The following is a 57671-nucleotide window of genomic DNA, read 5'->3' on the forward strand; positions in this document are numbered from 1 at the left end:
GATCCTCAAATACACGCTCACCTTCTTCCCGGTACTTCCTCATCCATTTTTTAACCCGACCGGTATCATGTATTCCTAGATGTTCCGTAATCTCTCGATACGGCCACTTTTCCTCCACATGCAACCGAATCGCTTCACGCTTCACCGATTCTGGATAGTGATGAAATTTTTGTCCTTTAACCGCCATAAAAATGCACCCCTTAGAATTCATCGGAATAACCAGGGGGTTTTTCCAATGTCTATTCTAAGGGGTGCACTTCAATATTGCCTGCGAGGTCTTTTTCTCTCCAAAATGGGCGGCGTTCCGTCTACTCCATCCGATCCGGGCCTGAATAAGATGAACACTGAAGTTAAGGAAAGGAAGGATAAGATGCGGAATAAAACCGTAATCGTCGAAATTGAATTTAACAACCGTTCCAAGCCGAATAATAAATGGAAGGTCGGGTTGACGAAACGCTGGATCGAATACAGAATGTCCATCTTCATGAAATATACGCTGCAAAGTCTTAAGAAACAAACGAATCAACATTTTACAGCGCTTGTAAGATATGCTCCGGAAAGCGAGAAGCTGATTCGTCAAACGCTGAAGAAATACAAACCGCTTCCCGGCAACATACGGTTTGTAACCGACAGCCGCTTGCTCGATGTCAAGAAGAGGCTGGCCCAAGGCTCCCGTTATCTATATTTGGTTCGGCTGGATTGCGATGACACGTACAATAAGACATACGTTCAACAGCTGCACGATGCGAAGCCGAAGTCCGGCGTTTATGCGCTAATCAACCAGAAAGGCTACGTTCACGATAGTGTGCACCATCGGGTAGCTCCGATCTATCTGCCTTCCCCGCCTTTCTACACTTGGATTTATAAGACGAAGGAGTATATCAGGGGGAAAAGATACAATGTACGCGGACATGGGCAAGTGATTCGGCATAAGCATGAGATCATGACGACAAACGGCAAGAGAAACTACATGATTATCGTGCACAAAAAAAATACGCTAAATCAAAATCTGCTATCCAAATGTAAGTTTGTGAAGAACCGGGCGAAAGTGAAGCTCGTTTTGAAGAAATTTATTTAGTTCGCCTGTATGCTGTGCAATCGGCAAATACGGGGGCGGCCAGCCTTCGTATTTGCCGATTTTCGTTGAGCAGTAATATTTTCCGGTTTTTACGTCGATGCTTTTTAAGTAAGAGCCTTCAGCCTCATCATGATGAAATTCGAGGGAGCAAGAATGGGTACATACACGGCGTCGTCTAAGGTTTGGCTTACTTCAAGTCTACAGGACAATACGGACTATTTGCTTAACGAGTTTGCGGACTGCTCGGATGCCGTATTCAGGGATTTGACGTTTGCGGACAACCTTCAAGGAGTGCTTGTATATTTTGACGGCATCGTTAAAACAGAAGAGCTGAATAACAGCGTGCTTCAACCGCTGCTGCTTCATTACCGCGAATTAAGCTCCGAACAGCCGGACGTTAAGGACATGGAGGAACGGCTGATAACCTTGTCGGAGACGTCCCGGGTGCGGACGCTCGAAGATCTTGTTGATCGGGTGCTGGAGGGCAATGCCGTATTGCTGCTGGACGGCTTTAACGAAGCGCTTGTTCTGCATGTGGCGGGAGCGACGCGGCGAAGCGTCCAGGAGCCGCAGTCGGAGGCCGTCGTCCGGGGGCCGCGGGAAGGATTTGTCGAGAGCATTCAAACGAACGTGGCACTCGTGCGGCTGCGGATTCGTTCATCCAAGCTCAAGATGGTCCAATATGTGATAGGCGAAGAGACGAAAACAACGGTTATGCTTGCATACATGGAAGGAATCGCCAAGCCTGATGTCATTGACGAGGTGAAGCGGCGTCTGGCTTCGATCAAGATTGACGGGATCCTGGAAAGCGGTTATATCGAAGAGCTTATCGAGGACAACCCGTACTCACCGTTTCCGCAGCTCAGACACAGCGAACGTCCCGATACGGTGGCATCGCAGCTACTGGAAGGGAAGTTTGCGATTTTCACGGAAGGTACCCCGTTTGTTCTGAAGGGTCCGACGAATTTGTGGCAGATGATTCAAGCCAACGAAGACTACTACGAACGGTACTTGATTGGAACGCTGCTGCGGATTTTGCGTTACTTTCTGATGACCGTAGCTCTTCTATTGCCTTCGCTGTATATCGCGACAACCACCTTTCATCAGGACATGCTTCCGACGACGCTGCTGCAAAGTATTGCCGCCGCGCGGGAGGCCATTCCGTTCCCGGCTTTAATAGAGGCTTTGATTATGGAGATCGCGTTTGAAGCGCTTCGTGAAGCGGGCGTTCGTCTTCCTAAGACGGTGGGTCAGGCGGTCAGCATTCTCGGCGCGCTGGTGATCGGGCAAGCTGCCGTTCAAGCGGGTATCGTGTCCGCTCCGATGGTCATGATCGTGTCCATGACGGGGATCGCATCGTTTACGATCCCGCATTTCAATTTTGCGATTTCCGTCCGGATGCTTCGCTTTCCGCTAATGTTCCTGGCGGGGATATTAGGTCTCTTCGGGATTGTAGCGGGAATTTACCTGATCGGGCTGCATCTGGTCATGCTCCGCTCGTTCGGGCAGCCGTACTTGACGGGGTTTGCGCCTTATCGTAAGCATGAAAGCAAAGATATGGTAGTCCGTGTCCCATGGTGGCGAATGAAGCTGCGTCCTTCCACGAGCCAGCGCAGCAATAAACAGCGTCAAGAGCCGGATTACCAAGGCTAGGAGGTCGTTCCTTTGCAAGCTGCCGCGGCTAAAATTATACTCAGCTTCTTTGCGGTACTGACGATGCTTCTCGTTACTGGCTGTTGGGACCGCAGAGAAATTAACGATGTGGCTCTCGTTTCGGGCAGCGCCATCGATAAGAAGGGAAATCAATACACCGTCCTTTCGCAAATTCCTCTGCCGAGCCAGATCGGCGGCGCCGGGTCTAAAGGCGGAGGCGGAGGAACGAACGGCAAGCAATCGTGGTATAACGATTCGGCGACAGCCGATTCTTTACGACGCGTTATCGAGGACATGCAAAGAACGGTCTCCCGGGAATTGTATTTTGCACACCGCCGCATCGTTGTCTTCGGAGAGGAGATGGCGCGAAGCGGATTGGAGCCGGTTATGGATGCATCGATCCGTCTGCCTCAAAACCGCTTGTCATCGTTGGCCGCCGTCACGAAGGGGGAAGCGGGCGCGCTGTTCAATGTCCGGGCTCCAATGGAGCAGCTGCCGTCGGAAATGATGCGTGAGCTCGTGCAAAATGCAACAAGAACACCGTATACCTTAAAGCGTCTCAATCAGGAGATACTGCGCGACGGTCTGGATCCGGCAATTCCTTTCATTAGAGTTCATCAAACGACCGAAGTGTCCGGAAAGACAACCACATTGGAGCTGGCCGGCGTCGGGGTCCTGAAGAAGGGCTCATTGGTCGGATACCTGGAGAGTGATGAAGCGTCCTATCTGTGGTGGGCGATGGGGGAGGCCAATAATCCCGTCGTTCAGGTGGAAGCCCCGGAGAGCGGAGGAAGCATTTCGTTATTGTTTCAGGAAGTGCATGCGGACCTCGTTCCGCAGTTCACGGACGATCAAATTTCCGTAGTCATCAGAATCGACGCAAAAGGAGCGGTTGTGGAAAATGAATCCAATTATGACCTGACGGCGGATGAGAGAATGGAAACGACTGTCCAGCTTGCGGAAAATAAAATCAAAGCAGGTATTGAACGGACTGTGAAAAAATTACAATCCCTTCATTCCGATCCGATTGGCATCGGCGATGTGATTTATCGCAAAAACGATAAAAAGTGGTCGGCTCTGCGCGACAAGTGGAACGATCAGGAATATCCGAAGGTCCAGGTGTCGGTGGAGACCAACCTTTATATAGAACATAGCGGCTCCATAAGAGAACCGTTCGGCTATCCGGAAGGAGAAATTACGAGATGAGCATCTTCGTGCAGGCGCTGATCGTCGCGGGCCTCTGCTTCATTCTGGAATGGAATGCATTTCGCAAAGCGTCAACGGGGGCTCGAATTGCCATTAGCATGTCGTATCTATGTTCTGTCGCCATTTGGGTGTATGTGTTCAAGAGCGTACAAACCGTTCATCCGTCGGAAATCTTGCAGGCGGCATTGGCAGCTTTAAATCCGTTCCGGTCAGGGGGGCTATGATGCAAAAGCTTTCGGCAAGACAACTCGTATTAATCAGCTGCGGACTGACTCTGGACGCTACCCTCATCAGCATTCCCGCGCAAATGGTCAAGGTTGCGGGGCATGACGCCGTGTTTTGTTATTTTATTGCGATGGCTTTGATTGTATTATCATGGATTGCGATTGTGAAAACGGTGCAGCGCTTTCCGGGCCAAGATCTCTTCTCCGCACTGACGGACCGTTTTCCCTTCATCGGGAAAGTGATCGGGCTCTCTTATGTCGCGTTCTTCTTTCTGATCCTGACGAGAGATTTACGCTCGATAGCCAGCTTTGTGAACTACTCGCTGCTTCCAAGGACGCCATTGTCGGTTATTATCGCCGTATTGGGCGTGTGTGTCGCTTTAACGGTAAGGAGCCGGTTGAAGGGTGTCGGACGGATGACCGAAATCTACCAAACCAGCTTGCTGATCATTATTCTGCTGCTTCCGGTACTGCTGTTCAAGGAAGTGGACTATAGATGGATGCAGCCGTTATTCAGTCACAGCATAACGGATGTTCTTCATGGGAGCTGGTATGCGGTAGCGTATTTGGGCGAAATCGTCGCCATTCCTTTTCTCCTGTCAAGCTCGTCCTTTCCTGTTCGGCACGGTTTGTATGGCTTGCTGATCGGGGTAGCGATGCTGGAGGGTTTGCTCGTTCTTTGCATAGCGGTGTTAAGTCCGGAAATCACATCCAGATTTTTATTTCCCAATTATCATTTGATTCGGGAAATCCGGATTACCGACTTCCTTGACCGTTTCGATGTCGCGATAGTCGGCGTATGGCTGCCTGCTGTTATGGTCAAAATCGCATGTACGTTATATTTTGTTTGCCACGGCATACGGCGAATATTCCCGAGCCTGCAGTTTGAGCAAATCGTTACGCCTGTTTCCGTGTTCACCGTTGCTTGCTCGATGTGGCTGTACGCCAATTACAATCAAATTTTGCATTTTAACGCGCACTGGCCTGTACTGGGTCTGTTGTTTGAGGTGCTGATCCCTATCGTCATGTACTTCGTGCTGCGTCCTAAAGTCAAATCAACGGCGTTAGCGAAATAAGACAAGGAGGACAGCGAAGAGAAGGGGAACATCATTTTGCTGTCCTCCGGATTGTTGATTTAGGCAGCTTGCGAAAGCTAAACCTTATGTCAAGACGAAAGCTCCATTCATCGTTTGGAGGCGGCCATGGCCTCCACTCCAGCCAAGAGGAGGTCTATACCGAACGCAAAGTGCTGTTCCGTATCTACGCAAGCCGCAATATTCGGAGCCGCTTCTACGAGCCAAGGATACTGCTGCGGCGGTAGCCCGCCGTAGAACTCCAATAATTGAGCCCCCCACACCCGGCGCTCTGCCTCCGTGCCTTGTATGTAACCATTCCCCGCTACAACCAGCGACACCACTTGATTCAACAAATATTCAAAAATGAAAAACGCTTCCCGAGGCTCGAAGCCGGCGCTGCGCAGGATGCCAAGCGCAGTCTCGAAGATGGCGAGTCTGTTCTTTGAAGGCAGAGATCGCCTGGACAGCAAGCTGCTGCCCGATGGATGGACGAGCAGCATCCGACGCAGTGCGTAAAGTAACCCCCTTACTTGTTCCCGCCAATCTGTCTCTTGTACCGCAGAGGTATCGAATGATGCCAGCACATGTTCGGTCATCGCATCTAACAGGTCATCCTTGTTGCGTACATGCCGATATATAGCCATGGGCGTTACGCCGAAATCGTGAGCTAAGCGTCGAAAGCTTACCGCTTCGATTCCTTCCGTATCCGCAATATTCAGGGCAAGCCCCACGATGGCCTCGCGACTAAGGCGAACAGTGCTTTTCCGGGTTGGGGAATCCTTGGGTAATCGATCATCTTTATTGTGAACCAAAGTTCGACTCCTCCGATTAAAAGGGTATCCATATTATAACACAAGCAGGTTGATGGGTATACGCCGTATACTTATACTGTATGTATACGGTGTATACTTTAAGGATGAGGAGCTGATCTCCGCTTTGAAACAACTTCGCAGCATTCGCCCAGTAGCGATACTTATTGGAGGTATAAGGAAAAGCCGATTTCGCTTGCTGGCCGCTGCGGTTGTATTGACGCTATGCGCAGGCTCGGGATTGTTGCTTTACCAGCCATTGATGGTTGCTTCGGGTTTTGCCAGTAAAGAAATTTGTTCCGGAGCCTTTGTTTCGGGTCTCGATCCCGATCAAGTTTACGCCGACATGGTTAGGCCTGAGGGGGCCATTGGATACATCAGCAGCTTGATTCGCCTCCATGTCGATCATGAAAAACGGATGGTAACAACGACTGTCGCGGGACTGTACAAAACTCAGGCGGTGTACGGTGATGGGATAGGCTGTATGTTAGTGCATAGACCCGAGGACGTGAATATAGCTTCGACCGCTGATTTTAATAATCCGGTTGGCCCATCGGATACGCCGGCTCCTGAGTCGGAGGGGCTCGTCGTAACTGTTCCTGGAAACGAACGATTGAACGCTGCACTCGACCGCGCTTTTGCGGAGCGCGCGCAGCCTCCCTATATTCGGACACAGGCAGTCGTCGTGATCCAAGCTGGAAAGATCATTGCCGAGCGTTATGCCCCCGGCATAGGCGCGGATACGCAGCTGTTGGGTTTCTCGATGACAAAATCCGTCACCAATGCGCTGATCGGCATTCTGGTCCGGCAAGGCAAACTGGACGTCGGCCATTCAGCACCCATTGCCGCGTGGCAAAACGAGAAGGATCCCCGTCACATGATCACGATTGATCACTTGTTACGGCAGACAAGCGGCCTTGCTCTGAAACAAACCAGTTCGGGATTCGATCCTGCTTCAAGAATGATATTTGTCGAGCGGGATATGGCGGGCTTCGCAGAGAAGGCAAAACCGAATGCAGCGCCTGGAACAGAGTGGGCTTACACCGACGGTAACTACATACTTCTCTCTCGAATCATCCGCGACGCCCTCGGCGGTCGGGCTTCGGATGTAAGAGAGTTCGCACAGCGTGAGCTTTTCGGTCCGGCCGGCATGAACCACGTGACTCTGGAGTTCGATGCGACCGGCACACCGAACGGTGCTATGTCTATGTTAGCGTCTGCGCGTGATTGGGCTCGTTTTGGGCTCTTGTACCTGAATGGCGGCATGGCAGGCACTAAACGCATCCTTCCCGAAGGGTGGGTTGAATATTCTGCTTCACAAACGCTTGATACCGGTTATGGAGCCGGTTTTTGGATTAATCGTCCGGCTAACGGCAATGCGCCGTACGGAATTCCTTGGGGGATGCCCCATGTGCCGCGTGACGCATTCTTCGCTATGGGCAATATGGGACAGCATATTGTGATCGTACCTTCCCAGCAGCTTGTGGTGGTGCGTCTAGGCATTTCGCATCATCCCGATGGCCTCGTCGCAGGCGCAGACCGGTTAGCCGCCGACGTGATCGCGGCGCTTCGCCAGGATTAACAGAAGGGCTTCTTCCGCCTATTCTTAATGGAAACGAAGAAAACCATCCGATGCTATACTCACAAGAGGCGCTTCTCTTATGATAGAAATAAGTGAACGGAAGGGGGGTGGCGTTATGAAAATCGTTGTAGCCCCGGATTCTTTCAAGGGCAGCTTAACGGCGATTGAGGCATGCCGCGCGATAGAGGAAGGGATACGGCGAGCTGCGCCGGAAGCCGATATCGTCAAGGTGCCGATGGCCGACGGCGGCGAAGGGACGGCGCAAAGCCTCGTCGACGCCATGCAGGGACAGATGCGCCAAGTCGCCGTACGGGGGCCGCTGGGCAATCCGGTAGCCGCCAAATACGGCATATTGCCGGATCGTACGGCAGTGATTGAAATGGCTGAAGCATCGGGGCTGTATCGGATTCCGGCCAAACGGCGCAATCCGCTGCTGACCTCGACCTACGGAACGGGCGAGCTGATCGTTGACGCGCTGGATCAAGGCTGCCGCCGCTTTATCGTTTGCCTGGGCGGCAGTGCGACGAATGACGGGGGCGCAGGGATGGTACAGGCGTTAGGGGCGGGGCTGCTGGATGAAGACGGGCGCCAGCTGCTTCCCGGCGGGGGCCGTCTGGGAGCGCTGCAGCGCATCGATATAAGCGGCATAGACCCGCGGCTTCAAGACTGTACGTTTACGGCCGCCTGCGACGTAGACAATCCGCTGTGCGGTCCTCGCGGCGCCAGTCATGTGTTCGGCCCCCAGAAGGGGGCGACGCCGGACATGATCGGGACGCTGGACCGCCATCTCCGGCATTATGCGGAAGTCATCGAGCGTGAGCTCGGCAAGCAGATCCTGCATGTGCCCGGAGCGGGTGCAGCAGGGGGAATGGGGGCGGCCGTGCTCGCCTTCCTGAACGGTACGCTCCGGAAAGGTGTGGAGCTGGTCATGGAAGCGGCCGACTTGAAGAACAAGCTGCATGGAGCCGATCTTGTCATTACCGGAGAAGGGCAGAGCGACTTCCAAACCGCCATGGGCAAGGCGCCGTTCGGTGTCGCCAAGGCCGCACAGCAAGCCGGGGCTCCGGTCGTGCTCATTTCCGGCTCCATCGGAGCGGGTATCGAGGCTTTGTACGAGCACGGGGTAGTCAGCGTGTTCTCCATCGTGAACCGGCCGATGCCGCTGGAGCAGGCGATGAACAACGCATACGGCCTGCTTGCGGATTGCGCCGAACGGGTCGTTCGATTGGCTAAAATAAAATAGTGTTTCCGGATTGAAACGGGGCTGCCGCCTTGAAGTAGAATGATCTGCTTCAGGCCGACAGCCCCGATCGCCGGATAAGCTGCTACACCGCAGACGTGCTGCCCTTCGCGGCATACAACGTCCGGCGGGTGCTCCACTTCCGCATGAATACGGACATTCGCACGATTTCGTCGGCAAGCATGGCCAGGAACACCCCTGTCAAGCCTAATCCGAATACCGATCCGATTACGTAAGTGCCTCCGGCCTGCAGCACCCACATACCGAAGACGGTCATGCCGGCCACCACGTTCGCGTTCCCGACGACATTCAGAGCGTTGGACGAGCAGTAGCCCATTAGCCGTAACGGCTGCCACACGATGCATACGGCCAGCGCCGGCAAACATTGACGGATAATTTCCTGATTGGCGGTAAACAGGCCGAGCACCCAAGGTCCTCCAAGCGTAAGCAGAACGCTCAAACCGGCCACGATACCGATCCCCGCCTGAATGGCACGGTATACGCTGGCATGCGCTTCTGCGTGGCGAAGGGCGCCATGAAGCTGACCGACCTGAATTTGCATAGCGCCGCCGATTGCAGCCGTGATCAACCATGGCAGCTGCTGTATCGTCTGCATATACGTGTATGCGGCCAAAGTGTCCGCACCCATGCGGGAAACCAGCGACGATACGATCACTTGAGCGTAGCCCCAGGAGACTGCGGTTACACAGACCGGCAAGCCGATCTGCAGCATCTCTCTCAAGATTTTCCGGTCTAGGGACCACCATTCCGGCAATCGCCATGTGCCGCGGAAGCAGTTGTATGCCAATATGGCGATAAACAAGCAGGCAAGGATTCGGCTGATCACGTTGGAGTATGCCGCTCCTGCAAGCCCCATCTCCGGCATACCGAACAGTCCGAAGATCAGAACGCCATTCAGGAGTACGTGCACGAGATTCATACCGAGAGAAATGTACATCGGCCCTCTCGTATTGCCCGTGCTGCGGATGATGGAGCCCATCACGGACAGCAGCACCGTCCAGACGGTACAGGATCCAACGATAGTTAAATAGCCGGTTCCGTATTGCAGCACCTCAGCCGGTGTACCAAGGAAGGATAATATCGTCCCGGCAAAGCAATAAAAGACGAACCCGGTCAGCAAGCCCGCCAATAAGCTGAATTGTATGGAGAGTATCGCCGCCTTACGAGCGTCCGCCATTTGCATGGAGCCCCATTTTCGCGAGATGACAACTCCCGCCCCTGCATTGATGACCGCAAACGCCATCATCCCCGACATCAGCACCTGATTCGACAACCCCGCAGCGGAAACGGCGGCATCTCCGATCCGGCTGACCATCATCGTGTCCACGGCTCCCATGAGAAATTGAAGCAGCAGCTCGATTCCGATCGGCCACGATAATCGCCACAAAGATAAGTTGGGCTCGGGCTTCGTCATACTATTCTCCCTTTCTGGTTGCGGTTGAATCGCTTACCATATCATAGCATATGGCATGGATTTTAGTAGAGCAAAGCTCGGCCGTGAATTGCTTGCTTGTGAAATGCCGGCGATTGGGGTACACTTTGTTGGTAATTGATGAATCGATAACTTTGTGTGCGAGTAGGAGACGGTAAACATGGCTAAAGGCTCTGACAAATCAGCAAATCGTAAATCGGACATCATCTCTGCCGCGATCGAGGTGTTCGCCGAAATCGGCTACTACCGTGCTACAACTGCGCAGGTTGCGGAAAGAGCCGGCATTTCCCAGCCGTATGTGTTCCGCTTCTTCGCTTCCAAAGAAGCTTTGATGGTTGCAGCGCTTAGCGTATCGTGGGAAAGAATTCTTCGTTCATTCCGCCGCGTGACGGAAACTTCTACAGCGGACACGCTGGAGGCCGATCTGATACAAGCATACGAAGACATTCTGGAAGCTCATCAGAACGAAACGCTGCTGCAGATGCAAGCGCAGACGATTCGTGAGGAGGCGGTGCGGGAAGTGATGCGCAATGGATTCGTTGAGGTCAATAGGCTGGTACGAGCCGCTTTTCAGGATGCGGGAATGGAACAGCCGGGGCAGCGCGCGTTTTTATTTTTGGCAAGAGGGATGCTTTGCAATATTGCGATGTCGCTCGGGCTGCCGGAGCTTATCGAAAGATAGGCCGGAGAAACAAGCCTGCAAATTTAGTGATTGACCAATCACTAACCATCGTTTATACTCATGTTAGTGATTGATCAATCACAAAACTCGACGAGGTGATATGAATATGAAGAAAGCTATTGTACTAGGGGCAACGGGCGGTACCGGAGCGGCCATTACCAAACAACTTATTCAGCGAGGCATTCCGACGATCGCCTTCGGGCGTTCTCTGGAGAAATTGCAGAGGTTCGCCGAGGAGCTTGGCCGGCCTACCCTTCTGGAAATAGCGGCGGGCGATGCGTTTCAGCTTGATCCCGATCATCCCGCATTCGGCGATGCGGATATGCTGTTTCACTGTGCGAACGTGCCGTATCATGAGATGGAGCGCAAGCTGCTGCCGCTCGGGGAATCCGTCATGACTTTCGCGCACCGACGCGGCATGAAGGTCATCGTCGTGGACGGCATTTATCCTTACGGGAGGAGAACGACGGAGAAGGCGACTGAGGATCATCCGAAACGGCCGCATACACGCAAGGGCAAAACGAGACTCGCCTACGAGCAATTGATCTTCGACGGGCGCTTTCATCGCGCGCAGGCCGCTATCGTTCGATTGCCGGATTATTACGGTCCGACCGCTAACGAAGCGTCTTACCTCGGATCGACTCTGGAGGGGATCGCGCTCGGCAAGCCGACAGCGTTTATCGGCAACCTTCACATCCCGCGCGAATATGTGTATCTCCCCGATGCGGCGGACATGATCGTAAGGCTGGCCCTCACGGAACACGTCTACGGCCAGAATTGGCACATACCGGGCTCCGGCGTAATTTCGGGCCGGGAAATCGTACGGCTGGCGCGGAAGGCCAGCGGAGTTGCGGTAAAGCCGGTCATTCCGCTCGGCAGAGCGGGCTTGACGCTGCTGGGGCTTTTCGTACCCGTCATGAAGGAAGTCGTCGAAATGCTGTACTTAACGGAAGAGCCCTTCGTATTAAGCGGCGAGAAGTTCCGGAGACGGATTGGCCCGATTGCCGCAACCTCTTTCGAAGAAGGTATCGAGGAAACGATTCGTGCGATCCAAAGCAGGCGGGGAACCGGTCTGGAATATGCTGCGGCGGCTAAATGATGGTGATTTGTGATTGATCAATCAATAATTATATTTTTATTGACGAATGCCAAGACAGCACAAAGAAGCAGACCCTGCCGCAAGTCAGGGCGTCTGCTTCTTTACTGTGCTTGCTTCCTCTATTGTGCTGGGTATATGCCGTGTTTCGGTTTTGGATGCCGACATACCGTAGTAAAAAACAGGTAATGCCGGCGACGGCTCCTGGAGGAAGGAATGAGGGAAACGATGGCTGCTTACTTGCCGCTCCCCACTGTGTTAAAGAAAATTCAGAATGCCGTAGCCCGCAAGAAGCCATTTTCGTTAGTGAGAGTCGGGGACGGAGAAAATATCGTGCTGGCTCAAAATACCGTATGGACAATCAAGAGAGTACTCCGCGAGCCGTGGGCGAAACGCGGCAATAAGGGAGTGACGCTTCCGAACGTTAAGCTTCGAGATGACATCGTAAGATCGATCCGCAAAGCTTCTGTCGTTGGCATCCTGCCCCGGAATGACCGCATGATCCGTGCTCCGCGCTACTTGAAGAGAACGTTAACGGATCAAGTGTTCCGCTATCACGGCTTAAAACCTTCGTTAACGTGTAACGCTTGCGTCAATCGCATGATGCCTCATCATCCGCTCTTTCGTAATTTGGTAAAGGGGAAGCGGATCCTGATCATTAACCGAGACCCGAAAGCGATCAAGGCTGCGCTGGAAAAATCCCCATACAAAGCCAAAGTGACGGCGATGATCACATTCACTCACTACCGGCAAATTCCTGCCACACTGCGGAAAGCGGCAAAATTAAAGCACGCTTTCGACATCGCGCTCATCTCGTGCGGCGTCAATGCCGTCATTATGGCGCCTAGAGTGGCGGAGCTTACCGGCAAAGTCGCGATCGATTTCGGGAAAGCCCCGAAAATGATGAAACGGAAATAGTTTGATTTGGTCTGCAGTCGTTAGACGGCTCCTCCGCCCAAGGTCACTATGGTTGCCTGGCTCGAACGGCCCGCGGTCGCGTTGCGGCAATCAAATACGAGCGGTGTGTGCTGCAAAATCAGATCCACCGGCATGGCGTTATGATCCGTATGAATGAGCACGCAATCGACGGCCTTCAGCGATTCCTCCGACAAGCTTACGCTATCCAGCTTCAGGTCTCCGACGCTTAGAGCGGAAATGAGGGGGTCGTGGAACATAACGTCGGCGCCGGCTCTATGCAGCAATTGGATTAATGGAAGCGCGGACGATTCGCGGGTATCCGGCGTATTTTTCTTGTAAGTGACCCCGTAGATCAATATTTTGGCTCCGGACAGCGTCTTCTCCGGCTCCAGCACCGACCGAAGACGCTGGACGACGTATTGCGGCATCGTTTCGTTGACGACGTGCGACAGCTCGATGAATTTGCTCTTGATGCCAAACAGATTCGCTTTCCATTGCAGGTACAGCGGATCGACCGGGATACAGTGGCCGCCGATGCCGGGCCCCGGATAGAACGGCGTAAATCCATAGGGCTTCGTTCCGGCTGCGGCGATGACCTCCCATACATTGATGTTCATTTTGTCGCAAATTTGCGCGAACTCGTTTATGAAGGAGATGTTCACGAGCCGGAACGTATTTTCGAGCAGCTTTGCCATTTCGGCGACCTCCGTGCTGGAGACCGGAACAACTTGCTCGAACACTTGGCTGTACAGCTGAACGATTCGCTCCAAACACGCAGGGGTCATGCCGCTGACGAGCTTCGGGATTTGTGTGAGCGCCGTTTGGCTTCCGGGGTCGATCCGTTCCGGAGAGTAAGCGACGAAGATGTGCTCCCCGATCGTCAAGCCGCTCTTGTCGAGCAGAGGCTGCGTGACCTCTCTCGTCGTACCCGGATACGTGGAGCTCTCCACGACGATCAGCTGGCCATGCCGAAGGTAGGGAGCCAGCCGGTTGCACGTATCCGTTAAGTAGCTGAGATCCGGTGTATGCAGAGGAGTCAGCGGTGTCGGCACGCAAATCACGATGCTGTCCGCATGACTCATCTCACTGTAATCGCTAGAAACGATAAGCCGCTTGGAGGACAAGACGGAGTGAAGCTCTTCATCCGTGATGTCGTGAATATAGCTGTTTCCGTTGCGCAGCATGTTGATTTTACGGTCATCCAGATCGATGCCGGTAACTTGGAACCCTTTGCTCGCAAAAGCGCATGCCAATGGTAATCCGACGAAGCCAAGACCGATAATGCCAACCTTGTGTGCGAGTCGATTCCCATTATAGCGATCATCCATGATGCCCGATCCCTCCACATTCTCGGTTTATTTGATCTCTATAACATATGAATCTCTCAACCGAGTGACAGGTCATCTAACTTGGTGGATACGTCCAAAATTGCATGAGGGGAGGAGTGCAGTTATGAACAGAACCGCAGGGAAGGGCGTTACGATTATTACGGCAACGATTCGGCCGGAGCATATCCATGACATTTTTTACAATTATGCCAGGCAAAAGTGGGAGGCGAAGGAGCTCATCATCATCCTCAATAAGGACTCGCTCAACATGGAAGACTATCTCGAGCTGGCCGAAAATTACCGGGCGGTGCGGGTGTTTCGCCTGCCGGAGAGCAAATCGCTCGGGGAATGCTTGAACTTCGGTGTCCGGAAAGCGAAGCATTCGATCATCGCCAAATTCGACGATGACGACTATTATGGGCCGCACTATATTGCGGAAGCGATGCGTGCGTTCTGGAGCTCGAATGCGGATGTTGTCGGCAAATATTCCGTTCACTACTACTTCCCTGCCAAGAGAAAAATATTGCTGACAAATAAATCGCAGCGTCCGCACCGGTTCGTGAGGAAGATTGCCGGGGCGACGATTATGTTCAAGAAAAGAGTTTTCCCGAAGGCGAAATTCGTAAGAGCGTCCCTGGGAACCGACGTGCTGTTCCTTGCGGCGTGCCGGCGCCACGGATACCTCATTTATACGACAACCTCATATAATTTTGCGGCCATCCGCAAACCGGACTCGAAATCGCACACTTGGCAAATTACCGAGAGACAGATGTTTGCGAAGCGAGATTCGAGGGTGATTGCGAAAAGCAACTACCGCGCGTACGTCAACCGGCCTGTCAATCGGCTTCAGAAGCCATAATCCTCCGGTGCCCGACGCGGATACAAAGCAGCGGATCAGGTCTATTCGGGACCTGATCCGCTGCTTTACAGTAGCGGGCCGCGCAACCAGCCTCGCTTTCGTAGATTGCTAGACTCGTCGGCTCCACCGTTCATCGGCGCCTGCCGCATTCTCTGGAGGGTGTTTTTCTCACGGCAAGCATTGTAAATTTTTTGTGCCGATTTTATAATAAACATGAAAATGATTTTCCTTGGAATGAGCGGAGGAATCGAAATTATGAACATTGAGGCTCGGGTGGCGATCGGGATCGATTTGGGAGGAACGAATGTCGTAGCGGGACTCGTTCAAGAGGACGGGCAGGTGCTGGCGAGCGAACGGGAGCGGACGAGACCCGAACGAGGCGAGAGCGCTGTCATTGAAACGCTGGCGTCGCTGGTGCAGCGTGTTGCGGGAGACCGGAAGCCGGCGGCGGTCGGGATCGGCTGTCCGGGGTTCATCGATCCGCTTCGCGGCGTCGTCCTGCTGGCTTCGAACCTCGCGTGGACGAATGTTCCTCTTGCCGCCAAGCTGGAAGCTCGGGCCGGACTTCCCGTCGTCCTGGACAACGACGTGCGCATGTTCACCTTCGCGGAGGCGAAGGCCGGCGCGGGTCAAGGATACCCGGTCGTGCTCGGGCTGACGCTGGGGACGGGGATGTCGGCGGCGCTCGTGCATCAGGGCGCGATTTACCGGGGCGGAGGCTTCCTGGCCGGGGAGGTCGGCCACATTCCGATTCCGGGCATTCCGTACCGCTGCAGCTGCGGTTTAACCGGCTGCCTGGAGACGATAGCGTCGGCCACGGGAATCGCACGGCTCGCGCGTGAAACCGTACAAGCCGGCACGCCGACGGTGCTGGCAAGCATGCATGAGCGGGCGGAGCTTTTGACGGCGGCGGATGTGTCCCAAGCCTATGCGGAGGGGGATCCGGCGGCGGCAAGCATCCTTGGGCAGGTCGGCCGCACGCTCGGCGAGGCGCTGTCGTACTTGACGCCGATGCTGAGCCCGGATGCGATCGTCATCGGCGGCGGAGCGGCGCAGGCGGGCGAGCCTCTCTTCGCGCCCCTGCGCCGAACGCTGCGCGAACGGCTGCTGCCGATGTACGGCGACCGAGTAGCGGTCGTGCAGGCGAAGCATCTGGACCATGCCGGGGTCATCGGCAGCGCCATGTATGCGCTCAGCCAACGCAGCAAGGAGTAGAGAAATTTGCCCCTCCCGAATCGAAATGTGAACCTGTGAGCCGCGGCTGCCTCCGCCTATAATGAAGGTGTAAACCAACGTTACGAGGAGGGGCAGCAATGAAAAAACAAAGCACGATCGCTCTCGCCTTCACTCTGTTATCCGGTACGGCACTCTCGGGGTGCGGCTCGGACGGAACGGCGGGAACGCCGGGTACCCCCGCGGCGGAAACGAAGCCGGCCCCGGCGGCGGGCGACAAGCCTGCGGAAGTGAAACCGTTTACCGTAACGCTGCGGCACACGCAGATCGGCGAGTCGAAGCAGGCGCGTCTGAAGATACTCCAGGATGCCGTGAAGGAAGCGGAGTCCAAAGTACCCGGCCTTAAGTTTGAACTGGACGGCGTCGATTCCGACGTCAACCGCAAGGAGAAGCTTCGCGCCGAGATGGCGGCCGGCAATCCGCCGCACATCTTCGATTTGTTCGGCGGCGCGGATACGGCACTGTATGCGAAGAACGGTAAGCTGCTGGAGCTTACGGACATCTTGACGGAGCTGGGCCTAAAGGACAAATTTATAAATCTATCGGAGTTTTCGGTCGACGGCAAGGTGTACGGCCTGCCGATCGGCGGCTTCCAGGAAGGATTCTTCTATAATAAGAAGGTGTTCGATACGCTCGCCATCAAGCCTCCGAAGACATGGAGCGAGCTGGAAGCCGTAGCGAAGCAGGTGAAGGATGCCGGCAAGACACCGTTCGCGATGGCCTCCAAGCAGGCCTGGGTTCCGCTGATGACGGCGAATACGCTCTGGTCGCGCTATGCCGGGCCGGACATTACGAGCGGCTTCGCGAAAGGCACGGCCAAGTGGAACAGCCCGGAGATGGCCGCTGCGTTCGGGAAATATCAGGAATGGGTGAAGAAGGGCTATTTCCCGAAAGGCGAGCTCGGCTTCGAATACGCGGAGCAGCGCAACCAGCTCATCACCGGTCAGGCGGCGATGATGTACGACGGCTCATGGGCGAGCTCCGTCTTCAAGGATCCGAAGCAAGCCGGCGATATGGTTGGACAGGTCGGCTACTTCCCGATGCCTCCCGTAGACGGCGGCAAAGGAGATCAGACCGCAGTCAACGCCGGCTTCTCCAACGGTTACGGCTTCTCGGCAAACCTGAAGGACAACGAATTGAAAGCGGTTAAAGCGTTCATTGCGGCCCAATACAACGAGAAGATGCAGCTTCGCGGCGTCATTGAGGACAATGTCCTCCCGTCGATGAAGATTAAGCCGGACGGCGTCGATCCGCTGCTCAAGGAAATCATCGATGCCGGCAACAATGCGAAATCGACGTTCCCGGCATTCGACGCCCTTGTGCAGCCGGATGTCAACAGCGCGCTGTCCGACGGCATTCAGCAGCTGATCAGCGGCGTTTACGACGCGCAGAAGATGCTCGATAAAGTTCAGGAGGCCCAGGACAAAGCCAACAGAGCTGCGAAATAAGCAGCTCGGCTTGATACGGCGGCGCACCGGTACCGTCCTTCCGGGGACGGTATCGGCTTTCCGGCCGCTAATCTTGGACCTCGCGGGAGGGCTGTATCCTATGAACCGGACGATGCGTCATCCGCTGACGTTCGCTCTGCTGCTGCTGCCGACATTGGCGCTGTACGTCATTTTTTTCGTGTATCCAGTGCTTCAGTCGTTTTATTACGGCTTTACGTCCTGGGACGGCGTCTCGAAGGCGGCGTTCGTCGGCTTGGACAATTTCTCGGAGCTGGCCGCCGACCCGAAGTTCTGGAAGGCGTTCCTCAACAATATATGGCTGATTCTGTTCTCCTGCTGCGTCCAAGTGCCGCTGATCGTTACGTTCTCGCTGCTGATCGGAGGCGTGAAGCGCTGGCAGAGCTTTTATAAGACGGCCGTATTCGTCCCCTCCATCCTGTCGACGGCGGTCATCGGCATTTTGTGGAGCTTCATTTACGAACCGCAGGTCGGCCTCTTGAACCAGGCGCTGCAAGCGGTCGGCCTGCCTCCCGTGTATTGGCTGTCCGATCCGGACTGGGCGTTCGTCTCGATTCTGATCACGAACGGCTGGCAGTGGACCGGATTCTACATCGTTCTTGTGCTGGCGGCCATTCTCGCCATTCCGAAGGAGCTGAACGAGGCGGTGGCGATTGACGGCGCGTCCGGCTGGCAGAAGGCGCTGTACATTACGGTTCCGCTCATTCGCGGCATCATCATGGTCGTCATCCTGCTGTCGATTACAGGAGCGATGAAGGCGGCGGACATTATTCTCGTCATGACGAAGGGCGGACCGTTCGGCTCGACCGATGTGATGGCGACCTACATGATCAACCGCTCCTTCCAGCTGTTCCGATACGGATACGGGGCGGCCGTAGCGGTGCTCATTTTCGTCTTCACCTTACTCTTGACGGCTGTTTTCAAGCTATTGACAAGAGGCGGAGAAAGGATTGAATATTGATGCATACGGTACGCAAAAGCGTCGCGCACGTCGTGCTCATGATTTACGTCGGCATCGTGCTGTACCCGTTCCTGTTCGTGCTGTTCTCTTCGCTGAAAACCGATAATCAGGCGATCGCAAGCAATCCGTGGGGCTGGCCGAGCGTCATGACGTTCAACAATTACAAGCTGGCTTGGGTTAACGCGAAGATGAGCGTCTTCTTCCTCAACAGCGTGTATATCAGTCTCAGCGCATCGCTTGCTGCAGTGCTGCTCGGCGCGGCGGCTTCGTTCGCCTTGACGCGGATGCGCTTCGGGCGGATGAGCGCCGTCAGCGGCTTGTTCCTGGCGCTTGGGCTGTTCATTCCCGGCAACGCGCTCATCATTCCGATATACAGCCTGCTTGTAAAGATGAAGCTGTATAATACGCCGTTGGCGCTGATCCTGCCGTATATCGCCTTCGGACTGCCGCTGACGATCGTCATCGTCTCGGCGTTCATGCGCTCGCTTCCGTCGGAGGTTGAAGAAGCCGGCGTGATGGACGGGTTGAAACCGCTGGGACTGTTCGTAAGGGTCATTTTACCGATTACGGTTCCTGCGCTGGTTACCGTGTTTATCGTGAACTTTCTCGGCAATTGGAACGAGTTTCTGATGGCCAATTTTTATTTGAAATCGGAGAAGCTGCGGACGCTGCCGGTCGGCATGGTCGGCTTCCGCGACAGCTACAATACCAACTACGCGCAGCTGTCGGCCGGAATCGTTTACAGCGTAGCGCCGGTGCTCGTCCTTTACGCGGTACTGCAGGAAAAAATTATTGAAGGCGTTACGGCCGGCAGCGTCAAAGGCTGACGTCAATAAGGGGGAGGATTCGGATGACATTGCGCGAGAAGCTGTTCTTCGCCTTTATCGTCCTGATTATCAACCCTCTCTTTATGCTGGGCGGGGTTACGTTTTATCTGGCATCGGTGCTCATGGACGACAAATACGCCGAGCAGTCGGAGCTGACGCTGCAGGCGCTCAGCCGGAGCATCGAATACGCGCTGCAGGATCTGAACAACGTGTCGGACACCTGGATCGCGAATTATTATTTGCAAAGTATTCTTACGCCCGGACCATACACGGACAACGCGGCCAACGACCCGCTGAAGCTGCTGCTCGACGAGCGCAATTTCCGGCGCGTGCTGGTCAGCTATCCGGCGATTACGAACGCTCTGCTGTATGCGAACAACGGCAGTATCGTTCAGCTGCAAAGCCAAAACCGCTTCACGCCGCTGCCGTTCGATAAGCTGCAGCAGCATCCGCTCTATCCGGAGCTCGTCCGCAGAGACGGCATTCCGCTTTGGATCGGGCCTTACGAATATCCGGAGATGACCGGAGGCAATGCCGGCTTCACACAGATTCGTATCGTGAACGATCTGAACACGCTGGAGAGCCGCGGCGTCCTGTTCATTCAAGTGAAGCTGTCCAAGCTGGATGCCTTGTTCCGCGAGTTCGGCTATTCGGCGGGCGACCGGGACCGGAGGTTTTTCCTTGTCGGCCGGGAAGGGCTGATCTTGTCGGACAGCAAGCAGTCGCTGGACGGCACGATGCTGCCGAAGAGCGTCTATGCGCTGATCAGCGGGCCGGAGCCCTTCATTCATCTGAAGACGGAGCTGTTCGGGGAACAGAGCGTCGTCTCGTCGTATACGGTTGGATCGGACGGCTGGCGGCTCGTCTCGGCGACGACATGGAATTCGCTGTCCAAAGAGATGGTGATGATCGCCAAATGGGTGTTCGGGATTATGGCCGTTTGTCTGGCGTCCGCGCTCGTCTTTATCGTAATTTTCGTCAACCGGGTGGCACGCTCGATTGTTCGCATTCTTCGCGTAATGAAGAAGGTGGAGGCCGGCGATTTGCAGGTGCGGGTGAGCGAGCGGGGCAGCGACGAAATCGGTTTGCTGTCGCGCGGCTTCAACAGTCTGGTCGAACAAGTCGGCCGCCTGATCGACGAGGTGCGGATCGAGCAGCAGCGCCAGAAGCACGCCGAGCTGATGGTGCTGCAGGCGCAGATCAAGCCGCACTTCCTGTTCAATACGCTGGAGTCGATCAATGCGCTCGCGGTGCAGAACGAAGGCCGCAAGGTGAGTCAAATGGTCACCCGGCTCGGTCGCATGCTGCGCATCTCCATACAGCAGCGCGAGGAAATTACGCTCCGCGAAGAGCTCATGCACCTGCGGTATTATCTCGATATTCAATCGTTCCGCTTTGAGGATTTATTTTCGTATGAGCTCGATGTGCCGGAGGAGTGGATGGAATACGGTATATTGAAAATGACGCTGCAGCCCCTTGTCGAGAATTCCATTCAGCATGGCTTCGACGATTTGCCGCGTCAGGGACGGATCCGCGTCTACGCTGAGGATCTCGGCGGCGCACTCGCGATATTCATTGAGGACAACGGACGCGGCATCCCGCAGGATGCGCTGCTGCGGCTGCAGAACCCGCTCGCCGGCGGCGCCGACGTGCCGCCGCGCACGGGCCTCGGCATCCGCAACGTTGCGGACCGGCTCCGCATCGAGTATGGCAAGGAGTATGGGCTGTGCCTGTGCTCCTCGGAGCGGGGGACCGTCATTCGCTGCCTCGTTCCGAAACGCAAACCCGGAGGTGATCGGCATGATCAAGCTGATGCTGGTTGACGATGAAGCGAATATTTTGCGCAATCTGCAGACGGTGCTGCCGTGGAAGGAGCTCGGCGTCGAATGGCTCGGTACCGCCAGGAACGGTCGGGATGCGCTGGAGCTGGCGCTTGCCGAGACGCCGGACATCGTCATCAGCGATATTCGAATGCCGGTTATGGACGGCATCGCGTTCCTGCAGAAGCTGCGGGAACGCGGTTCGGAGGCGGAGATCATCCTGCTGACCGGTTATCCCGATTTTGAATATGCCCGCTCGGCGATTCAGCTGAAGGTGAAGGAATATGTCGTCAAGCCGATTGATTACGACGAGCTGCAAGCTGTCGTCGAGCAAACGGTGCGGACCATACGCGAGCGGCGCCGGCAGCGTTACCGCAGCGAGCAGCAATGGGGACGGGTGAAGCGCATCGCCTACGAGAAGCTGCTGCACGATGTCTTGACGGACATGGCTCATGTCGCGGCGGGGGAGCTGCAGATCGTCGGCCAGGAACCGGTGGAGGGGCGCATGTATGCGCTGCTGCTTGCCGATCTCGACGACTATATGCAGCGGTCGCTGCATTGGTCCGGAAGCGAACGCAAGCTGTGGAATTCAGCAGTCAAAAATGTGCTGCAGGAAGCACTGCTTCCAGTCGGACTCACGTACTGCGTGCCGCAAGTGCGGGAAGGCGAGTGGTGTGTGCTGGTGGAGCTCCGCTCGCAGCGGCCTGTCGCCGCCGACGAGATCCGGGGGTGGGCGGAAGCGCTGCAGGCCGCCGTCCGGGACAACGTCAGGCTGGACCTGTGCTTTTGCTATGAGACGAAGCCGATCGGTTTCGCGCAGCTTCCCGCCGCCTATCGGAGCGCACGTCAGCGGCTGATGCTGAACGAGCGCAGCCCCGCCGTCATGCAGAACGGCGAGCAGGCGGAGGGAGCCGGACCCGATCCGCTGGACCGCTCCTTCTGGGAATCCGTCGAGAGCTTGGTATCGGCCGTGAAAGAAGGCGACGCGAACAAGGCGCGCAGCCGGCTCTGTCGGTATGAGGAAGAAATGCAGCGGCTGATGAAGCGCTCCGGCACACTGGCGGAGCAGCTGCTGCATTTTACCGCACTGCATATGCTGCGCGAGCTGCGGGATGTATGCGCCATTACCGCGGAGGGGGAAGAGGCGGTTTGGCGTAAGCTGAAGGTGAGCCGGGGCGGCAAGGATGTGTTGGCGGTTGTGAAGGAGCTCGCGCGGGACGCCGTCCGGGCGGCGGAAGCGAAGACCAACGCAGAGCTATGGATGATTAAGGCGAAGGACTATATCGAACGGAGGCTTGCCGACGATTTCGGCATCGACGACTTGGCGGAATATTTGCAGATCAGCCCCAGCTATTTCAGTTTGAAGTTCAAGCAGGCGGTGGGCTCGACATTCCTTGAATATGTGACAAGGCTGCGCATGGAGCGGGCCCGGAAGCTGCTGTCCCGCGGAGACAAAAGCGTAGCGCAGGTCGGCAGGCTGGTCGGGTACGAGGAGCGGCGATATTTTACGAAGGTGTTTCATAAATATTTCGGGGTTTCGCCAAACGAATTCAAGGAATCGCTCACGAAAGGCGGGAATGCGCAGCGGGAATAAGGACGCGCGGGACTGGCTCTGCTTCGAGCCGCCGATTCCCGAACCTTATGCACGTATAATTAACCCAGCCGTCCGCAAACTATATCCAAATCAAAGTTGTGGATAGGGGGATGACAGTGGCACAACAAGCGCCTACTCCGCATGCGAGCATGGTGGAGGAAACCTTGTTCCAACTGCTGTGCGAAAATCCTAATCTCATCGTCAAATGGATTGTGTCGAAGAACCGTACATACGGCGTTTTTTATATCAATACGATCGTCGACCAGCACTTGCTGCAGCGGGACTTGCTCGGGCGGATCGCAACGCTTGAGGATCGGCCGTCGGCGGACGAGATGGCCGAACACTTTCCCGTCGGGGCGGTTAAGGAAGCGGAAGGACTGGAAGCGGTAGCCGAGCAGCTGCTGGCCGGGTGGGTTTATCTGGATGCCGGTCCGGAAGCGCCGGGCCTTCTGTTTTACTTGTACAAGCCTCAGCAGCGCAATTTAAGCAGGCCCGACATTGAAAGTCAGGTGCTCGGACCGCAGCTGGCGTTCACCGAAACGCTTACGACGAATATCGGATTGCTGCAGGGCTATGTAGCGGATCCGCAGCTGTGCCAGGAGCTTCATCAGGTCGGGGTCCGTACCCGTACGCAGGTGGCTTTGTTTTATATGAACGAGGTCACTGACGACGCGCTCGTCGATCGGCTGCGAAAGCGCCTGGGCAATTTGCAGATCGACGGGATTATCGACAGTGCGGTGCTCGCTCAGCTGCTTGACGATCATCCGTATTCCATTTTTCCACAAATGCTGCTGACGGAGCGGGTGGACCGGGTAGCCTTTTCCTTGCTGGAGGGCAAGCTGGTGCTGCTCGTCGCAGGCAGTCCGTTTGCCATCGTCTGTCCCGTCGTGTTCATGGATTTCTTCTCGTCGAGCGAGGATCATTTGGTCCGCTGGAATATGGCGACGTTCACCCGCATTCTTCGGCTGGCTGCAATGATCTTGTCGCTTGGCTTCACGCCGATGTATGTAGCGGCGCTGACGTTTCATTATGAAATCATTCCGTCCGCCATGGTGGTGCCGCTCGCGGAGTCGAGAACGCGCGTGCCGTTCCCGCCGCTGATGGAAGCTTTGTTCCTTGAGTTTACGATGGAGCTGCTGCGCGAGGCCGGCGCCCGGCTGCCGACCAAGGTCGGCCAGACAATCGGCATCGTAGGCGGTATCGTCATCGGCCAAGCCGCCGTACAGGCAGGCTTCACCAGCAATATTTTGATCATCATCGTGGCGCTGGGCGCGTTGTCTTCGTTTACTACACCTGTATATTTGATGGGCATCACGATCCGCATTGTCCGCTTCCCGTTAATTTTGCTCGCCGGTCTATTGGGCGGGCTCGGCTTGGTTGTAGGTATGAGCTTTATTGCGATCCATCTGCTTCGCCTGTCGAGTCTGGAACAGCCTTATCTGTATCCTGTGTATCCGCTTCGGCCGGCAAATTTCAAAGCCAGCGTCATCCGAATGCCATTTGCTTTCCTGCGCCGGAGGACGACCTTCATTCGAAGCGAAGACCAATATCGCTGGCAGAAGAAACCGCCCGAGCGGAAAAAAGACATCGACGAATAAGGGGGAGTCCGATGACCGGGCCGAATACGATGTCCGTTCCGGACCGCAAGTTTCAATTCAGCGCAAGCTTGATGTTCTTCGTCATCTTTGAAAACCAGGTGGGTGTCGGCATTCCCGGCTTTCAGCGCATCATTTTCCAGGAAGCCGGTCACGATGCCTGGCTTTGCGTGCTGTTGGCCGGTCTGTGGGCGCATGCTACCGTGTGGTGCATGAACAAAGTGCTAAGCCGGTATTCCCGTTCAAGCTTGTATGACATTCATCATGACGTGTACGGCCGCTGGGCGGGGGGCATGCTCAATATCGTCTATATCGGTTTTAACGCTTTTGCGGTTCTGGTCATTGTAAGAAATTATGTTGAGATGGTCCAAACCTGGCTGTTCCCGGACATGCCGACGTGGCTGCTGAGTGTCATTATGGCGGCTATGACCATTTACGGTGTGCTCGGCGGCGTGCGGGTCATTGTGGGAGTGGCGGTGCTTTCTTTTATTTTTACGATTTGGCTGATTCTGTTTATTTGGTTTCCTTTGCGCTATGCCGATTGGACGAAGCTGCTTCCGCTGCTTGAAGCGAACCCGGTTCAGCTTTGGAAAGGGACTGTTCAAATGTCATTCACGATAGCCGGGTTCGAAATTTTCTATATGCTCTATCCTTACATCAGCAAGCCTAAGGAAGCGTACCGTTACGTCCATTTCGGCATCATCGGCACGACAGCGCTCTATCTCATAGTGATGGTCGTTTCATTAGTTTATTTCAGCTCGGGTCAGCTGCTCCGGACGATCTGGGCGACATTTACGCTGTTTAAGATTGTTTTAATGCCGTTCCTGGAGCGGTTCGAGTATGTCGCCGTGAGCCTATGGCTGCTCATCGTGCTGCCGAATTTGATGCTGTATTCATGGGCGGCGTCCAAAGGCCTGAAGAAGGTGTTCGGCTGGAATCAGCGCAGCGTGCTGTACGCGATGTTTGCGGCAGTCGTAGCGGCTGCCATGCTGTTCAAGACAAGATTTCAGATCGACAAGCTGAATGACACCTTCGGTCAAATTTGTATGTGGATCGTCTTTGTATATCCTTGGGTACTGCTGCTGGCGGTCTGGATACGAAGCAAACGGAAAGACGGAGGAGGACGGGCATATGGCAACATGGAGACGACGGGGATTGCTGCTGCTTTTGCCGCTCCTGATAACGGTCCCGACAGGCTGTCTCCAGAATAGAGTATTGGAAGAGCTGGGCATGGTGGTCATCGCCGGCTACGATCCTGCCGGAGAAGACAATGTCCAAGGAACGGCGCTGCTCCATCAGATTGACCCCGGGGCCAAAGAACAGGTCATCGTCGTGGCGACAACAGCGGAGACGAGCAAAGGCATCCGCAACGAGCAAAACCGGGAAATGTCGAAACGGGTCGTGAGCGGTCAGCTGCGGGTCGTCACCTATAATGAGCAGTTGGCGCGCAAAGGCATCATGTCGCTGGTCGATACGCTCACTCGGGACGCCTCGATTTCCGATACCGTATACCTAACGGTCAGCCGGGGCAAAGCGGAAGATATTATCGCTCACCGGTATAGAGAAATATCGAATATCGGCACCTATCTGTACAAACTGATCAGGCAAAATATTCGCGGCGAGCAATTGATTTCGTGTACGCTGCATGATTTTCTTCAAATGGTATATTCGGAAGGTAAAGACCCGATGCTTCCGATTCTGAAGCGTACCGATGATCAGATCCGGGTCGACGCCATTGCCTTGTTTCGAGACGACCGTATGGTTGGAGACCTGGATATGGAGGAAGCGTTCGTATTGAAGCTGATCAGCGGGCGCTTCAAAGCCGGGGCGGTCGAAATGGCGCTGGACAGCGAGCCGCTGAAGAAAGCGGGAATCGAGCTGCCGCAGCCGGACTACAAGATCGTCGTTGAAAATATTCATAGCTCCAGTCATGTGAGGCTGAGCGAGCGGGAGACACCAACCTTTGAGATCCGTATCAGCCTGCAAGGACGCGTGCAAGAAACGTCCGCCGCCGGCGATATGAAGCTTAACGACAAAGAAGTCCTGCAAGTCATGGAAGATCAAATCTCGCAAAGAATGTCGGAGCGGGTGAAGCAGCTGGTGGACAAGACCAAACGGCTAAATTGCGATCCGATTGGGCTAGGCGAAGTGTATCGCGCCTCCGTACGGGGCTCGAACCTGACGAAGGAGCAGTGGCGGGATCTGTACCTGAAGGTTCAAATCAAAACGGACATTCGAACGACAATCATTCGTACCGGCGTAATGGACTGACGCTCTTGCGCGGGATCTGCCCGGTTTCGGTTGACCTGTCCCCGGAAACGGTGCCATAATCGTGATACTACGGCTTCACAGGGAGACAACGATTCATCATGGGTATCCGACGGTTGTCCGGCATTTACCGGCATACGAGAATCAGGAACAAGCTAATGGTGCTGATCGCTTTCATCGTTGCGCTATCGCTGGCGTTTACGATTATCGTTCAGCAGTATGCGTTCTCCATCTATGACGAGCAAATCTATGATAAGTCTTCGCAGGTGCTGAATTTGTCTTCCAAGGCTATTGAAACGGAGCTGAAGCGGCTCGAGCAGCTCTCGTATACGATCATGACCGACGAGCAAATTCAAGGCTGGATGACTTCATTGAAGGACGAGCCGTCGGATTACGAGAAGCTGATCATCCAGAAGCTCGTCAGCGACCGGCTGTTAAGCTATTCGGGCTCCGAACGGTACGTTTACTCCATTCAGATATTCGATCCGGACGGGAAACAGTATGATGCCGGCAACATCGTGCCGATCAACCCCGGCAAATTGCAGCAGATGATCAACACCGCCTCCGAGGCGAGCGGGGAGCACCGCTGGATGTATCCCGACAATCGCGACCCCGCGCTCATTGCGCTCAGGCAAATCCGATCGTTTCAAAACACGAACTTCGATCTGGAAGATTTGGGTACGCTCGTCATTCGCATAAATATCGATAAACTTGTCGGGGACATCGCGCCGGAGGAAGGCAGCTTGATGCTGGTGTCGGGAAGCAGTGTCATTTTCCCGAAATCGCCGCTCGCGGATCCGGAACGGCTGCCGGCATCGGTGCATGCGGGAAACGGTTATACGATTGTGGAACTGGATGAAGAGACGCTGTTTATTTCTCATATCCGATCACCCAACACCGGTTGGACGTATTTGCATATGACCCCGTTTGATTTGATCTTCGATCAGATCGTATTTATTAAACAATTGGTTGTGTTCGTCTTTATCGGGATTTTCGTCATTGTCATCCTGCTCGGAATCCGGTTCTCCTACAGTATCACCAGACCGATTGACGATTTGATCGGCCGGATGAAGCTGGCGGAGAAAGGGGATTTCGAGCAAGCGAATTTGCTGCCTGCACGGGAGCCGCCCTCGATGGACGAAATCGGTTTGCTGCAAAGAAATTTCCGTCTGATGATCGAACGCATCAACTTGCTGATTACGGAAAATTACGCGAACCGCTTATTGATTAAAGAGACGGAATTCAAAGCGCTGCAGGCGCAAATCAATCCGCATTTTTTGTACAATACGCTGGAATCGATTAACTGGATGGCGAAGGTAAACAAGCAGACCCAAATTGCGTCCATGGTGGAAGCGCTCGCTTTTCTGCTGCGCAATTCGATCGGCTTGAAAGAAAAAATTATCCCGCTGAGCCAGGAGCTAAGCATCGTTCGCAGCTACTTGACGATTCAGCAGTTCCGCTTCGAGGATCGCTTGCGGTTTCATCTGGATGTGCCCGAATCGCTGCTAAGCCGTCCGATACCGAAGCTGACGCTGCAGCCGCTTGTGGAAAATGCGATTCATTATGCGCTGGAGCCGACGATCGAGCCATGCGACATTACGATTCGCGGCTGGGAGACGTCCGAAGCCGTATGTTTGGCCGTTGAAGATACGGGCCCCGGGATGGAGCCGGATGTACTCGACAAGCTGCGCCGCGGAGAGCTGCAGACGAAAGGGACGGGAATCGGGCTGCTCAACATTGACGAAAGAATCAAGCTTGCGTTCGGCGATGCTTACGGCCTCAAGCTGGAGGAGGCTTCGGGGGAAGGCGCCCGCGTGATCATTATGCTGCCTAAGGAGACGGAGGAAATCATTCATGTTTCGAGTGATGCTGGTAGATGACGAGAGAATTATTTTGGAAGGAATATCTCAGCTTGTGGACTGGCATGCGCTCGGTACGGAGCTGGTAGCGACTGCCCGCAACGGCGTCGAGGCGTTCGAGCGTATCGGCGAGCATATGCCGGACATCGTCATCAGCGATATCCGGATGCCCGGGATGGACGGATTGGAGCTCGTGGCGCGCGCCTACGCGGCGTACCCGAACGTCCGCTTCGTGCTGCTGTCCGGCTTCGGCGAGTTCGATTATGCAAGCCGCGCAATGCAATATGGAGTGCGTCATTACCTGCTTAAGCCGACCAACGAGGAGAAGATCGGCGAAGCGCTGAAGGAGCTGGTCGCAGAGCTGGAGCAGGAGCGAAGCAAAGAGAGCTTTGTGCAAAATATGCGGGATGAGCTCAAAAAGATGATGCCGCATGTGAAAGAGCAATTTTTGAAGGAGTTCGTGACGAATAAGACGTACGGTAACCGGGACTGGGACTATTACCGGGGACTGTTTCGGCTGGAGCTCAACGACCGGGTGCGGCTGCTGCTGTTTCAATTGGAGGGGCGCTTTGAATTCGAGCATTTGTTCGCAATCAAGAATATCGCACAAGACTTGCTGGAGACGCCGCTGCTCAGTACGACGATCGGAGACCATGTGCTGCTCCTCCTGGAGGACGAGGCGGAGGGCGACTACGAGGCGCTGCTCGAACGAATTTATAAGATACGCGATACGTTTCAGGCGTATTACAAGCTTGATGTGACGATCGCGCTCAGCGACCCCGGCCATATAACGAAGGCGAGAAGCTTGTACAAAGAGACGCTGCAGCTGCTCGGCTACCGGTTTTATTTGGGCGAAGGCAGCTTGATCACAAGGAAGGATACCGGGGGAGGGCCGGCCCCTCAGGCCAAGGAGTTCGGGTTCGACGAAGAGCGGCTGACGATGGCGGTCAGATCGGGACATCGCGAGGAAGCGGCGGCGGCTTTAGAAGAATTGATAGGCGGGCTGAAGGATGCTCAATTGAGCATCGACGTGACGAAGTCGTACGTGATTCAACAGTTCGTCGCTCTTGTGCGTAATTGCGCTCCGGATGAAATGACCGATTACTACGGCAAGATTCCGCAAATCGTCGACTTGAGCACGCTGCAAGGGATTCAAACGTTTCTGAGCAATGTCGTCGATTCGTTAACGGAGCGGTTCTATGAACAAAATCGGGTGAAGCACAGCGCCATCGTCCGTAAGGTGCTCGACATTGTCGACGAGCAGCTGGGCAACTCCGGATTGTCCTTGAACTGGGTCGCGCACGAAATGCTGTATATGAACGCGGACTATTTGGGCAAATTATTCAAGAAAGAAACCGGCGAGAAGTTCTCCAATTACGTGACGAAGACGAGAATCCGCAAGGCGACGGAGATGATTGCCCAAGAGCCGGATATTAAAATATTCGAGCTGGCCGAAAGGCTCGGCTTCGGCGACAATCCGCAATATTTCAGCCAAGTGTTCAAGAAATATACGGGCTCGACGCCGTCGGAGTATATGAAATCTGCGGATATATCTGCTTTTTAAACATTTGCATCTGGTTTTTGCCTTCATCTTTATCTAGAAGAGCAGCATAATAGAATTGTAGATTAGCTCTTTATAGAGACAGGGGAGGAAACCAAGTGAAAAAAGTCATGTTTACCGTTCTTTCGGCAGCGTTGCTGCTGTCCGCTTGCGGCGGAGGAGCGGGCAATGGATCCAGTTCGAATACCGGCGGGGCGGCTGCTCCTGCTGCGGACGGCAAGAAAGAGCCTGTAACGATTCGTGTCGCCTGGTGGGGCGGACAAGCCCGCCATGACTATACGCTGAAGGTCATTGAGCTTTATCAGCAAAAGCACCCGAATGTGAAGATCGAAAGCGAGTACGCGGCGTTCGACGACTACTGGAAGAAGCTTGCGCCGCAAGCGGCTGCCAACGGTTTGCCTGACGTGTTCCAGATGGACATTTCGTATTTGAGCCAGTACGGCGGCAGAGGCCAGCTGGAGGATCTGGAGCCGTATACGAAGAACGGTACGATCAATGTTGCGGATATTAGCGAAAACAACTTGTCCGGCGGTAAAGTGGGCGGCAAGCTCGTGGCAATGAACGTCGGCTCCAACGCGCTGCAGGTTACCTACGACCCGCAAATGCTGAAGGATGCCGGTATCACGCTGAAGCAGGATTGGACGTTCGCCGATTGGGACGCGATTGGCGCCCAGCTGAAGGCGAAAGGAAAATTGCTGGCGTCGGATCTGCGTCATGACGTATACTTCCCGTACTACCTGAGAACCCAAGGCCAAAAGATGTATGCTGAAGACGGCGCTTCTCTCGGATATGCCGATGACAAGCCGTTTGTCGAGTTCTATACGATGTATAAGAAATGGTACGACGGCGGCTACCTGCTTCCGCTGGAAAAGCAAGCGCAGAAGAAAGGGACTCCGGAAGAGGACGAGGTTGCTCTCGGCAATGCGCTGACATCGAACGGCTGGTCGAACCAGTTCCTGCTCGTGAATACGGCAGCGAAGCGTCCGCTGGAAATCGCACCGGTTCCGAACTGGAATCAGAACAAGGCGCTGTTCCTGAAGCCGAGCATGTACCTCTCGATCGCCAAGTCGTCCAAGGTGAAGGAAGAAGCGGCGAAGTTCATCGACTTCTTCGTTAACGATATCGAAGCTAACAAGATTATTAAAGGCGAGCGCGGCGTTCCGGTATCGTCCAAAGTGAAGGAAGCGCTGATGCCGGATCTGACGCCGGAGCAGAAGAAAGTCTTCGAATACGTTGCTTGGGCTGAGAAGAACAGCTCGCAGATGGATCCGCCAAGCCCGGTCGGCGCAGTTGAGGTCGATAAGCTGCTTAAGGATACCGTCGAGCAAATTATTTACAAGAAGCTGACGGTTGAAGAAGGCGCGGCGAAGTTCCGTAAAGACGCGAACGCGATTCTGGCTAAAAATAAAAAGTAATAACAGCAGGCTACCGCCTTTACTGTGATCTTATGCACCCCACAGCATCATTGGTGAACCCGTTCGGGTGACCCGGCGAGGCTGCGGGGTGCATGTTTTTGCGGGTGCCGCCAAACGGACTTGCGAAAAAACACTGATTTTTCATTATTGAAATCGGATTTTTTAATTCCTTTTTCGACAAAGATAAAGGATAATAAGCTCATGAAAGCGCTTTAACAAATGGGTTATGAACTTAGGGAGGTTATACAGAGATGAGAAAAAAGGCAATGGCAACAATGCTTTCGGCTGTCGTGCTGCTCTCGGCATGCGGCACAGGCGGAAGCACTGGCTCGAGTGGAAGCGCTACCAGTTCCGGCACGGCTCCGGCCCCTGCAGCGGGCGAGACTGCGAAGAAAGAGCCGGTTACCCTTCGTGTAGCATGGTGGGGCGGCCAAGCGCGCCATGATTACACACTGAAGGTTATTGAGCTGTATCAGAAGAAAAATCCGCACGTCAAAATTGAAAGCGAATACGCGGCATTCGACGACTACTGGAAGAAGCTTGCGCCGCAGGCGGCGGCTAACGGATTGCCTGACGTGTTCCAAATGGACATTTCGTACTTGTCCCAATACGGCGGCAGAGGCCAGCTGGAGGACCTGGAGCCGTATACGAAGAAAGGTACGATCAACGTAGCGGATATTAGCGAAAACAACTTGTCCGGCGGCAAGGTGGACGGCAAGCTGGTCGCGATGAATATCGGCTCCAATGCGCTGACGGCAACGGTCGATCCGCAAATGCTGAAGGATGCCGGCGTGACGCTGAAGCAGGATTGGACATTCGCCGATCTGGAGGCGCTCGGCGCTCAAGCGAAGGCGAAGGGCAAGCTGCTGACTTCGGATCTGCGTCATGATGTATTCTTCCCGTATTATCTGAGATCGGTAGGCCAAAAGATGTACTCCGCAGACGGTACTTCGCTCGGGTATGCGGATGATAAGCCGTTTATCGATTTCTACACGATGTATAAGAAAATTTACGACGCCGGCTACCTGCTCCCGCTTGATAAGCTCGCGCAGAAGAAAGGCACGCCGGAGGAAGACGAAGTTGCTCTGGGCAATGCTTTCGCAACGTTTGCCTGGTCCAACCAGTTCATCGCTTTCAATACGGCGGCGAAGAGAACGCTGGAGATGCAGCCGATTCCGAGCTGGAGCCAGAACAAGGCGCTGTTCCTGAAGCCGAGCATGTTCCTTTCGGTTGCCAAGTCGTCCAAGGTGAAGGAAGAAGCGGCGAAGTTCATCGACTTCTTCGTCAACGATATCGAGGCTAACAAGATTATTAAAGGCGAGCGCGGCGTTCCGGTATCGTCCAAAGTGAAGGAAGCGCTGATGCCGGAATTGACGCCGGAGCAGAAGAAAGTGTTCGAGTACGTCGCTTGGGCTGAGAAGAACAGCTCGCCGATGGATCCTCCGAACCCGGTCGGCGCCGTCGAAGTCGACAAGCTCCTGAAGGATATCGCAGAACAAATTGCGTACAAGAAGCTGACGGTCGAAGAAGGCGCGGCGAAGTTCCGCAAGGACGCGAACGCGATTCTGGCCAAAAATAAAAAGTAAATGAACATTGCCGCACCCTCTGGAGCCTTCGTAACCGTGCTTCGGAGGGTGTTTTGTGTACCAGGCATAACCATTGTACAGATGCAGAATCTTGTCGACAAACCTCGGCTATTTAAACAAAATGAACGGTTTTTTGCCTTCAGGCTTGCTTCTCTGTTCTCTATAATGAAATCATAACAGATTAATGCATAGGGGTTGAACCAGATATGAATAAGCTCATTAATAACGACAATACAGTCGGGTATGTATTCGCCGCACCGTTCATCCTCGGCTTCTTGATCTTTACCTTGTATCCGATTTTCTCGTCGCTGTATTACTCGTTTACGGACTACAATTTGTTTGAAGCGCCGAGAATGATCGGGTTCGACAACTATGAGAAAATGTTCACGGCCGACGATAAGTTCTGGAAGTCGCTGCAAGTTACGTTCACGTACGTGTTCGCCAGCGTTCCGTTCCGCCTGATGTTTGCGCTGGCGGTAGCGATGCTGCTGAACAAAGCCATTTCCGGCATTGGCTTGTACCGTTCGTCGTACTACTTGCCGTCGCTGATCGGCGGCAGCGTAGCGGTCTCCATTATGTGGACGCAAGTGTTCGGCGATAAAGGCTTGCTCAACTCGGCTCTCGCCCTGATCGGCATCAACTCGACGACCTCTTGGATCGGCAGCCCGTCCACGGCGCTATGGACACTGATCGCTTTGTCGGTATGGCAGTTCGGCTCCTCGATGCTGATTTTCCTGGCCGGTCTCAAGAACATCCCTCAGTCCTACTATGAAGCGGCAAGCGTGGACGGTGCAGGCCGGGTGAGACAGTTCTTCAACATTACGCTTCCGCTGCTGAGTCCGATTATCCTGTTTAACTTGATTATGCAGACGATTTCCGCGTTCATGACGTTTACGCCTGCTTACATCATCTCCCGCGGCGAAGGCGGGCCGCTGGACAATACGCTGCTTTACTCGCTGTACTTGTACCGCAGAGCGTTCCAGTTCTACGAAATGGGTTATGCATCGGCAATGGCCTGGGTTATGCTCATTCTGATCGGCATTATCGCACTGATCTTGTTCCAGACGTCCAAGCTGTGGGTTCACTACGAATCGAAAGGAGATCGCTAATATGTCCAGATCCGTAAAATCTTTTTCCTATCATTTGCTGGTCGGCGGTCTCGCGCTGCTCATGATTTACCCGATCCTTTGGCTGATCGCCAGCTCGCTTAAGCCTAACAGTGAAATCTTCACAACAGCATACAGCTTAATCCCGAGCCGAATCGCCTGGGAAAACTATGTAAGCGGCTGGAAAGGCTTCGCCGGCAACTCGTTTGGGATCTTCTTCAAGAACTCGTTCATTATCGTAATCATCTCCACCATCGGTGCTGTTGCTTCGTCGGCGCTTGTCGCCTATGCGTTCGCCCGCATCCCGTTCATCGGCAAAGGCCTTTGGTTCGCGATGATGATGATGACGATGATGCTGCCGCACGACGTAACGATCATTCCTCAATACGTCATGTTCACGAAGCTGGGCTGGCTGTCTACATTCAAGCCGGTCATCGTACCGCAGTTTTTCGCCGTACCGTTCTTTATCTTCCTGATGATGCAGTTCATCCGGACGATTCCGATGGAGCTGGACGAGGCAGCGAAGATGGACGGCTGCAGCAAGTACGGTATCTTCTTTAAGGTTATCGTTCCGCTGATTACACCGGCGCTCATTACATCGACGATCTTTTCGTTCTACTGGAGATGGGAAGATTTCATTAACCCGCTGCTGTACCTGAACAAGCCGGAGCTGTACCCGGTATCGCTGGCCCTGAAGCTGTTCCTTGACGGCGAGTCGCTGAACAACTGGGGCGGTATGTTCGCGATGGCGACAGCGTCGCTCGTGCCGATCTTCATCGTGTTCTTTATCTTCCAGCGCTACATCGTTGAGGGGATCAGCACATCCGGTTTGAAAGGGTAACGTACATGCGAGAGGAGCAAGAGGAAGACATGCCTAAATTGGTATTTGACGACGAACAACTGATTTCGACGATAGATCGAGTAGTGGACCGTACGTTCCGCATGGATTTCAGCTGGGATTGGCCGGGGGGCGTAGCGTTCTACGGCGTCAGCGAGGCTTACGCGGCTACCGGTAAGGAGCAGTATTTGCACAAGCTGAAGGAATGGGTCGACGACAATATGGAGGACGGCCTGCCGAAGCTTTCGGTCAACGCCGTCTCCATCGGTCACGCGCTGCTGACGCTGTATGAAGTATACAAGGACGAAAAATATTTGGACACCGTCAAGGAAATGGCGGAGTTTTTGACGCATGAAGCCGAGCGGTTTGGAGACGGAATTTTCCAGCACACGGTGAATTCGGAGGCGTACAACTTCCCCGAGCAAGCTTGGGTCGACACGATGTTCATGGCCGGATATTTCTTGCTCCGCGTAGGTACGCTGCTCGGCAGAAACGATTATATCGAGGACGGTCTGCGGCAGTATCACGGGCATGAAAATCTGCTGCAGGATTCCGTAACGAACTTGTACTATCACGGCTGGGACAATATCGCCCAGAACAATATGTCCGCCATCCACTGGGCGCGCGGCAATTCGTGGGCGGCGCTCACGATGGCGCGGGCGCTCGATCTCGTCCCGGTGACGCATCCGTCGTTCATGCTCATTGACGGCTCGCTCCGCGATCAGCTGAGCGCTCTGGTCCGCCTGCAGGACGAATCGGGCCTGTGGCATACGATCGTCGACGATCCGACGTCGCCGCTCGAAACGTCCGGTTCGGCCGGGATCGCAACAGCGCTGCTGACGAGAGGCCGGTTGTACAACAAGTATATCCAGAAGTCCATCGACGGTATTCTGGCCCGTATTACGGCGGACGGTACCGTAACCGGCGTGTCCGCAGGCACAGCGGTGATGAACGATGCGGACGGCTACAAGGGCGTACCGGACAAGCGCATCCAAGGCTGGGGTCAGGGCCTCACGCTGACGTTCCTGGCGCAAGTGCTGAAGTCGCGGAGCAATTCGTTCGGCAACGGCTGTTAAGAAGGAAATATTCGTACTCGAAGCTACGCTGCCAATGGTAACATTGGCGGCTTTTTTTCATTTTGGTGATGTTAATTCCGGCAAGCAATAGGACCGTTCTGGCCGTTATAAGCTTCCGCTTCGCGGTGCACTGTACAGTGATCATTAAATCTTCGAAGGGGGTTACAGTTTATGGAAAAATCAATCGAACATGAAGCCTTTATCGGGAACGAATATCGAATAGAAGGCTGATTTTGGCAGGGGTGCTGCATATTAGAGCCCTCATATTCCGTTATTTTTGCTTCTTGGAGACATTTGGCATAAATAATAACGCCGTGAAAGTCGCTTAAGCAAGCGGAGGAAGGCAGCAGTTGCAGAAAAGAGAAGCCGGCAGTTACCGAAAAAATCCAGCCGTACCCGCAGCGGAGTAAACAAGCGATTTATCCCAGTATATCAATCACCGTTGAAGTACTTTGTCGGGCTGTCTGGTCGCCAACGAGGCTGTGGAGCTGCATTTCGAAAATCGCCGCAGCTGGGAATCAACATGGCATGCCGCTGGAGCTTCGTACGCAGCCGGTCCGACCTGAGCAGCAGTTTACTAGAACTGTTTTGAACGGGTTTGCACTTTATTGATCAGTTGCGCTCCGAGTCAATTTGTAAGGGGTTTCAAAAATATCTGATTTGCGGAAAGCCGGGGAGCACACATAATAAAAACTGCGCCGCTAGCGAGTCGACCCAACTAAAAACAATCTTTTGGAGGTGGAGGAGAATGAAGCAGACTGCCGTTTCCGGCGAAAACCGCAGCCAGGCCCTTGGAGCCGCCGTACTGCCCGGAGCAAGCATTCGCGCACGATTGCTGAAAGATAAATGGGTGTATCTGCTTTTAGCTCCGGGCCTGCTTTATTTTATTATTTTCAAATATGTGCCGATGTGGGGCGTCATGCTCGCATTCCAAAATTATTCGCCGTTTCTCGGCTTTTGGAAAAGCGAATGGGTCGGTTTGGAGCATTTCCGCGTATTTTTTACGAATCCCGAGTTTACGATGCTCTTGCGCAACACGCTGCTGCTTTCGTTTTACAATCTGCTCTTCTACTTTCCGGCGCCGATTATTTTGGCTCTGCTGTTAAACGAAGTCAGGCTGTCGCTGTATAAGCGAACGATTCAAACGCTGATTTACATCCCGCACTTTATTTCGATGGTCATCGTGGCCTCCTTGACGTACGTGTTTCTGACGACGGAAGGCGGACTGATCAACGAGATGCTCCAGAAGTATCTGGGGTTCAAGATCAATTTTCTCGGCAGTCCGGAATGGTTCCGTCCGATGATTATTTTGCAGACAATTTGGAAGGAATGCGGCTTCGGCACGATCATCTTCCTGGCGGCGCTGGCCGGGGTCGATACGGAGCAGTACGAGGCGGCCATTATGGACGGAGCGAACCGTTGGAAGCAGCTGTGGCACATTACGCTGCCGTCGATCCGCAGCACGATTATCATTTTGCTTATTTTGCGGATGGGGGACGTCCTCGATAACGGCTTTGAGCAAATTTATTTGCTGCTGAATCCGCTGAACCGGGAAAACGCCGAAGTGTTCGATACGTATGTGTACATGTTGGGCATTACACAGGGGGCGTTCAGCTACAGTACGGCTGTCGGGCTGTTCAAAGCGGTCGTCGGCGTCATTCTGGTGCTTGGTGCGAATAAGCTGGCGAAGAAGTTCGGCCACGAAGGTATTTATTAAGAAGGAGGGGTATCGATGTCTAAACGGTACAGAAGCGTATCGGGGACGATCTTCGACGCGGCGAACTATGTGTTTCTAGGCGTCGTGGGCATTGTGTCCGTGCTGCCGTTCCTATACGTAATCGCCGGCTCCTTCGCATCGGATGCGGAGCTGACGCAGCGCTCATTTTTCCTGATTCCACAGTCCTTTACGCTATCCGCTTACGAATTTATATTCTCGACGAATACGATTATCAATAGCATTTGGGTATCGCTGTATGTTACGGTCGTAGGTACGCTGTTCAATCTGTTCTTTACGGTAACGATGGCTTATGCGCTTTCCAAGCGCGGGCTGATGGGACGAAATTTCGTCCTGAATATGGTCATCTTCTCGATGCTGTTCGGGGGCGGGCTCATTCCTACGTATTTAGTCGTGCGGGAGCTCGGTATGCTGGATACGTATTGGGCGCTCATCATTCCGGGCGCAATCAGCGCGTTCAACCTGATTATCGTTAAAAACTTCTTCCAGGAGCTCCCGCCGGAGCTGGAGGAAGCAGCCAAAATCGACGGCTGCACCGAGCTGGGTCTGCTGTGGAAAATCGTTCTGCCGCTGTCGATGCCGGTGTTGGCGACGTTTACGCTATTTTACGCTGTCGGCCACTGGAACAATTTCTTCTCGGCGCTGCTCTACATCAACGATCCGTCGAAGTGGCCGCTGCAGGTTATGCTCAGACAGATCGTGCTGCTGTCACAGGCTGCCGCGGGCGACATGTCCTCGATGGACCCGGCGTTCGTCAAGCCGCCGGAGCAGTCGATCAAGATGGCGGTCATCTTGGTAGGCACCATTCCGATTTTGCTCGTCTATCCGTTCCTGCAAAAGCATTTTGCCAAAGGGGTCTTAATCGGCTCTGTCAAAGGGTAAACGGATTGCGATATATGCATTCATCCATTCATTCAAAAAGGGGAGGCAAGTCAACATGAAAAAAATGCTAACCAAATGGGTATCCGTCACGGTAATCGGGGTCGTATCGGTCACGTCGCTGGCAGCCTGCAGCGGCGGCAATAGTGCAGGCACGCCCGCCGCTGCGCCGTCGCAAGGCGGGACGGCTCAGCCGGCACAAGCCGAGAAGCCGCTTGACCTGACGATCATGCTGCCGATCTTTAAGACCAACTACCCGAAGGACGACGGCCCGGTTACAACGGAAATCGAGAAGAAGACGAATACGAATATTCATTTCGAATGGGTGCCGAATGCTTCATATACGGATAAATTCAACATTACGCTCGCTTCCGGCAAGCTGCCGCACATTCTTTACGTAGGCGACGTGAAAAATCCGAGCTTCGTCAATGCCGCCAAATCGGGAGCGTTCTGGGATATCGGCCCGTTCATCAAGGATTATCCGTCGCTCAGCCAAGCCAACCCGGTCATTATGAATAACTCGTCCATCGACGGGAAGAACTACGGCATCTATCGCGGGCGCGCACTGGGGCGAAACGGCATCAACTACCGCAAAGATTGGCTGGAAGCGGTAGGCCTGCAGGAGCCGAAGACGATCGATGACTTCTATAATATGCTGAAAGCGTTTAAGGAGAAAGATCCGGATAAGAACGGCAAGAACGATACGTACGGCATGGTGCTGGTCAAATGGACCGGTCAATGGGCGAGCGGCTTCGATACGATCAAGCTCTGGTTCGGAGCACCGAACAAATGGGGCGTAGTAGACGGCAAGCTGGTGCCGGAGCATCAGACGCCGGAATATTTGGAAGCGCTCAAGTTCATGAAGAAGCTGTATGACGAGAAGCTGATCAATCAGGATTTTGCCGTATACGATTCGGCGAAGTGGAACGATCCGGTCGTTAACGGCCAGGCCGGGGTTATCGTCGACGTAACCGACAACGCGGCACGTCTGGACGATAAAATTCATCAGCTGCTCGCCAAAGACGGTAAAGATCAACCGAATGTACACTTTGTCAGCAACATGATCGGCGTTACCGGCAAAAATGGGCTAAAGGCGCTTCCTACATCGGGCTTCGCCGGTATGCTCGCGATTCCGAAATCGACGGTGAAGACGGAAGCGGAGCTGAAGCGCGTGCTGAAATTCCTGGATCAAATGAATGAACCTGAACTGCAAACGCTCGCCGGATACGGTATCGAAGGCAAGCACTATACAAAAAACGGCGATGCTGTCGTGCCAAGCAAGGATACGGTTCTGCTCGAGTCCGAGGTGGAAGGGCTGAATCAGATGCTGCCGTACATTCCGGAGGACCGCGGCCTGAAGGTGAAGCAGACGCCGCTGCGCCAGCAGACGGCCAAGATTCAGAAGGAAGCGGAGCAGTATATCGTCGCCAACCCTGCGGAGCCGTTCATCTCCACCGTATATTCGCAGAAGGGACAGCAGCTGGACAATATTATCAACGATGCCCGCATCAAGTTTATTGTCGGCCAGATCGACGAAGCCGCCCTTCTGGCAGCGTTCGAAACGTGGAAAAAGTCCGGCGGGGACGATCTGGTGAAGGAGATGAACACGCTGTACGCAGCGTCGGGAAAGAAGTAATTGCCGCTTGATCGGATGTGTCGGAATCGTACCGGATAAAGTCGGAAGATTACACTTCCGCCCGGCTCCCCCGCATGATAAACTGGTGATTACAGCCTTCGCTGGATCAGTTGTAGAAACGGGGGAGGACGACACATGTTCGCACCAATCGTGAACGTACTGAATCGATGCCGCAAAGGGTTGTTGAACGGAAGCAAGGGTGCCTACGGCGGCAGCGCCAAGGGACGCTTCTACAGAATGAGCTTGGTCATGTTTTTCATCGTTTCCGGTGTTCCGGGACTTATTACGGGTGCGCTGCTGTACGGATTTGCCGGAGGGCGTGTAGAGAGCGAGCTGCTGCAGCTGCATTACCGGCAAATCGAGCAGCGTTCCCGCCATATCGACGATCAATTCAGCAATCTGGAGATGCTGCTGTCCCACTGGGCTTTCGATACGAAGTTCGACTACAGCTTGAACGGTCTCGATTTTGTCCGACGTTTCGACATCGCCGCGGACATGACGAAGACGCTGATTGCCATGGAAGGCTCCAATTCGCTGGTCAAGCGGGCGGAGCTGTATGTAGAGGGCAAACAGCCGGTACTGTTTCATCCGGAATATCTTGCGCTCGACGAACATACGGCAGCTTCCGTATATGAGCCGCTCGTCCGCGACCGCAATATCGCGTACTGGAAGCAGATGGCGTTCGATCCCGCATATCCGGAAAGAAAAGATTTGACCTTGGTGCATCATATTCCGGGAAGCAGTATGGAGCCGTTCGGTGTCCTGCTGTTCCGGTTCGATTCCGATAAAATTGCTAATTTGCTAAATACGATGATGCCGTACAGCGACGGGGAATCCTTCCTGCTGCAAAATACGGGGGATTTGTTCGTTTCTGCGTCGGGAAGCGCTTCCAACTCACCGCTTGTCCAAGCGCTGCGGGACAAGATCCAGGCGCTGGGGGCGCCGAAGGGATCGTTTTTCTACGATTGGAACGGACTTACTTACACTGTCTCTTACGGACAGCTGTCGCGCATTGCGGCGGACTGGACGTATGTGTCGGCATCTCCGATCACGAATATTACGTCACCGGTCATCCAATTATCGAAGCTGATCATCGCCATCAGCCTGATTGCGCTGCTGCTTGCCGCGTTCCTCTCATGGCTGGCTTCGCGGCGCATCTACTCGCCGGTAGGCCGTCTCGTCACGATGTTCGGGCAAGCAACCGGCGTGGACGGAAAGGAAGATGAGTTCGCGCTCATCGAGACGCAGTGGCAAAGGCTGCACAAAGAAAGCCACGAGCTCAGCCATAAGCTTGCGGAGCAGCTGCCTCACGTTAGGGACGGCTTCCTCCACCGGCTGCTGCACGGGTACTTATATTCCTATACGGAAGAAGACCTGCAGCGGCGAATGGATAGGTTTAACTGGGACGTGAAGGGGCGGCACTATGTTGTGCTGTTCGTTCAGCTGGTCGGGATCGCCAGCCCGGAGGGGAAGTTCCGGGACGGCGATGAAGGACTCGTCACGTTCGCTGCGGTGAATATGATGGAGGAGCTCGCTTCGCAGCATTTTGAGCAGTGCGGAACGATCAATTTCCACGACTTGACGGCGGGACTGCTGCTGATGGTGCCGGAAGACCGATCTTATGCGGAGGCGGTTCGGGCCTTCTACGACGAATTGGCCGTGTCCGTCAATCGAATTTTAAAGATGCGGGTGACGATGGCGGTCAGCCGTCCGTCGGCCCGGCTTACGGATGTGCCTCTCGCCTTCGAACGAACGAAGCAGGCGGTCGCTTACCGGACGGTTGCCAGCAGCAATCAGCTGATCGATATGGAGACGGTGCCGATCGAGGAGGAAACGGCGGTGCAGCTGCAGTATCCGTTCGCGCTGGAACGGGAGCTCGTACAAGCGCTGCGGCTCGGCTCGGCCGAAGAGGCTTCGAAGCTGCTGGATTTGTTTATGGAGGCGCTGTGCGGCGAAGGAGCGAAGGAATTCGACGTGCAGCAAGGGATGCTTCAGCTGTTCGGATCCGTCCAGCATGCGATACTCGTATCCGGCATTCACCCGAACCGGCTGTTCAAAGGGACGAACCCGTATGAACAGCTGTCCCAGCTCCGTGAGCCGCAGCTGATGTTGGAATGGTTTCGGGAGAAAGTCTTCACTCCTTATACGGCCGAGCTGGCCGGCCGCTCGGATGCGCAGGTCAAGCGCATGATCGAGCAGGCGATGCTGTACATTCAGGAGCATTATGCTTTGGACCTGTCCCTTGAGCAATGTGCCGAGCATGTCGGTATGAATCCGTTTTATTTGAGCAAATCGTTTAAGCAGGTTACAGGGAAAAATTTCATTGACTATTTGACGGAGCTGCGAATGGAGAAGGCGAAGGAGTTGCTGCGCGAGTCGGAGCTGAAGATTCAAGATGTAGCCGAAAGGGTCGGCTATCAGCACAGTTATTTTAACCGCATCTTCAAGAAGCTGGAAGGCATGACGCCGTCCCGCTACCGTGAACTGAGCAGAGACGGCTAAGCTTGGCTTGTGCGAACGATCGATAGGAGATGAGAATGGACATGGTAACGAATACGGGGATTCGGCTGCGCTGGCTTCAAGAGCATTCGGGAAGGCCGATCCCGCCGAATGAGGCGCACCTTTCGACGAAGGCGGGAGTCACTTGGGGCATCCCGTGGCGGGAGGGCGAGCTTAGCCGCGGGGAGCCGCTGCGCCTGACCGGTGCGGACGGCGAAACCAGCTGGCCGATGCAAAGCTGGCCGACCGCTTACTGGCCGGACGGCTCGGTCAAGTGGACGGCGCACGCGGCGGCGGTGCCCCTTCATCCGGCGGACGGATTTACGGTCCGTAAAGGGGAAGGCGCAGCCGTAACACATCAGGTGACCGTAACGGAGACGGACGATTCGATCACTTTGGATACGGGCGCGATCGCCTGCACATTCGGCAAGAAGGGAAGCCGCCTGATTCGCAGCATCGTCCGGCAAGGAATGGAGGTGTGCTCCGGAGGCGAGCTTGTTTGTCTCAGGACGGAAACGAACGAAATGTCCGGGCTGCTGATCAACAAAGAAGAGCGGTTCGTCAGCCGTATTCACCGCGCTGTTGTCGAACAAAGCGGACCGCTGCGGGCTGTCGTCAAGCTGGACGGCCGGCACCGCTCCGTAGCCGGATCAAGAGAATGGCTGCCGTTCTCCGTGCGCTTCTACGTGTATGCCGGATTGGATACGGTACGGCTTGTCCACACGTTTCATTACGACGGTAATCCGCATGAAGACCATATTCGAGGCATGGGCATCCGCTTTGCGGTTCCGATGAGGGGCGAACATTACAACCGGCATGTCCGCTTCGCCGGCGACAGCGGTTATTTCAGCGAATCGCCGAAGACGCTGCATACCCGCCGTACGAAAGGCAAATACCGCGAGCTGTTCGAGCGTCAGACGCAGGGCGAAACCGTTGTCCTCGATCCGGCGGAGGACGCTTACTTCCTCGGCCTGCTGGACGATTCGGCGACATGGGACAGCTTCAAGCTTGTGCAGGATTCGTCCGAGCATTACCGGCTTTGGAAGCGGACGAAGGAAGGCTGCAGCTGGGTCAAGGTGACGGACGGGCGGCGTGCCGGAGGCCTCGGCTATGTAGGCGGGGCAGGCGGCGGTCTGGCCGCAGGACTCAAGCACTTCTGGCGAAAGCATCCTGCCGGCATGGAAGCGCAGCGGACGACCCGGGACGAAGCCGAGCTGACGGTATGGCTGTGGTCGCCGGATGCGGCGCCGATGGACCTTCGTCATTACGATACGGAGACCCATGTGGAGTCGTCCTACGAGGGGGCGGAGGAGCTGCGCGCCACGCCTTACGGCATCGCCAATACAAGCGAGCTTACGCTGTGGTGCTTGGACAAGACGCCGAGCCCGGAGCTGCTGGAGCGGATGCGGGAGGAGACCGAGAGCCCGCCGCTGCTTGTCTGCGAGCCGGCTTATTATCACCGCGCAGGAGCGTTCGGCGTATGGAGCTTGCCGGACCGCAGCAGCGAAATGAAGCGGCTGCTGGAGAGCCGCCTGGACGGGATCATTTCTTTCTATCAGGACGAGGTGGAGCAGCGCAAATGGTACGGCTTCTGGGACTATGGCGATTTCATGCACAGCTATGATCCCGTCCGGCATGTGTGGAATTACGATTTAGGCGGATGCGCTTGGCAAAATACCGAGCTGGCGCCCAACATGTGGCTGTGGATCATGTTCCTGCGCTCCGGCCGGTCGGATATATTCCGCATGGCGGAGGCGATGACCCGGCACACCAGCGAAGTGGACGTTTATCACTTCGGCGAATACGCCGGACTCGGCTCCCGCCACAACGTTGTCCATTGGGGCTGCGGTTGTAAGGAAGCGCGCATCGGAATGGCCGGTCTGCACCGTTACTATTATTATTTGACGGCGGACGAGCGGATCGGGGACATCATGGACGAGGTCAAGGATTCGGACTTCACGACGGTGTCGCTCGATCCGATGCGGTCGTATTTCCCGAAGGATGAACATCCGACGCATATTCGGGTCGGTCCGGACTGGGCCGCCTTCAGCTCGAATTGGATGACCCGCTGGGAGCGCTACGAGGATACGAGCTACCGGGACAAAATGCTGACCGGGATCGATTGCATCAAACGTGCGAAATACCGGCTCATTTCCGGTCCGACCTACGGTTACGATCCGAAGACAGGTGTGCTGACGCCGATGGGCGACGACAACTGGGGACGGCATTTGGCGATTTGTATGGGCGGGCCGCAGGTATGGTTTGAACTGGCCGGCATGCTGAAGGACCCGGAATGGGAAGAGATGCTGGCGGAGTTCGGCGTGTATTACAATCAAACGCAGGAGGAGAAGGACCGGTTGACAAAGGGGGACATCAGCACGAGCAGCTTTGAGCATCCCGTTCTCAGTGCAGGAATAATGGCATACGGGGCGTACTACAAGCAAGATGCCGCAGCCGCAAGCCAATGTTGGTCCATCCTGCTCGCCAATCCGTTCGCGAAGGTTGATCTGCAGCAGGAGGCGGCGGTTGTCACGCATGTCGATACATTGCATGAAATCGACTGGATGAATACGAATGAAGCGGCACAATGGTCGCTGAATACGATTATCGCCCTTGGGCTCATTCCAGAGGCGCTGCCGGAGAACAGGCCATGACGATGCCGCACGACGATCAGCTTATCCCGCTGCACTGGCGGCTTGTATATGACAATCCGCTCCGATCGGCGGAAGATGTTCGCGGTTTCCGCATGGAAGGGGACGGAGCCGTCTCCTTTCCGCTCGGACGGATGAGGCTGGAGAGCACCCGGGATCCGAACGAAGGTCAAAGCGCGAATCTCGTCTATTGGTGTCCGTTCGATGGTCCCGAGGATGCGGCGATCTCGTGGGAATTTTGGCCGATTCGCGAGCCGGGGCTGGCCATTCTGTTCTTCAGCGCCCGCGGCAGGGGCGGCGAGGATGTGTTCGATCCGGCTCTGGCCGCTCGCAGCGGCATCTATGACGAGTATCACCACGGGGACATCAACGCGTTTCACGTTTCGTATTTTCGCCGCAGATGGCCGGAGGAGAGGCAGTTCCATACGTGTAATTTGCGCAAGAGCTACGGCTTTCATCTGGTTGCGCAAGGTGCCGATCCGATCCCCGGCACGGCGGATGCCGCGGGTCCGTACCGCATGCTGCTGGTAAAGCAAGGCGCTTTCGTCACATTCGCCGTAAACGGCATGGTACTGTTCCGCTGGCAGGATGACGGAACGACATATGGGCCGCTGCTTGGAGGAGGCAAAATCGGCTTCCGCCAGATGGCCCCGCTCATCGCCGAGTATGCCAATTTGAAGGTGTATGCGCCTTAAAATACAAAGAGAACCGGAGGCGCTGTCCGCTGCCGCCGGTTCACTTTGTTCCACATTTAGTTATCGAAACGAATAATACGATACTCATAACGGCCGACTTCGAGGCGGCCCTGTGCAACCGCTTCGCCGCTGATGGCGTCGACGCCTTCGCGCGGAAGCGTGACGCTGCCGCCGAGCCCGTCCATGTTGACGACGACCCAGACGTCGCCCGCATCTCCGCGTCTCGGAGCGACAATCGTGCCGCGCGTAACGTCCGAACGGACGGTGACGCCGGCTTCGTCGGCGTAGTGCAGGATGAGACGATGCAGCAGCAGCTCGCCTTCGTCGCCGCTCGGCAGCGAGCCGAGCATGACGATTTTGCCGCGGCCGTGACGCTTCTCGGTAATGAACGCCGCTCCGGGCGTTAGGCCGTTCTCAATCTTGCCGACAACTTCGGCTTCCCGCGGCTCGAACACCGAGCTCCACAGGGAGAGGCGAGCGCTCACGCCGAAGGCGGTGCCTTCCGAACCGGTGTCGTCCATCGGGAATGTGTAGAGCGTCTCCACCCCGGCCAGACGATCCAGCGCCCCGAGCCCGGCGTCCGTATGGATTTTGTGCTCCTCGGTGCGTCCGCCGCTCAGCGGGCCGACGACCCAGACGCCGCCGTTCTCCACGAGCTCCAGCGCGCGCTTCGTATAGGCTTCGGAGACGAAAGGAAGGAACGGCGTGAACAGCAGCTTGTAGCCGTCCAGCTCGGTGCCTTCGGGTACGACGTCGCGGTGTAAGCCGGTATTCAAGATCCGTTCGTAGAACGAAGTGACCAGCCCGCGGTGATTCAGCGACCGGTGAGGCTCCGTCTTCAGGAACGCCTTCGCTCGGTCGGAATACGTCATGGCGACTTCCGCTTGCAGCGGCCTGGTCGACGTGATCGTCGCTTCAATCGCTTTACGGGCTTCTTCCACCTCAAGGACGTTGCGGTAGCCGACGGTAGGCTTGCCCCAGGCGCTGAGCACCGAGCCGTGCGGCTGCTCGCAGCCGGCCCGCTGCTGACGCCAGAGCCAATAACAGAACGCTTCCGCGCCGAGCGCGTACGCGGCGACGGCCTCCGCTCTTAAGAAGCCGTTCGGATGCGGCTTCGCATAGCTCTCAAGGGAAGCGGCGTGCGAAGGACTCGTTTCCATAATCCAATAATCCCGGCCGCGCTTGAAATTACGCCACAGGTCATTATTGATCAAATAGTTCGGAACGAGATCGAAGGTTGCATAAGTATCGAAGGAAGCAAAATCCAGCTCCCGGAACAGCCGTTCATTGTCGACATGGAACGCGACGGAGCTGTTGTGCGTAATCGGCGCATCCGAGTAACGGCGAATGATCGCGGCCTGCTCGTCCGAGAACTCGGCGATCTTCTCAAACGAGAACTGCTGGTACATCGTACGCAGCGACGAGTTGTGCAGGAACGGTGCGGCGCCCGGCTGCGGCACTTGATCGAAGCTGCGGTAATCTTCGCTCCAAATGTACGCGCCCCACGCTTCGTTCAGCTTCCCGATCGTGCCGTAGCGCTGCTCCAGCCATTGGTGCCACTGGCCCAAGCAAGTGCTGCACATGCATTCCGCTACGTGCGCTTTAAACTCGTTGTCGATCTGCCAGCCGATGACGCCGGGCAGACGGCCGACCGCGCGGGCGATGTGCTCGGTAATAATCGCAGCTTTCTCGCGGAATACCGGATTGTTCGTGCAGGCGTGCTGGCGGGAGCCGTGTCCCATTACCTGCCCTTGTTCATTGACGTACATCCGCTCCGGATGGCCATGCGTGAACCAAATCGGAGGCGTTGGCGTCGGCGTACACATCACAACTTCGATGCCGTTCGCATGCAGCCGGCTTATGATGTCGACGAAGAAGCTCAGATCGATCTGGCCTTCGTTCGGTTCCATGCGGGACCAGGCGAACTCCCCGATCCGGACGACGTTAATGCCGGCCTCCTTCATCAACTCGATGTCCTGCGCCAGCACTTCTTCTTCCCAAAGCTCCGGATACCAGGCGGCTCCGTGGTACAGCTTGCTGCTCATCGTTGGTCACCTTCCTAAATCATATATGTTCTACTATACATCACATCGGGCCGCGGTTGAGGCTTATTCGGCGAAACAACGGTTTTTTTAACAAATTAATCGGAAAATTGCTTGGTCGGATTGAGCGGGTACCGTATAATTTTACATATCTTGTAGTTGTCAGTGAGAGGAGAATTCGACATGGCCAGCCATTTTAAGTTCGACTTCGGTGTGGGGACGGCGGAACAAGGATATACGAAAATCACGCCGCAGCACCGGTACGATGCTTCCGTCGGTTACGGGTTCAGCCAGGTGGACAAGGTGTACGCGAAAGAACGCAGCGAGGCGGCAGCGCTGAACCGCGATTTCTGCATTCCGCTCGACACCGCATTTTTAGTGGACGTTCCGGATGGGACGTACCGGGTGTCGGTACTGATCGGCGACGAAATTGCCGACACCGAGACGACGATCAAAGCCGGCGAAGGCAGGCTGATGGTGAACAAGCAGCGCACGTCACCGGGACATTATGTGCGCATTAGCTTTTCCGTGTGGGTAACGGGCGGACAATTGCGCTTGACGGTAACCGGACGGGCTCCGCGTCTCAATGCGGTGGAGATCGAGGCGGCGCCGCAGACGTGCACCATTTTCCTGGCGGGGGATTCGACGGTTACGGACCAGCCGGCCAGCGGCTATCCGTACGCCGGATGGGGGCAAATGCTGCCGATGTTCGTGAAGCAGGACGCAGCCGTGGCCAACTATGCGCTTTCCGGTCGAAGCTCCAAGAGCTTCATCAGCGAAGGCGTGCTGGATGAAATTTGGGGGCGGATCAAGCCGTACGATTATTTGCTCATCCAATTCGGCCACAACGATCAGAAGTTTGACGAGGAGCGGCATACCGATCCGTTCACGACGTACAAGGAAACGCTCAAAATTTACATCGATGGAGCACGGGAGCGGAAGGCGATACCGATCCTGGTTACGTCGGTACAGCGCCGTTTCTTCGAAGAGGATGGAACGCTGCGCGATACGCACGGCGACTATTTGACGGCGATGCGCGAGCTGGCTGCCGAGGAAGAGGTGCCGCTGATCGACTTGGCCGCAAGCAGCAAGACGCTGTTCGAGAAGCTCGGGCCGGAACGGACGAAAGATCTGTTCATGTGGCTCGCGCCGGGCGAGTTCATGAACTTCCCCGACGGGACCGAGGACAATACGCATTTCCAGCAGCAGGGCGGCATCGAAATCGCCAAGCTGGTGTACGAAGGGCTTAAGGAGCTGCGGCTGCAGCCGCTAATCCTGTATTTGCGCTAAGCGGCTTAGGAACAATCATACCCAAACACGAGGCTACCGCTTTATTTCGGCGGCGGCCTCGTGTTTTTTTGACTCAGCAGGGCCGGCCCCCGCGATTTATGGACAGGAGGAGGCATACTGCTGACGGTTGGAATCATTTGTCAATATACACTTTACAACCTAAATCCTGTACATCTCATGACTCGAAGTAAAGATTTGTGTACAGGCGGATGCCCGGAAATCGGCTTGATGCCTCGAATACTGCAGGTTTGCCGAACATCGGAATGCCGAATTGGTTGTTTTCGGTTCATTGTATGTAATGGGCCGGTCGGCATAATGAAAGGTGAGGCTGTTATGCAGCCGGCCCGAAAACGGTGAAGGAAAGGCGGTGATAGTTCGTTGAATAGCCGGATTTCAGATGTGCCGGACGATCGGCAGATTTCCGGTACGTCCGCAGGTTCTCTCGTGCAGTTCCAAAACTAAGAGGAGGAATGAATGATGAGGAACAAATTGACATGTAAAAAACGTTTGCCGATGCTTACTTCTCTCGCCCTCAGTACTGTCTTGATGGCTGGGCTGGTACCGGCTCATGCGGCTACAGTGTACAGTGACGATTTCAATGACGGCAATGCATCGGGTTGGACGGCATCGGGCGGCAGCTGGTCGGTTGTGCAGGACAACGGCGGTTACGCCTATTACCAATCGAGCACAAGCTCGGAGGGGCGCGCCACCTCCGGCAGCCAGAGCTGGAGCAATTATAGCGTTGAAGCGGAAGTGAATGTCAGCAATTTTAATGGCAGCCGGGTCATCGTAGCGGGCCGCTATAAAGACGGCAACAACTACTACGGGGCATCGCTCGATATTGCAAACGGAGGGACACTCGAGCTGAGAAGGAAAGTAAGCGGCTCCACAACAGTGCTGAAAAGCAAGTCCTTTGCCCTTGCGGCAAACACCGTGTATAAAGTTAAGCTGGAAATGAACGGCACGACGATCAACATGTATGTGAACAGCGTACTGCAGCTCACTGCAACGGACAGCTCTATATCCAGCGGCGCGATCGGGCTGATCGGCTGGAAGGCGGCCGCCAAGTTTGATAACGTTATGGTTTCGGATTTGACATCGCCATCGCCGGATCCGAATCCGGACCCTGATCCAGAGCCGGATCCAGATCCGGATCCAAATCCGGCTCCAAATCCGAATCCAACGCCGACACCGACTTCCGTGCTTTATGTAGCGCCAAACGGATCGGCTTCCAATAGCGGTACCTTAGATTCGCCTATCACTCTGGAAGCGGCCATTACCCGAATTGCGGCGGGCGGAGCGATTTACATGCGAGGGGGCACCTATTCGTATGCCGACGCAGTGACGGTAGCGCGCGGTAACAACGGTACGTCCTCTGCAATGAAGCAAATATTGGCGTACGGCGCCGAGAAGCCGATACTGGACTTCTCCTCGCAGCCCTATAATGCAGCCGATGTATCCGCGAATGCCAGAGGCTTGCAGCTAAACGGCAACTATTGGGTTGTCAAAGGATTGGAGATCAAAGGGGCAGCGGATAATGGCGTATTCGTTTCCGGCAACTACAACCGGGTCGAGAATCTGGACGTGCATCATAACAGAGACTCGGGAGTTCAGATCAGCCGGTATGCTTCCTCTGCTACTAAGGCGGAATGGCCTAGCTATAATGAAATTGTAAACGTATATTCGCATGACAATTTCGATCCGGATAACGGGGAAGACGCCGACGGTTTCGCCATTAAACTCACTGTAGGCCCCGGGAATATCATTGACGGCTGTATCGCCGCTTACAATACGGATGACGGCTGGGATTTGTATACCAAATCCGATACGGGAGCGATCTCACCGGTGACCATTAAAAACAGCGTCGCCCATCATAACGGCCAAACGTCCAGCGGACAGTCCACCAGCAATAGTGACGGCAACGGCTTTAAGCTTGGCGGGGAGAAAATTAGCGTGAATCACATCGTCGTCAATTCCGTCGCCTACATGAACAAGAAGCATGGCTTTACGTACAATAGCAATCCCGGCTCCATCCAGATGACGAACAACACTTCCTATGCGAATGGGCAAAGCAACTTTGCTTTCGATACGGGAACGCATCAGTTCACGAATAACTTGTCTTATAAAGGCTCATCCAGCGATAAGACCAGCGGCACCGATGTATCGAGTACGAACGTTTGGTGGAAAAACAATGCCAGCACGAATGCCAAAGGACTGTCGGCGAGCGATGCCGACTTTGTCAGCCTCACTCCGGCTTTGACTCGGAATGCGAACGGCTCTCCGAATCTTGGCAGCTTCCTGAAGCTTGCAACCGGAAGCGATCTGAAGGGCGCGGGTACGCCTGCCGGCACGGATATCGGTTATATTCAAAAATAAGCGGGAGGGGCATGGATGAAAATCAAAGCCAAAAGAAGCTTCGCGTTCTTATCGTCCTTAGTGCTTGCCGCCTCCCTCTTGGTGGGGGCTTTCCCTGCAAGCGCAGCCAGCTTGTACAATGACGACTTTAACGACGGCAACGCTTCGGGATGGACGACGAATAACGGCAGCTGGTCGGTAGTTCAGGAAAACGGAAATTATGTATATTTCCAGTCGAGCACCAGCAGCGAGGGACGCGCCTCTTCGGGAAATCAGGCCTGGACGGATTATGCCGTGGAAGCTGACGTCAATGTGTCCAATTTTAACGGGAGCAGGGCGGTCGTCGCGGGACGATACAAGGACGGCAATAACTATTACGGCGCATCGCTCGACATCGCAAACGGCGGCACGCTGGAGCTTCGCAAAAAGGTAAGCGGCTCCACGACAGTGCTGGCAAGCAAGCCGTTCGGGCTGGCAGCCAATACGACGTATAAAGTGAAGCTCGAGTTGAACGGCGCTTCACTGAACATGTACGTCAACGATACGCTGCAGCTGTCCGCGTCGGACAGCGCGCTTGCCAGCGGCGCCATAGGACTTATTGGCTGGAAAGCAGCCGTCAAGTTCGACAATATCGCCGTATCCGATTTAACGGGAACCAATCCGACGCCAACACCGACGCCAACACCAACGCCAACACCAACGCCAACACCAACGCCAACACCAACGCCATCACCGGACGGTACTGCTGCCGTCTATAACTTGACCGGTTTCTCGGCTGGCAATACAGGCGGAGGCGAAGTGGCCGAGACGGATTCGGCCCGCTACAGGAAAGTATATAATGCAACAGACCTGGCCGCGGCGCTGAAGAAAGGGTCCGGCGTAAAGGTCATTGAGATCATGAACGATTTGAATCTCGGCTGGAATGAAATTCCTGCCGCAGCTCAAACCTCGCCTTTCTCCATGGCGAACGCTCCGCTCACCCACCCGGTGCTCTTGAAGAGCGGCGTCAGCAAAGTGTATATCGACAGCTTTAACGGTTTGACGATCTTCTCGGCGAACGGAGCCAAGATCAAGCACGCCGGCTTTATTATCAAATACAGCTCGAACATTATCATCCGCAATGTGGAGTTTGACGAGCTGTGGGAATGGGACGAAGCGACCAAAGGCGATTATGACAAAAACGATTGGGACTACATCACGATAGAAGGTGCCAGCAGCAAAGTATGGATCGACCACTGTACGTTCAATAAAGCTTACGACGGGCTGGTGGACGTGAAAAAAGGAAGCAGCGGCGTTACGATCTCCTGGTCCACCTTCAAAGGGGACGACAGAAGCGCGAACAGCTTTGTCACCCAGCAAATGAACGCGATGGAAGCGAACAAAACCGCATATCCGATGTATAACTATTTGCGCACTCTGCTTAGCAAAGAGGACATTATTGCTATTGCTTCAAGCCAGAAGAAGGGGCATCTCGTCGGATCGACCGAGTTCGCTTCCGATAACCCGAACCTGCAGCTGACCTTGCATCATAATTATTACAAAGACATTCAAGACCGGATGCCTCGTCTCCGCGGAGGTAATGCTCACGCATACAACATCGTTATGGATGCGGCCGACGCTCGTGCCGCCGGCAAGAAAATAACGGCAGCCATGGCGACAGCCATCTCCGGCAAAGGCTATCATTTCGGTGTGACGAGCAATGGAGCAATCTCCACCGAGAGCGGAGCCGTGCTTCTCGAGAAATCGCATCTCATCGATGTCGTATACCCGGTCCGCAACAACCAAACCGATCCGAGTGACGCGTCCTACACAGGAAAAATCCGCGCATTGGATACGATGTACTCGCTGGACGGGTCCGCCTTCAGAGGCGACAGCGAGACGGCGGGCAGCCCTCTTGCGCCGGTGCCGGCGGCGCCCAAAGCGTTCTCCTGGAACGGCTTCACTTCACTGCCGTACACTTACTCCGCAGATGATCCGTCCACATTGAAAGCGAGGTTGACGGGGGCGGAAGGCGCCGGAGCCGGGAAGCTGGCATGGTCGAAGAGCAATTGGCTGAAAACGAACTATTAATCTTTAGGCAGTGCGATCATGAGGCCGTCCCTAAAGCCGTATGGCTGGGGGGCGGCCTTGTCATTTGTCGGGGCAGCACCTTGGCCAATCATTTTCGCTATTCGTAATGACATCCAAGCGGTGACGCAACCTTCTATATCATCGGACCGTCAGGATCAGAAAGAATAGGCGAAGTACGAACAAGGCGGAGAGGAGTACAGCAATGGAGAGTTATTGGAATCACAATACCGCTTTTCATAAAGAGCTAGTGGCGGATGCAAAGACACGAGGAGGGCGGGTTCTTGACATCGGCTGCGGCGACGGTCTATTGCTTCAACGCTTGGCACCCTACGCTGAGCAGGTCGTCGGTATTGACCCGGATGAGCAAATGGTTGAACGGGCAAGGACTCGATTAGCTTCGATCCCCAATGTGAAGATCATTAGCGGCGACTTCCTTGCCATGCCAGCCCCATCCCAAAAGGAGTTATTTTCGACAGTTATTTGCGTTGCAGCTTTACATCATATGGAATTGAGAACCGCACTGTTAAAGATGCGACAAGTTCTCGCACCTGGCGGCAGGCTCCTGATCGTCGGTTTAGCGGCTGACAAATCGTTCTTGGATTATTTCATCTCGGGGCTTCTTGTTCTCCCAGTCCGTATCATGGATCGACTTCATGGCGGGATGCAAGATATCGGTGTTCGGATTGCCGAGCCCAAAGATTCTTTCCGCGAGATTCGCCTAGCGTCACGCGAAATACTTCCGGGGGCGGCTATCCGCCGCCGTTTCTACTATAGATATGTTTTGACCTGGAACAAACCGATCATAGACAGCAGCCAGAGCGGATCGTTGTGTCCGAAACGAGTACATGATGGATAAGTCCTAATGACTAATCTCAAATATCATCAAGGCAACCTCAACAACAATCAGTATCACGATGATCCATTCTACAAACAATCCTCGAATCGAATGGCTGATCGTAAAAAAGCTCTCTTTAATGTTATATAAAATTTCCGTTTTGCTCTTTAAGATCTGATACCGGTCATTCAATTCGAAGAACTCCACCATCTTATCGTAAAATTCGCCGGCTGTGCTGTTGAGCCATGTGATATCCGGTTTATCCAAAATCATGATGTAGGCGATCGTATTATACTCGTGCCGTACGATTTTGGCTGTCGTACTGGCCAGCTCCTTGTTCCCGATTTTCATTTTGCCTTTTTCCAGCCGGTCGATCATGGTTTCGAGCTTATCTAAAATTTTGCCGAGCTGCTCCTCCGTTTTCTCGAGGGCTACCGATTTTGCGATCACCGTAGATATCAATTCGGGGTAAAAAATCTCAAAATCGGGTACGATGACGTATTCGTCGGTATATTCGATGCAGTCGGCTTCACCAATGCGAAGGCTGTAGTCGTCCGAATAATTGTAGGCGTTCTGGATATCGATTTCCGGCTCGAAGGAATGGATGTATTTGAAAAATTCGGTGATCTCGCGGGCATGGGAGTGATTGATAAACACAATACTGCCAAAAGAAAACACAAGCACCTTTTGGGATTCATCCACATTTTTCTGTAAAATAAAGTTTAGAATATCGCCTTGCAGAATTAACGGCTCTTCCCACGTAAATCTTTTGGGAATGCCGCAGTGGATGGCAATCTTGTTCAGATCGATTTCATTGGTAATCGCAAAAGCTTTGAAAGTAATTTCGTTCATGGTCATCTCCGGCTGTTTTTTTATTAAGCTGATACAATGTATTCTTTCCCAAAAATGCTTATGCACTAACGCTTCATATGTGCTGTATGCGGATTATTCTTGGGACGGGTTATTTTCGTGATTCGCCGGGAAATTAAAGAAGCAGCCTTTTCGGGTATCGATCTGGCATTAAAATAGAATTTGATTGGAAGATTCATGCGAAAGCGAAAGTGCAGGCACCTTTGCCGCGAGAAAGGGCAGCTATGGACGCTTTACCTTCAAATGCCTGCATTGTCGCAGTAATTAAAATCAGGCAAGCCAGCTGCTAGGGTGATTCCTGTATGTATGCGGGCTTTTATGGCTAACCGCTTGTCTAGCTAACCATTTCAAGCAAATCCATCAAACAACCTGGTATGCCTTGTGGCTATAAAGGTTTCCGAAACCGTTATTTGGATCGAGACGGGATCTCTTACAAATTTAGCGGAATTTGGGGGCTTTATTTTCCAGAAATCGGGGGAAATCAAGCCGAATTTCATCAATTGACATTCGATAGCGCCACCAAAATCCGCTATATTGAATGAAAAGTGCGAAAGCGGTAAAATTAGGCCCTCTAAATCCGTTATCGAATTGCATCAGCACGCCAAGCCCCCGTATGCCCGGAGGTCCAGATTCCAGTAGAAGTATAGTATCAGACATATTATTGATTTACATAAGAGAGCCGAGGGAGGCTCTACGGAGTACGCTGTCGGTTAAGGGCGCTATTGACTTAGAGTGCGCTCTAAGATGTAAACTTGCGCTATGGACAAATATTTATGCATTCAAGACATTTCCAACCTTACCGGCATCACGGCCTACACCTTGCGTTACTACGAGAAAAACGGTCTGATTCATGCGATTGAGAGAGGCTCGAACGGCCGCCGCCAATATTCTGCAAATGATCTGGCATGGATTCGTTTTTTGATAAGGCTTCGAACGACAGGAATGACCATTCGACAAATGCAACAGATCGCGGACTTGAGAAGACAAGGGCCCGCTACGACGAAAGAAAGGAGAATGCTGCTGGAAGCCCATAAGAATAAGTTAGCGGAACAAATCGAGAGGCTGCAAGAACACTATGAAGCTATCAACGAAAAAATCGAGACCTACCGTCAATGGGAAGATGGAACATCTACAACTGGAGGTAACTGAGCAATGAACTCATCATATGAGAATGGAAAAAAGCTGTTTCAAGAAACGGATGAAGCAGGAATTCAGGGAGTCATTACTGGGTTAAGTGACGTATCCCCTCACATCAGCAGATACATCATTGAATGTTTCGGGCAGCTGTTCAGTCGCCCCGTATTAACCTATCAACAAAGAGAAACGGTAGTAATCTCTGCGTTAATTTCATTAGGTGATACGCCCAATCAACTCAAATGGCACATGAACTTCGGCCTAAAGGTTGGAATTACACCGAACGAAATCATAGAAATGGCCACCCACTGTATTCCGTTTTGCGGCTTTCCTCGTGTTTTAAATGCCGTCGGTGTTGCGAAACAGCTTTTTGCGGAACAAAATATCGAAGCTCACATCGAGGACGAGCTATTGCATCATGTTGAAGAAAGACGCCAAAGAGGCTTGGCAAAGCTTCGGGAAATCGACGGAGAGCATGGCGAAGCGGTTGCTGATTCACTTGCCGATATTGCTCCGCTATTGGCTGAACAAATCATCGATTTTACATTCGGTGAAATATACAGCCGGCCAG

Annotated in this window: 44 protein-coding genes and 2 pseudogenes (1 of these 46 running past the window's edge); 40 read left to right on the forward strand and 6 right to left on the reverse strand. The window is 54.5% G+C overall.

Annotation, left to right across the window (positions count from 1 at the left end; genetic code table 11):
• A partial coding sequence (locus ACFFK0_RS05815; protein WP_377469021.1) for a helix-turn-helix domain-containing protein occupies positions 1-187 on the reverse strand: 187 nt, incomplete at its 3' end.
• Between the two features lie 183 nt (positions 188-370).
• On the opposite strand from ACFFK0_RS05815, the gene ACFFK0_RS05820 reads away from it, so the two are divergent.
• From ACFFK0_RS05820 to ACFFK0_RS05840, 5 genes are all read left to right on the forward strand, one after another.
• On the forward strand, positions 371-1078 hold the full coding sequence (locus ACFFK0_RS05820) for a glycosyltransferase (protein WP_377469022.1): 708 nt from the start codon (positions 371-373) through the stop codon (positions 1076-1078).
• Positions 1079-1207: 129 nt separating this feature from the next.
• Positions 1208-2731: a spore germination protein gene (locus ACFFK0_RS05825; protein ID WP_377469023.1), complete on the forward strand. Its 1524-nt coding sequence runs from the start codon at positions 1208-1210 to the stop codon at positions 2729-2731.
• Between the two features lie 12 nt (positions 2732-2743).
• On the forward strand, positions 2744-3937 hold the full coding sequence (locus ACFFK0_RS05830; RefSeq protein WP_377469024.1) for a Ger(x)C family spore germination protein: 1194 nt from the start codon (positions 2744-2746) through the stop codon (positions 3935-3937).
• Positions 3934-4161 (forward strand): hypothetical protein, encoded by a 228-nt coding sequence (locus tag ACFFK0_RS05835; RefSeq protein WP_377469025.1) that lies wholly within the window; start codon positions 3934-3936, stop codon positions 4159-4161. Before ACFFK0_RS05830 ends, ACFFK0_RS05835 begins: the two co-directional genes overlap by 4 nt.
• On the forward strand, positions 4161-5237 hold the full coding sequence (locus ACFFK0_RS05840) for a GerAB/ArcD/ProY family transporter (protein ID WP_377469026.1): 1077 nt from the start codon (positions 4161-4163) through the stop codon (positions 5235-5237). Before ACFFK0_RS05835 ends, ACFFK0_RS05840 begins: the two co-directional genes overlap by 1 nt.
• 107 nt (positions 5238-5344) lie before the next feature.
• Here ACFFK0_RS05840 and ACFFK0_RS05845 read toward each other — a convergent pair whose 3' ends face one another.
• Entirely contained in the window at positions 5345-5968 is a 624-nt protein-coding gene (locus ACFFK0_RS05845) for a TetR/AcrR family transcriptional regulator (RefSeq protein ID WP_377469027.1), read from the reverse strand.
• A gap of 205 nt (positions 5969-6173) precedes the next feature.
• Here ACFFK0_RS05845 and ACFFK0_RS05850 point away from each other — a divergent pair, with 205 nt between their 5' ends.
• Both ACFFK0_RS05850 and ACFFK0_RS05855 read left to right on the forward strand, forming a co-directional pair.
• Positions 6174-7628 carry a serine hydrolase domain-containing protein gene (locus ACFFK0_RS05850; protein WP_377469028.1) on the forward strand — a complete coding sequence of 485 codons (1455 nt, stop codon included), beginning with the start codon at positions 6174-6176 and terminating at the stop codon, positions 7626-7628.
• A 115-nt stretch (positions 7629-7743) separates the two neighbouring features.
• Positions 7744-8871, forward strand: coding sequence for a glycerate kinase (locus ACFFK0_RS05855; protein WP_377469029.1), 1128 nt, complete (start codon positions 7744-7746; stop codon positions 8869-8871).
• 82 nt (positions 8872-8953) lie between these two features.
• Here the strand turns inward: ACFFK0_RS05855 and ACFFK0_RS05860 are convergent, their stop codons facing one another.
• Positions 8954-10303 (reverse strand): MATE family efflux transporter, encoded by a 1350-nt coding sequence (locus tag ACFFK0_RS05860; protein WP_377469030.1) that lies wholly within the window; start codon positions 10301-10303, stop codon positions 8954-8956.
• 178 nt (positions 10304-10481) lie between these two features.
• Between ACFFK0_RS05860 and ACFFK0_RS05865 the strand changes: the two genes are divergently transcribed.
• The 3 genes from ACFFK0_RS05865 (at position 10482) to ACFFK0_RS05875 (ending at position 13017) form a co-directional block, all read left to right on the forward strand.
• On the forward strand, positions 10482-11003 hold the full coding sequence (locus ACFFK0_RS05865) for a TetR/AcrR family transcriptional regulator (RefSeq protein WP_377469031.1): 522 nt from the start codon (positions 10482-10484) through the stop codon (positions 11001-11003).
• 106 nt (positions 11004-11109) lie between these two features.
• The gene (locus ACFFK0_RS05870; protein WP_377469032.1) at positions 11110-12102 is read left to right on the forward strand and encodes an NAD-dependent epimerase/dehydratase family protein; all 993 of its coding nucleotides are present in this window, start codon (positions 11110-11112) and stop codon (positions 12100-12102) included.
• 213 nt (positions 12103-12315) lie between these two features.
• Complete coding sequence (locus ACFFK0_RS05875) at positions 12316-13017, forward strand: GT-D fold domain-containing glycosyltransferase (protein ID WP_377469033.1); 702 nt, start codon at positions 12316-12318, stop codon at positions 13015-13017.
• Positions 13018-13037: 20 nt separating this feature from the next.
• Here ACFFK0_RS05875 and ACFFK0_RS05880 read toward each other — a convergent pair whose 3' ends face one another.
• Positions 13038-14345 (reverse strand): nucleotide sugar dehydrogenase, encoded by a 1308-nt coding sequence (locus tag ACFFK0_RS05880; protein ID WP_377469034.1) that lies wholly within the window; start codon positions 14343-14345, stop codon positions 13038-13040.
• A 124-nt stretch (positions 14346-14469) separates the two neighbouring features.
• Here ACFFK0_RS05880 and ACFFK0_RS05885 point away from each other — a divergent pair, with 124 nt between their 5' ends.
• The 23 genes from ACFFK0_RS05885 to ACFFK0_RS05995 all read left to right on the forward strand — a co-directional run bounded on the left by ACFFK0_RS05885 (position 14470) and on the right by ACFFK0_RS05995 (position 46504).
• Positions 14470-15204 (forward strand): glycosyltransferase family 2 protein, encoded by a 735-nt coding sequence (locus ACFFK0_RS05885; RefSeq protein ID WP_377469036.1) that lies wholly within the window; start codon positions 14470-14472, stop codon positions 15202-15204.
• Between the two features lie 255 nt (positions 15205-15459).
• Positions 15460-16419: an ROK family protein gene (locus tag ACFFK0_RS05890; RefSeq protein WP_377469037.1), complete on the forward strand. Its 960-nt coding sequence runs from the start codon at positions 15460-15462 to the stop codon at positions 16417-16419.
• A 98-nt stretch (positions 16420-16517) separates the two neighbouring features.
• Positions 16518-17885 (forward strand): extracellular solute-binding protein, encoded by a 1368-nt coding sequence (locus ACFFK0_RS05895; protein ID WP_377469038.1) that lies wholly within the window; start codon positions 16518-16520, stop codon positions 17883-17885.
• Positions 17886-17985: 100 nt separating this feature from the next.
• Complete coding sequence (locus tag ACFFK0_RS05900) at positions 17986-18864, forward strand: carbohydrate ABC transporter permease (RefSeq protein ID WP_377469039.1); 879 nt, start codon at positions 17986-17988, stop codon at positions 18862-18864.
• Complete coding sequence (locus ACFFK0_RS05905; RefSeq protein WP_377469040.1) at positions 18864-19691, forward strand: carbohydrate ABC transporter permease; 828 nt, start codon at positions 18864-18866, stop codon at positions 19689-19691. The genes ACFFK0_RS05900 and ACFFK0_RS05905 overlap by 1 nt, the downstream gene beginning before the upstream one ends.
• A 23-nt stretch (positions 19692-19714) precedes the next feature.
• Positions 19715-21514, forward strand: coding sequence for a cache domain-containing sensor histidine kinase (locus tag ACFFK0_RS05910; RefSeq protein WP_377469041.1), 1800 nt, complete (start codon positions 19715-19717; stop codon positions 21512-21514).
• On the forward strand, positions 21492-23105 hold the full coding sequence (locus ACFFK0_RS05915) for a response regulator transcription factor (RefSeq protein ID WP_377469042.1): 1614 nt from the start codon (positions 21492-21494) through the stop codon (positions 23103-23105). Before ACFFK0_RS05910 ends, ACFFK0_RS05915 begins: the two co-directional genes overlap by 23 nt.
• 116 nt (positions 23106-23221) lie before the next feature.
• Positions 23222-24703: a spore germination protein gene (locus ACFFK0_RS05920; protein ID WP_377469043.1), complete on the forward strand. Its 1482-nt coding sequence runs from the start codon at positions 23222-23224 to the stop codon at positions 24701-24703.
• A gap of 11 nt (positions 24704-24714) precedes the next feature.
• Positions 24715-25911, forward strand: a complete 1197-nt coding sequence (locus tag ACFFK0_RS05925) for a GerAB/ArcD/ProY family transporter (RefSeq protein WP_377469044.1) — start codon at positions 24715-24717, stop codon at positions 25909-25911.
• On the forward strand, positions 25832-26971 hold the full coding sequence (locus ACFFK0_RS05930) for a Ger(x)C family spore germination protein (protein ID WP_377469045.1): 1140 nt from the start codon (positions 25832-25834) through the stop codon (positions 26969-26971). Before ACFFK0_RS05925 ends, ACFFK0_RS05930 begins: the two co-directional genes overlap by 80 nt.
• A gap of 98 nt (positions 26972-27069) precedes the next feature.
• Positions 27070-28848, forward strand: a complete 1779-nt coding sequence (locus ACFFK0_RS05935; protein ID WP_377469046.1) for a sensor histidine kinase — start codon at positions 27070-27072, stop codon at positions 28846-28848.
• Complete coding sequence (locus tag ACFFK0_RS05940; RefSeq protein ID WP_377469048.1) at positions 28823-30391, forward strand: response regulator; 1569 nt, start codon at positions 28823-28825, stop codon at positions 30389-30391. Before ACFFK0_RS05935 ends, ACFFK0_RS05940 begins: the two co-directional genes overlap by 26 nt.
• Before the next feature lie 95 nt (positions 30392-30486).
• The gene (locus ACFFK0_RS05945) at positions 30487-31803 is read left to right on the forward strand and encodes an ABC transporter substrate-binding protein (RefSeq protein ID WP_377469050.1); all 1317 of its coding nucleotides are present in this window, start codon (positions 30487-30489) and stop codon (positions 31801-31803) included.
• A 251-nt stretch (positions 31804-32054) separates the two neighbouring features.
• Positions 32055-33389, forward strand: a complete 1335-nt coding sequence (locus ACFFK0_RS05950) for an ABC transporter substrate-binding protein (RefSeq protein ID WP_377469052.1) — start codon at positions 32055-32057, stop codon at positions 33387-33389.
• 206 nt (positions 33390-33595) lie between these two features.
• Positions 33596-34498 (forward strand): carbohydrate ABC transporter permease, encoded by a 903-nt coding sequence (locus ACFFK0_RS05955; RefSeq protein WP_377469053.1) that lies wholly within the window; start codon positions 33596-33598, stop codon positions 34496-34498.
• A 1-nt stretch (position 34499) separates the two neighbouring features.
• Positions 34500-35336, forward strand: a complete 837-nt coding sequence (locus ACFFK0_RS05960) for a carbohydrate ABC transporter permease (RefSeq protein ID WP_377469054.1) — start codon at positions 34500-34502, stop codon at positions 35334-35336.
• Positions 35337-35365: 29 nt separating this feature from the next.
• Positions 35366-36409 carry a glycoside hydrolase family 88/105 protein gene (locus ACFFK0_RS05965; protein WP_377469055.1) on the forward strand — a complete coding sequence of 348 codons (1044 nt, stop codon included), beginning with the start codon at positions 35366-35368 and terminating at the stop codon, positions 36407-36409.
• A 748-nt stretch (positions 36410-37157) separates the two neighbouring features.
• Positions 37158-38126: an ABC transporter permease gene (locus ACFFK0_RS05970; RefSeq protein WP_377469057.1), complete on the forward strand. Its 969-nt coding sequence runs from the start codon at positions 37158-37160 to the stop codon at positions 38124-38126.
• A 15-nt stretch (positions 38127-38141) separates the two neighbouring features.
• Positions 38142-39026 (forward strand): carbohydrate ABC transporter permease, encoded by an 885-nt coding sequence (locus ACFFK0_RS05975; RefSeq protein WP_377469058.1) that lies wholly within the window; start codon positions 38142-38144, stop codon positions 39024-39026.
• A 55-nt stretch (positions 39027-39081) separates the two neighbouring features.
• The gene (locus ACFFK0_RS05980; protein WP_377469059.1) at positions 39082-40659 is read left to right on the forward strand and encodes an extracellular solute-binding protein; all 1578 of its coding nucleotides are present in this window, start codon (positions 39082-39084) and stop codon (positions 40657-40659) included.
• Between the two features lie 135 nt (positions 40660-40794).
• Complete coding sequence (locus ACFFK0_RS05985; RefSeq protein ID WP_377469060.1) at positions 40795-43161, forward strand: helix-turn-helix domain-containing protein; 2367 nt, start codon at positions 40795-40797, stop codon at positions 43159-43161.
• Positions 43162-43202: 41 nt separating this feature from the next.
• Positions 43203-45812, forward strand: coding sequence for an exo-rhamnogalacturonan lyase family protein (locus ACFFK0_RS05990; protein WP_377469061.1), 2610 nt, complete (start codon positions 43203-43205; stop codon positions 45810-45812).
• A 2-nt stretch (positions 45813-45814) separates the two neighbouring features.
• Entirely contained in the window at positions 45815-46504 is a 690-nt protein-coding gene (locus tag ACFFK0_RS05995; RefSeq protein WP_377469165.1) for a DUF1961 family protein, read from the forward strand.
• A 56-nt stretch (positions 46505-46560) separates the two neighbouring features.
• On the opposite strand, the gene ACFFK0_RS06000 is transcribed toward ACFFK0_RS05995, so the two are convergent.
• On the reverse strand, positions 46561-48549 hold the full coding sequence (locus ACFFK0_RS06000; protein WP_377469063.1) for a beta-galactosidase YesZ: 1989 nt from the start codon (positions 48547-48549) through the stop codon (positions 46561-46563).
• A gap of 180 nt (positions 48550-48729) precedes the next feature.
• Between ACFFK0_RS06000 and ACFFK0_RS06005 the strand changes: the two genes are divergently transcribed.
• The 5 genes and pseudogenes from ACFFK0_RS06005 to ACFFK0_RS06025 all read left to right on the forward strand — a co-directional run bounded on the left by ACFFK0_RS06005 (position 48730) and on the right by ACFFK0_RS06025 (position 55117).
• Positions 48730-49836 carry a rhamnogalacturonan acetylesterase gene (locus ACFFK0_RS06005; RefSeq protein WP_377469064.1) on the forward strand — a complete coding sequence of 369 codons (1107 nt, stop codon included), beginning with the start codon at positions 48730-48732 and terminating at the stop codon, positions 49834-49836.
• A gap of 546 nt (positions 49837-50382) precedes the next feature.
• A pseudogene (locus ACFFK0_RS06010) lies at positions 50383-50913 on the forward strand (3-keto-alpha-glucoside-1,2-lyase-like domain-containing protein); the annotation flags it as partial.
• A gap of 126 nt (positions 50914-51039) precedes the next feature.
• Positions 51040-52212: pseudogene (locus ACFFK0_RS06015) on the forward strand (right-handed parallel beta-helix repeat-containing protein); the annotation flags it as partial.
• Positions 52213-52227: 15 nt separating this feature from the next.
• On the forward strand, positions 52228-54261 hold the full coding sequence (locus ACFFK0_RS06020) for a pectate lyase family protein (protein WP_377469065.1): 2034 nt from the start codon (positions 52228-52230) through the stop codon (positions 54259-54261).
• 202 nt (positions 54262-54463) lie between these two features.
• Positions 54464-55117 (forward strand): class I SAM-dependent methyltransferase, encoded by a 654-nt coding sequence (locus ACFFK0_RS06025; RefSeq protein WP_377469067.1) that lies wholly within the window; start codon positions 54464-54466, stop codon positions 55115-55117.
• Between the two features lie 3 nt (positions 55118-55120).
• On the opposite strand, the gene ACFFK0_RS06030 is transcribed toward ACFFK0_RS06025, so the two are convergent.
• A complete protein-coding gene (locus ACFFK0_RS06030; RefSeq protein ID WP_377469069.1) occupies positions 55121-55948 on the reverse strand; it encodes an RMD1 family protein in 828 nt (275 codons plus the stop codon).
• A 777-nt stretch (positions 55949-56725) separates the two neighbouring features.
• On the opposite strand from ACFFK0_RS06030, the gene ACFFK0_RS06035 reads away from it, so the two are divergent.
• On the forward strand, positions 56726-57115 hold the full coding sequence (locus ACFFK0_RS06035; RefSeq protein ID WP_377469070.1) for a MerR family transcriptional regulator: 390 nt from the start codon (positions 56726-56728) through the stop codon (positions 57113-57115).
• A gap of 3 nt (positions 57116-57118) precedes the next feature.
• Positions 57119-57671, forward strand: partial view of a carboxymuconolactone decarboxylase family protein gene (locus tag ACFFK0_RS06040; protein ID WP_377469071.1) — the 5' portion only. The gene runs 218 nt beyond the window's last position; only the first 553 of its 771 coding nucleotides appear in the window; the start codon lies at positions 57119-57121; its stop codon lies off the right edge, out of view.

The organism is Paenibacillus chartarius (genome assembly GCF_042432825.1).
Classification (GTDB): Bacteria; Bacillota; Bacilli; order Paenibacillales; family NBRC-103111; genus Gordoniibacillus; species Gordoniibacillus chartarius.

Excerpts from the sequence above, each read along its gene's own strand:
- ACFFK0_RS05975 (WP_377469058.1), top strand. The coding sequence starts at position 38,142 with ATGTCTAAACGGTACAGAAGCGTATCGGGGACGATCTTCGACGCGGCG.
- ACFFK0_RS05990 (WP_377469061.1), top strand. The coding sequence starts at position 43,203 with ATGGTAACGAATACGGGGATTCGGCTGCGCTGGCTTCAAGAGCATTCG.
- ACFFK0_RS05935 (WP_377469046.1), top strand. The coding sequence starts at position 27,070 with ATGGGTATCCGACGGTTGTCCGGCATTTACCGGCATACGAGAATCAGG.
- ACFFK0_RS05925 (WP_377469044.1), top strand. The coding sequence starts at position 24,715 with ATGACCGGGCCGAATACGATGTCCGTTCCGGACCGCAAGTTTCAATTC.
- ACFFK0_RS05980 (WP_377469059.1), top strand. The coding sequence starts at position 39,082 with ATGAAAAAAATGCTAACCAAATGGGTATCCGTCACGGTAATCGGGGTC.
- ACFFK0_RS05950 (WP_377469052.1), top strand. The coding sequence starts at position 32,055 with ATGAGAAAAAAGGCAATGGCAACAATGCTTTCGGCTGTCGTGCTGCTC.
- ACFFK0_RS05820 (WP_377469022.1), top strand. The coding sequence starts at position 371 with ATGCGGAATAAAACCGTAATCGTCGAAATTGAATTTAACAACCGTTCC.
- ACFFK0_RS05965 (WP_377469055.1), top strand. The coding sequence starts at position 35,366 with ATGCCTAAATTGGTATTTGACGACGAACAACTGATTTCGACGATAGAT.
- ACFFK0_RS05875 (WP_377469033.1), top strand. The coding sequence starts at position 12,316 with ATGAGGGAAACGATGGCTGCTTACTTGCCGCTCCCCACTGTGTTAAAG.
- ACFFK0_RS05860 (WP_377469030.1), bottom strand. The coding sequence starts at position 10,303 with ATGACGAAGCCCGAGCCCAACTTATCTTTGTGGCGATTATCGTGGCCG.
- ACFFK0_RS06025 (WP_377469067.1), top strand. The coding sequence starts at position 54,464 with ATGGAGAGTTATTGGAATCACAATACCGCTTTTCATAAAGAGCTAGTG.
- ACFFK0_RS05905 (WP_377469040.1), top strand. The coding sequence starts at position 18,864 with ATGCATACGGTACGCAAAAGCGTCGCGCACGTCGTGCTCATGATTTAC.
- ACFFK0_RS05995 (WP_377469165.1), top strand. The coding sequence starts at position 45,815 with ATGCCGCACGACGATCAGCTTATCCCGCTGCACTGGCGGCTTGTATAT.
- ACFFK0_RS06020 (WP_377469065.1), top strand. The coding sequence starts at position 52,228 with ATGAAAATCAAAGCCAAAAGAAGCTTCGCGTTCTTATCGTCCTTAGTG.
- ACFFK0_RS05960 (WP_377469054.1), top strand. The coding sequence starts at position 34,500 with ATGTCCAGATCCGTAAAATCTTTTTCCTATCATTTGCTGGTCGGCGGT.
- ACFFK0_RS06030 (WP_377469069.1), bottom strand. The coding sequence starts at position 55,948 with ATGAACGAAATTACTTTCAAAGCTTTTGCGATTACCAATGAAATCGAT.
- ACFFK0_RS05970 (WP_377469057.1), top strand. The coding sequence starts at position 37,158 with ATGAAGCAGACTGCCGTTTCCGGCGAAAACCGCAGCCAGGCCCTTGGA.
- ACFFK0_RS05835 (WP_377469025.1), top strand. The coding sequence starts at position 3,934 with ATGAGCATCTTCGTGCAGGCGCTGATCGTCGCGGGCCTCTGCTTCATT.
- ACFFK0_RS05885 (WP_377469036.1), top strand. The coding sequence starts at position 14,470 with ATGAACAGAACCGCAGGGAAGGGCGTTACGATTATTACGGCAACGATT.
- ACFFK0_RS05915 (WP_377469042.1), top strand. The coding sequence starts at position 21,492 with ATGATCAAGCTGATGCTGGTTGACGATGAAGCGAATATTTTGCGCAAT.
- ACFFK0_RS05930 (WP_377469045.1), top strand. The coding sequence starts at position 25,832 with ATGGCAACATGGAGACGACGGGGATTGCTGCTGCTTTTGCCGCTCCTG.
- ACFFK0_RS05910 (WP_377469041.1), top strand. The coding sequence starts at position 19,715 with ATGACATTGCGCGAGAAGCTGTTCTTCGCCTTTATCGTCCTGATTATC.
- ACFFK0_RS05870 (WP_377469032.1), top strand. The coding sequence starts at position 11,110 with ATGAAGAAAGCTATTGTACTAGGGGCAACGGGCGGTACCGGAGCGGCC.
- ACFFK0_RS05955 (WP_377469053.1), top strand. The coding sequence starts at position 33,596 with ATGAATAAGCTCATTAATAACGACAATACAGTCGGGTATGTATTCGCC.
- ACFFK0_RS06005 (WP_377469064.1), top strand. The coding sequence starts at position 48,730 with ATGGCCAGCCATTTTAAGTTCGACTTCGGTGTGGGGACGGCGGAACAA.
- ACFFK0_RS05985 (WP_377469060.1), top strand. The coding sequence starts at position 40,795 with ATGTTCGCACCAATCGTGAACGTACTGAATCGATGCCGCAAAGGGTTG.
- ACFFK0_RS06000 (WP_377469063.1), bottom strand. The coding sequence starts at position 48,549 with ATGAGCAGCAAGCTGTACCACGGAGCCGCCTGGTATCCGGAGCTTTGG.
- ACFFK0_RS05900 (WP_377469039.1), top strand. The coding sequence starts at position 17,986 with ATGAACCGGACGATGCGTCATCCGCTGACGTTCGCTCTGCTGCTGCTG.
- ACFFK0_RS05890 (WP_377469037.1), top strand. The coding sequence starts at position 15,460 with ATGAACATTGAGGCTCGGGTGGCGATCGGGATCGATTTGGGAGGAACG.
- ACFFK0_RS05855 (WP_377469029.1), top strand. The coding sequence starts at position 7,744 with ATGAAAATCGTTGTAGCCCCGGATTCTTTCAAGGGCAGCTTAACGGCG.
- ACFFK0_RS05865 (WP_377469031.1), top strand. The coding sequence starts at position 10,482 with ATGGCTAAAGGCTCTGACAAATCAGCAAATCGTAAATCGGACATCATC.
- ACFFK0_RS05825 (WP_377469023.1), top strand. The coding sequence starts at position 1,208 with ATGATGAAATTCGAGGGAGCAAGAATGGGTACATACACGGCGTCGTCT.
- ACFFK0_RS05880 (WP_377469034.1), bottom strand. The coding sequence starts at position 14,345 with ATGGATGATCGCTATAATGGGAATCGACTCGCACACAAGGTTGGCATT.
- ACFFK0_RS05840 (WP_377469026.1), top strand. The coding sequence starts at position 4,161 with ATGCAAAAGCTTTCGGCAAGACAACTCGTATTAATCAGCTGCGGACTG.
- ACFFK0_RS06035 (WP_377469070.1), top strand. The coding sequence starts at position 56,726 with ATGGACAAATATTTATGCATTCAAGACATTTCCAACCTTACCGGCATC.
- ACFFK0_RS05940 (WP_377469048.1), top strand. The coding sequence starts at position 28,823 with ATGTTTCGAGTGATGCTGGTAGATGACGAGAGAATTATTTTGGAAGGA.
- ACFFK0_RS05895 (WP_377469038.1), top strand. The coding sequence starts at position 16,518 with ATGAAAAAACAAAGCACGATCGCTCTCGCCTTCACTCTGTTATCCGGT.